The 55,909-nt window shown below is 71.6% G+C and carries 53 protein-coding genes and 2 pseudogenes (1 of these 55 cut by a window edge); 16 read left to right on the plus strand and 39 right to left on the minus strand.

From position 1 onward, the window contains the following. Positions 1–464: 464 nt before the first annotated feature. The 4 genes from KBY47_RS23905 to KBY47_RS23920 form a co-directional block, all read right to left on the minus strand. Positions 465–2,000, minus strand: a complete 1,536-nt coding sequence (locus KBY47_RS23905; protein ID WP_210924019.1) for a PstS family phosphate ABC transporter substrate-binding protein — start codon at positions 1,998–2,000, stop codon at positions 465–467. Between the two features lie 96 nt (positions 2,001–2,096). Continuing rightward, positions 2,097–4,001 carry a serine/threonine-protein kinase gene (locus KBY47_RS23910; protein WP_210924188.1) on the minus strand — a complete coding sequence of 635 codons (1,905 nt, stop codon included), beginning with the start codon at positions 3,999–4,001 and terminating at the stop codon, positions 2,097–2,099. A gap of 77 nt (positions 4,002–4,078) precedes the next feature. Next, positions 4,079–4,537 (minus strand): MarR family winged helix-turn-helix transcriptional regulator, encoded by a 459-nt coding sequence (locus KBY47_RS23915; RefSeq protein ID WP_210924021.1) that lies wholly within the window; start codon positions 4,535–4,537, stop codon positions 4,079–4,081. Further along, entirely contained in the window at positions 4,534–5,139 is a 606-nt protein-coding gene (locus KBY47_RS23920; protein WP_210924025.1) for a type 1 glutamine amidotransferase family protein, read from the minus strand. Before KBY47_RS23920 ends, KBY47_RS23915 begins: the two co-directional genes overlap by 4 nt. A 167-nt stretch (positions 5,140–5,306) precedes the next feature. Here KBY47_RS23920 and KBY47_RS23925 point away from each other — a divergent pair, with 167 nt between their 5' ends. From KBY47_RS23925 to KBY47_RS23935, 3 genes are all read left to right on the plus strand, one after another. Next, positions 5,307–6,662, plus strand: a complete 1,356-nt coding sequence (locus KBY47_RS23925; protein ID WP_210924026.1) for an aspartate aminotransferase family protein — start codon at positions 5,307–5,309, stop codon at positions 6,660–6,662. 136 nt (positions 6,663–6,798) lie between these two features. Further along, positions 6,799–7,506 carry a GntR family transcriptional regulator gene (locus KBY47_RS23930; RefSeq protein WP_210924027.1) on the plus strand — a complete coding sequence of 236 codons (708 nt, stop codon included), beginning with the start codon at positions 6,799–6,801 and terminating at the stop codon, positions 7,504–7,506. Positions 7,507–7,648: 142 nt separating this feature from the next. Further along, positions 7,649–8,299, plus strand: a complete 651-nt coding sequence (locus KBY47_RS23935) for a hypothetical protein (RefSeq protein WP_210924029.1) — start codon at positions 7,649–7,651, stop codon at positions 8,297–8,299. A gap of 18 nt (positions 8,300–8,317) precedes the next feature. Here the strand turns inward: KBY47_RS23935 and KBY47_RS23940 are convergent, their stop codons facing one another. Next, complete coding sequence (locus KBY47_RS23940) at positions 8,318–8,551, minus strand: hypothetical protein (RefSeq protein ID WP_210924031.1); 234 nt, start codon at positions 8,549–8,551, stop codon at positions 8,318–8,320. Between the two features lie 78 nt (positions 8,552–8,629). Next, on the minus strand, positions 8,630–9,913 hold the full coding sequence (locus KBY47_RS23945) for an adenylosuccinate synthase (protein WP_210924033.1): 1,284 nt from the start codon (positions 9,911–9,913) through the stop codon (positions 8,630–8,632). Between the two features lie 209 nt (positions 9,914–10,122). Here KBY47_RS23945 and KBY47_RS23950 point away from each other — a divergent pair, with 209 nt between their 5' ends. Further along, positions 10,123–11,082: a diacylglycerol kinase gene (locus KBY47_RS23950; protein WP_210924035.1), complete on the plus strand. Its 960-nt coding sequence runs from the start codon at positions 10,123–10,125 to the stop codon at positions 11,080–11,082. Between the two features lie 13 nt (positions 11,083–11,095). On the opposite strand, the gene KBY47_RS23955 is transcribed toward KBY47_RS23950, so the two are convergent. Both KBY47_RS23955 and KBY47_RS23960 read right to left on the minus strand, forming a co-directional pair. Beyond that, positions 11,096–11,713, minus strand: coding sequence for a Uma2 family endonuclease (locus tag KBY47_RS23955; RefSeq protein ID WP_210924037.1), 618 nt, complete (start codon positions 11,711–11,713; stop codon positions 11,096–11,098). A gap of 71 nt (positions 11,714–11,784) precedes the next feature. After that, a complete protein-coding gene (locus tag KBY47_RS23960) occupies positions 11,785–12,282 on the minus strand; it encodes a GbsR/MarR family transcriptional regulator (RefSeq protein WP_210924038.1) in 498 nt (165 codons plus the stop codon). 103 nt (positions 12,283–12,385) lie between these two features. Between KBY47_RS23960 and KBY47_RS23965 the strand changes: the two genes are divergently transcribed. The 3 genes from KBY47_RS23965 to KBY47_RS23975 are packed head-to-tail and all read left to right on the plus strand — an operon-like array spanning position 12,386 to position 15,249. Beyond that, positions 12,386–13,330, plus strand: a complete 945-nt coding sequence (locus tag KBY47_RS23965) for an ABC transporter ATP-binding protein (protein WP_210924040.1) — start codon at positions 12,386–12,388, stop codon at positions 13,328–13,330. Then, entirely contained in the window at positions 13,327–14,988 is a 1,662-nt protein-coding gene (locus tag KBY47_RS23970; protein WP_210924048.1) for an ABC transporter permease, read from the plus strand. The genes KBY47_RS23965 and KBY47_RS23970 overlap by 4 nt, the downstream gene beginning before the upstream one ends. Before the next feature lie 36 nt (positions 14,989–15,024). Continuing rightward, positions 15,025–15,249: a hypothetical protein gene (locus KBY47_RS23975; protein ID WP_210924049.1), complete on the plus strand. Its 225-nt coding sequence runs from the start codon at positions 15,025–15,027 to the stop codon at positions 15,247–15,249. Here KBY47_RS23975 and KBY47_RS23980 read toward each other — a convergent pair. The 15 genes from KBY47_RS23980 to KBY47_RS24050 form a co-directional block, all read right to left on the minus strand. Beyond that, a complete protein-coding gene (locus tag KBY47_RS23980; protein WP_210924050.1) occupies positions 15,233–16,435 on the minus strand; it encodes a cytochrome P450 in 1,203 nt (400 codons plus the stop codon). The genes KBY47_RS23975 and KBY47_RS23980 overlap by 17 nt on opposite strands. Before the next feature lie 137 nt (positions 16,436–16,572). Then, on the minus strand, positions 16,573–17,241 hold the full coding sequence (locus KBY47_RS23985; protein ID WP_210924051.1) for a response regulator transcription factor: 669 nt from the start codon (positions 17,239–17,241) through the stop codon (positions 16,573–16,575). Further along, positions 17,238–18,587: a sensor histidine kinase gene (locus tag KBY47_RS23990; protein ID WP_374103106.1), complete on the minus strand. Its 1,350-nt coding sequence runs from the start codon at positions 18,585–18,587 to the stop codon at positions 17,238–17,240. Before KBY47_RS23990 ends, KBY47_RS23985 begins: the two co-directional genes overlap by 4 nt. Before the next feature lie 75 nt (positions 18,588–18,662). Next, a complete protein-coding gene (locus tag KBY47_RS23995; protein ID WP_210924052.1) occupies positions 18,663–19,562 on the minus strand; it encodes an alpha/beta hydrolase in 900 nt (299 codons plus the stop codon). A 52-nt stretch (positions 19,563–19,614) separates the two neighbouring features. Continuing rightward, a complete protein-coding gene (kynU, locus tag KBY47_RS24000; RefSeq protein ID WP_210924053.1) occupies positions 19,615–20,805 on the minus strand; it encodes a kynureninase in 1,191 nt (396 codons plus the stop codon). Then, positions 20,798–21,637 carry a tryptophan 2,3-dioxygenase family protein gene (locus KBY47_RS24005; RefSeq protein ID WP_210924054.1) on the minus strand — a complete coding sequence of 280 codons (840 nt, stop codon included), beginning with the start codon at positions 21,635–21,637 and terminating at the stop codon, positions 20,798–20,800. The genes kynU and KBY47_RS24005 overlap by 8 nt, the downstream gene beginning before the upstream one ends. 144 nt (positions 21,638–21,781) lie before the next feature. Continuing rightward, positions 21,782–22,195, minus strand: a complete 414-nt coding sequence (locus KBY47_RS24010) for a DUF3151 domain-containing protein (protein WP_210924056.1) — start codon at positions 22,193–22,195, stop codon at positions 21,782–21,784. Between the two features lie 206 nt (positions 22,196–22,401). After that, positions 22,402–23,892: an MFS transporter gene (locus KBY47_RS24015; protein ID WP_210924058.1), complete on the minus strand. Its 1,491-nt coding sequence runs from the start codon at positions 23,890–23,892 to the stop codon at positions 22,402–22,404. 62 nt (positions 23,893–23,954) lie between these two features. Continuing rightward, on the minus strand, positions 23,955–24,986 hold the full coding sequence (gene fbaA / locus KBY47_RS24020; protein ID WP_210924059.1) for a class II fructose-bisphosphate aldolase: 1,032 nt from the start codon (positions 24,984–24,986) through the stop codon (positions 23,955–23,957). A gap of 125 nt (positions 24,987–25,111) precedes the next feature. Next, complete coding sequence (gene pyrE, locus KBY47_RS24025) at positions 25,112–25,660, minus strand: orotate phosphoribosyltransferase (RefSeq protein ID WP_210924060.1); 549 nt, start codon at positions 25,658–25,660, stop codon at positions 25,112–25,114. Positions 25,661–25,670: 10 nt separating this feature from the next. Continuing rightward, on the minus strand, positions 25,671–26,468 hold the full coding sequence (locus KBY47_RS24030) for an aldose 1-epimerase (RefSeq protein WP_210924061.1): 798 nt from the start codon (positions 26,466–26,468) through the stop codon (positions 25,671–25,673). Between the two features lie 382 nt (positions 26,469–26,850). Continuing rightward, complete coding sequence (locus tag KBY47_RS24035; RefSeq protein WP_210924063.1) at positions 26,851–27,669, minus strand: SRPBCC domain-containing protein; 819 nt, start codon at positions 27,667–27,669, stop codon at positions 26,851–26,853. A 73-nt stretch (positions 27,670–27,742) separates the two neighbouring features. Next, the gene (locus tag KBY47_RS24040; RefSeq protein WP_210924065.1) at positions 27,743–29,383 is read right to left on the minus strand and encodes a polyamine aminopropyltransferase; all 1,641 of its coding nucleotides are present in this window, start codon (positions 29,381–29,383) and stop codon (positions 27,743–27,745) included. A 97-nt stretch (positions 29,384–29,480) separates the two neighbouring features. After that, entirely contained in the window at positions 29,481–30,092 is a 612-nt protein-coding gene (locus KBY47_RS24045) for a DUF2617 family protein (RefSeq protein WP_247695138.1), read from the minus strand. A gap of 387 nt (positions 30,093–30,479) precedes the next feature. Then, the gene (locus KBY47_RS24050; protein ID WP_210924067.1) at positions 30,480–30,755 is read right to left on the minus strand and encodes a hypothetical protein; all 276 of its coding nucleotides are present in this window, start codon (positions 30,753–30,755) and stop codon (positions 30,480–30,482) included. A gap of 125 nt (positions 30,756–30,880) precedes the next feature. On the opposite strand from KBY47_RS24050, the gene KBY47_RS24055 reads away from it, so the two are divergent. Then, positions 30,881–32,074 (plus strand): pyridoxal phosphate-dependent aminotransferase, encoded by a 1,194-nt coding sequence (locus tag KBY47_RS24055; RefSeq protein WP_210924069.1) that lies wholly within the window; start codon positions 30,881–30,883, stop codon positions 32,072–32,074. 135 nt (positions 32,075–32,209) lie between these two features. Here KBY47_RS24055 and KBY47_RS24060 read toward each other — a convergent pair whose 3' ends face one another. Both KBY47_RS24060 and KBY47_RS24065 read right to left on the minus strand, forming a co-directional pair. Further along, complete coding sequence (locus KBY47_RS24060) at positions 32,210–32,539, minus strand: hypothetical protein (protein ID WP_210924071.1); 330 nt, start codon at positions 32,537–32,539, stop codon at positions 32,210–32,212. Beyond that, entirely contained in the window at positions 32,536–33,021 is a 486-nt protein-coding gene (locus KBY47_RS24065; protein ID WP_061927666.1) for a hypothetical protein, read from the minus strand. The genes KBY47_RS24060 and KBY47_RS24065 overlap by 4 nt, the downstream gene beginning before the upstream one ends. A 123-nt stretch (positions 33,022–33,144) precedes the next feature. Here KBY47_RS24065 and KBY47_RS36690 point away from each other — a divergent pair. After that, a pseudogene (locus KBY47_RS36690) lies at positions 33,145–33,321 on the plus strand (aminotransferase); the annotation flags it as partial. A gap of 46 nt (positions 33,322–33,367) precedes the next feature. On the opposite strand, the gene KBY47_RS24070 reads toward KBY47_RS36690, so the two are convergent. Both KBY47_RS24070 and KBY47_RS24075 read right to left on the minus strand, forming a co-directional pair. Beyond that, positions 33,368–35,446: a hypothetical protein gene (locus tag KBY47_RS24070; protein ID WP_210924073.1), complete on the minus strand. Its 2,079-nt coding sequence runs from the start codon at positions 35,444–35,446 to the stop codon at positions 33,368–33,370. Positions 35,447–35,774: 328 nt separating this feature from the next. Next, a complete protein-coding gene (locus KBY47_RS24075) occupies positions 35,775–36,329 on the minus strand; it encodes a Uma2 family endonuclease (protein WP_124440429.1) in 555 nt (184 codons plus the stop codon). A gap of 173 nt (positions 36,330–36,502) precedes the next feature. Between KBY47_RS24075 and KBY47_RS24080 the strand changes: the two are divergent. Then, positions 36,503–36,940: pseudogene (locus KBY47_RS24080) on the plus strand (aminotransferase class I/II-fold pyridoxal phosphate-dependent enzyme); the annotation flags it as partial. 67 nt (positions 36,941–37,007) lie between these two features. Here the strand turns inward: KBY47_RS24080 and KBY47_RS24085 are convergent. The 4 genes from KBY47_RS24085 to clpB all read right to left on the minus strand — a co-directional run bounded on the left by KBY47_RS24085 (position 37,008) and on the right by clpB (position 40,778). Then, the gene (locus tag KBY47_RS24085; RefSeq protein ID WP_210924075.1) at positions 37,008–37,535 is read right to left on the minus strand and encodes a YbjN domain-containing protein; all 528 of its coding nucleotides are present in this window, start codon (positions 37,533–37,535) and stop codon (positions 37,008–37,010) included. Positions 37,536–37,614: 79 nt separating this feature from the next. After that, positions 37,615–37,935 (minus strand): type II toxin-antitoxin system PemK/MazF family toxin, encoded by a 321-nt coding sequence (locus KBY47_RS24090; protein WP_210924077.1) that lies wholly within the window; start codon positions 37,933–37,935, stop codon positions 37,615–37,617. Next, on the minus strand, positions 37,932–38,123 hold the full coding sequence (locus KBY47_RS24095) for a hypothetical protein (protein WP_210924079.1): 192 nt from the start codon (positions 38,121–38,123) through the stop codon (positions 37,932–37,934). The genes KBY47_RS24090 and KBY47_RS24095 overlap by 4 nt, the downstream gene beginning before the upstream one ends. Positions 38,124–38,180: 57 nt before the next feature. Continuing rightward, on the minus strand, positions 38,181–40,778 hold the full coding sequence (gene clpB, locus KBY47_RS24100) for an ATP-dependent chaperone ClpB (RefSeq protein WP_210924081.1): 2,598 nt from the start codon (positions 40,776–40,778) through the stop codon (positions 38,181–38,183). A gap of 161 nt (positions 40,779–40,939) precedes the next feature. Here clpB and KBY47_RS24105 point away from each other — a divergent pair, with 161 nt between their 5' ends. Further along, entirely contained in the window at positions 40,940–41,356 is a 417-nt protein-coding gene (locus tag KBY47_RS24105; RefSeq protein WP_210924084.1) for a pyridoxamine 5'-phosphate oxidase family protein, read from the plus strand. Positions 41,357–41,507: 151 nt separating this feature from the next. Here the strand turns inward: KBY47_RS24105 and KBY47_RS24110 are convergent, their stop codons facing one another. Beyond that, complete coding sequence (locus tag KBY47_RS24110; protein ID WP_210924086.1) at positions 41,508–41,843, minus strand: hypothetical protein; 336 nt, start codon at positions 41,841–41,843, stop codon at positions 41,508–41,510. Between the two features lie 316 nt (positions 41,844–42,159). Between KBY47_RS24110 and KBY47_RS24115 the strand changes: the two genes are divergently transcribed. Genes KBY47_RS24115 through KBY47_RS24125 form a run of 3 tightly spaced genes read left to right on the plus strand, consistent with a single transcriptional unit; the run spans position 42,160 to position 44,410 of the window. Then, positions 42,160–43,179 carry a helix-turn-helix transcriptional regulator gene (locus KBY47_RS24115; RefSeq protein WP_210924088.1) on the plus strand — a complete coding sequence of 340 codons (1,020 nt, stop codon included), beginning with the start codon at positions 42,160–42,162 and terminating at the stop codon, positions 43,177–43,179. Continuing rightward, on the plus strand, positions 43,176–43,409 hold the full coding sequence (locus KBY47_RS24120) for a hypothetical protein (RefSeq protein ID WP_210924090.1): 234 nt from the start codon (positions 43,176–43,178) through the stop codon (positions 43,407–43,409). Before KBY47_RS24115 ends, KBY47_RS24120 begins: the two co-directional genes overlap by 4 nt. Continuing rightward, positions 43,406–44,410 carry a helix-turn-helix transcriptional regulator gene (locus KBY47_RS24125; RefSeq protein WP_210924092.1) on the plus strand — a complete coding sequence of 335 codons (1,005 nt, stop codon included), beginning with the start codon at positions 43,406–43,408 and terminating at the stop codon, positions 44,408–44,410. Before KBY47_RS24120 ends, KBY47_RS24125 begins: the two co-directional genes overlap by 4 nt. Here the strand turns inward: KBY47_RS24125 and KBY47_RS24130 are convergent. Together KBY47_RS24130 and KBY47_RS24135 are read right to left on the minus strand one after the other, a co-directional pair. Continuing rightward, on the minus strand, positions 44,355–45,401 hold the full coding sequence (locus tag KBY47_RS24130) for a LuxR C-terminal-related transcriptional regulator (protein WP_210924094.1): 1,047 nt from the start codon (positions 45,399–45,401) through the stop codon (positions 44,355–44,357). The two genes, KBY47_RS24125 and KBY47_RS24130, sit on opposite strands and share 56 nt — an antisense overlap. Positions 45,402–45,815: 414 nt before the next feature. Beyond that, positions 45,816–46,925, minus strand: a complete 1,110-nt coding sequence (locus KBY47_RS24135) for a sugar ABC transporter substrate-binding protein (RefSeq protein WP_210924096.1) — start codon at positions 46,923–46,925, stop codon at positions 45,816–45,818. Between the two features lie 305 nt (positions 46,926–47,230). Between KBY47_RS24135 and KBY47_RS24140 the strand changes: the two genes are divergently transcribed. Further along, complete coding sequence (locus KBY47_RS24140) at positions 47,231–48,895, plus strand: fibronectin type III domain-containing protein (protein ID WP_210924098.1); 1,665 nt, start codon at positions 47,231–47,233, stop codon at positions 48,893–48,895. Between the two features lie 71 nt (positions 48,896–48,966). Here KBY47_RS24140 and KBY47_RS24145 read toward each other — a convergent pair whose 3' ends face one another. The 5 genes from KBY47_RS24145 to KBY47_RS24165 form a co-directional block, all read right to left on the minus strand. Then, positions 48,967–49,419: a heat shock protein transcriptional repressor HspR gene (locus tag KBY47_RS24145; RefSeq protein WP_210924100.1), complete on the minus strand. Its 453-nt coding sequence runs from the start codon at positions 49,417–49,419 to the stop codon at positions 48,967–48,969. Between the two features lie 5 nt (positions 49,420–49,424). Further along, positions 49,425–50,603: a molecular chaperone DnaJ gene (gene dnaJ, locus KBY47_RS24150; protein WP_210924102.1), complete on the minus strand. Its 1,179-nt coding sequence runs from the start codon at positions 50,601–50,603 to the stop codon at positions 49,425–49,427. A 48-nt stretch (positions 50,604–50,651) separates the two neighbouring features. Beyond that, positions 50,652–51,299, minus strand: a complete 648-nt coding sequence (grpE, locus tag KBY47_RS24155; protein WP_210924104.1) for a nucleotide exchange factor GrpE — start codon at positions 51,297–51,299, stop codon at positions 50,652–50,654. Next, a complete protein-coding gene (gene dnaK / locus KBY47_RS24160) occupies positions 51,296–53,143 on the minus strand; it encodes a molecular chaperone DnaK (RefSeq protein WP_210924106.1) in 1,848 nt (615 codons plus the stop codon). The genes grpE and dnaK overlap by 4 nt, the downstream gene beginning before the upstream one ends. A 93-nt stretch (positions 53,144–53,236) precedes the next feature. Further along, positions 53,237–54,280 (minus strand): MraY family glycosyltransferase, encoded by a 1,044-nt coding sequence (locus KBY47_RS24165; RefSeq protein ID WP_210924107.1) that lies wholly within the window; start codon positions 54,278–54,280, stop codon positions 53,237–53,239. Positions 54,281–54,511: 231 nt separating this feature from the next. On the opposite strand from KBY47_RS24165, the gene KBY47_RS24170 reads away from it, so the two are divergent. Next, positions 54,512–55,909, plus strand: partial view of a (Fe-S)-binding protein gene (locus KBY47_RS24170; protein WP_210924112.1) — the 5' portion only. The gene runs 870 nt beyond the window's last position; the window shows 1,398 of its 2,268 coding nt (coding positions 1–1,398); it begins with the start codon at positions 54,512–54,514; its stop codon lies off the right edge, out of view.

Here is a 55,909-nt window from a genome sequence, read left to right on the forward strand (position 1 = left end):
TGCGTCGGGTGGGGGTGGAGGGCGGTTCTCGTTGCCGCCGGGGGCGAACGGGGCTCGGCCGAACATGCCCCGGCAGCGGCCGCCGGAGCCTCGGTGAAGCGGCGCGCGGGGGTGGCTGGGCGGGGGGGGGCGTTGCGCAGCCCGGCGCGAGCGGGGTGCCGCTGCGCCCACCCGTGCCGCCCCAGCGGCACGACTGCCCGCAGCTACGGCAGGGGCGGAGGCCGCCTGCGGCTACGGCGGATGCGGAGGCCACCCGCAGCTAGGGCAGGGGCGGAGGCCGCCCACAGCTACGGCGCGGGCGGAGGCCACCCGCAGCTAGGGCAGGGGCGGAGGCCGCCCACAGCTACGGCGCGGGCGGAGGCCGCCCGCGGCTAGGGCGGGGGCGGAGACTGTCCGCGGCTACGGCGGATGTGGGGGCCGCTCGCGGCTACGGTGGGGGTGCGGGTGTCCGCAGTCGGGTGCGGTTACGGCGGGCACAGGTCCCTGTGGCGGGGGCAGGGCAGGTGGCCGCTGTCGTGGATTGTCTCCTGGCTTGTGGCCTCCTTCAGGTAGTCGAGGAAGCTCGTGGTGAGCGGGGTGGGGGACGGGGACGTGTAGGCGTACTCCACGTCCCGGTACGGGTAGTCCGCCGTGCCCTGGGCGATCAGGTCGATATCGGCCTCGCGGCCGTCGAGGGCGACGAGGGTGATGTCGTCGTGGTCCTGGGCGAAGCGCAGCTCGCTGTAGCCGATGGCGCCGGGCCGGGAGGCCACCTTGTCGAGGACGGCTTCCGTGGAGCCGAGTTCGCAACGGGTGACCGGCGTGTTCGTCGGGTCGCAGTCCCGGGAGGTGCTGGGAACCGCCTCCCAGCCGTCCAGGACCCGGTCCTGGAAGACCTGCCGGGTGCCGGAGTCGTCACCGCGGCTGACCATGACGACGGGCAGGGCGGCGATGTCCGGCGGGGCGTCGGGGAGGATGTCGCCCCAGCGGGTCGCGTCGCCGCCGTAGATCTCCTGGAGTTCCGGCACGGACAGGCCGCCCGCCCGGTCGATCTCCGCGCCGACGCCGTCGTGCACGACCACGGTGAAGACGGAGAGCGCGACCGGGTCGCCCTTCAGGCCCCTGCCCTCGCCCAGCGGGCCGTCCGAGAACGCGATCACGGTCCCGGCGTCGTCCGCGGAGTCCTTCACCAGTGAGCCCAGGTCGGCGACGCCCGCCTCGCTGCCGCCCGCGTCGACGGTGATCTCGGCGCCCTGGCACTTGTCCTCGTACGTGTCCGCGATGTCCTCGATCACCGGCGCGAAGGCGGTGGACCCGGTCAGCGTCAGGGTGCCGCGCTCGCAGCCGATGGGGTTGCCGTCGCGGAGCAGGATGATGCCCGCGAGGACCAGCACGGAGACGGTGAGCAGGGCGGTCAGGATCCGGGCCGGGAAGCTGAACACCGGGGGTTTGTCGTCGGGGGTGCCGCCGCGGTTGCGGTGCACCTTGCCGTCCCGGATGCCGCCGACCAGCCGCACCTCGCAGCCCACGTCACCGCCGGTCAGCAGCACCAGCAGCTTGAAGTAGTCGCCGCGGTTGAGGGGCACGCGCGGGATACGGAGGCGGTTGCCCTCGTAGCCGAAGCCCCGCTCCTCCGTGAAGTACGAGGTGAGGTCGCCGTCCCCGGTGGGTTCGGTGACCGAGACGCCCTCGATGACGCGGTCGGTGAAGACCGCGGTCAGGCCGTGGCGGTCGGCGACGGTGTAGTCGTCGCGGGTGATGCTCTGGGAGCCGTCGTTCTCGATGCGCAGCAGGACGAGGGTCGCGTCGTCCATGTTGAGGGAGTGGTGGAAGAACCCGGTGCGGACGTTGGGGCGGCCCGAGCTGACCTCGTTGCCTATCGGGTTGTCCGTCTGGACGCGGTAGCCGACGCGCTTGCGGCTCGGCACCCGGCGCTCGTACCAGACCAGGCCACCGGAGGCGAGGACGCCGAGGAGCGCCGTCCCCACCGCGATGACGTTCTCCGCGCTCAGCCACTCCATGGCCCTGCACCGTATGTCTGTACGAGCCCTCGGTCAGCGGTCGGTCGCAGATGTTCAATGTCCGTTCAACTAGTGGCACGGACAGCGGTACGGACCTCACTGCTTCCGGTACGTCAGCTCCTCTCCCGTAGTCGGGTTCACCCGCTGGAGGCCGCCGTCCGGCAGCAGGGTGACCTCGGTGGCGGCGCCCGGGGAGCACCCGGTGCGCGCCTCGCCGACGGTCACCGTGGACGGGCCGATCAGCAGCGGCCCGCCCCCGTCGGGGGCCGCGGTGAGGTCCGCCTCGAACACGCAGTGGTAGGTGCCGCCGCCGTCCGTGGGACCGTCCGCGACCAGGCTGAGCACCGTCTCCCCGACCTCGCCCTGCCGCAGCGTCAGCCGCCGGGAGTGCTGCCCGGCCGCGTTGTCGATGGTCGTCGTCCAGGTGCCGAGGTAGCCGCCGGGGACCGCGCCCTCGTCGGCGGCCGGGGTGGTGGAGGCCTGGTCGGTGGGGGACGCGGAGGTCGGGTCCGGCGTCGGGGTGGGGTCCGGCGCCGTGGTGACGGACGGGGTGGGGTCGGTCGCGGTGTCGTTCGCGTCCCCCTTGCTCATCAGCGCGTACACCGTTCCCCCGGCCGCCAGCGCCACCACCAGCGCGATCACGACGAGCAGTGCGGTGGTACGGCCGCTGCGGCGCGGCGGCTCCTCCGGCGGGCCGTAGGGCGGGGTGGCCGTCGGGCCGAGCGGCGGTGGACCGTACGGCGGGGTGGCGCCGTAGGACGGGCTCGCGGCGTACGGGTGCGGGTGCTGCTGTTGCGGGGCCGGGTAGCCGTAGGCCGGGTGCGGGCGGCCGTACGCCGCGGGCGGGGGCGGAGGCGGGGGTGCGGCCGTGCCACCGGGGCCGACGACGACCGTGGGCAGCCGGTCCGTCGGCGTACCGTCTCCCGGCCCGCCCCGCGACTCGTCCGCCGTGGGAGCGTGCTCGGGGGAGCCCGCGGGAGCGCCATGCCCCACGGGAGCACCATGGCCCCCCGGAGCCCTATGCCCCGCACCCGGCCCTCCCGCCACCTCCGGTGCCTCCGTCTCCAGCAACCGCACCGCGTGCCGCCCCAGTTGGGCGACGAGTGCGCCCGGCAGCCAGGGCTCGCGGGAGCGGCCGTCGGCGAGGGTGTCATGGGCGCCGGTGCGCTCCAGGACCTGGTCGAGGGTGGGGCGGGCGGCGGGGTCCTTGCGCAGGCAGTCGTGGACCAAGTCGGCGAGGCCCTCCGGGACCGTGCCCAGGTCGGGGTCGCCCGAGGCGATGCGGAACATCAGGGCGTGCACCCCGCTGTCGGCGCCGCCGAAGGGGAGCAGTCCGGTGGCGGCGTAGGCGAGGACGGAGCCGAGGCAGAAGACGTCGCAGGCGGGCGTGATCCGGTCGCCGCGCACCTGCTCGGGTGCCATGAAGCCGGGCGAGCCGACCAGCGCGCCGATGGGGGCACCTCCCACGCCTTTCGGGCTGTGGGGGAGGGTGAGGCCGCCGTCGGTGACGGTCTGGAGGGCCCGCGCGATGCCGAAGTCGATGACGCGGGGCCCGTCGATGGTGATCAGCACGTTGGACGGCTTGAGGTCCCGGTGGACGATCCCGGCGGCGTGGATGTCCTGAAGCGCCTGGGCGAGCCCGGCCGCCAGGATGCGCACCGACCGCTCCGGCAGCGGCCCGTGGTCCCGGCTGACGACCTGCTGGAGGCTGGGCCCGGCGACATAGCCGGTGGCGACCCAGGGCACGGCGGCCTCGGTGTCGGCGTCGAGCACCGGCGCCGTCCAGTCGCCGCCGACCTGCCGCGCGGCCCGCACCTCCTGCCGGAAGCGCTCCCTGAACTCCTCCTGCGCCGCCAGTTCCGGCCGGACCAGCTTCACGGCGACCGTGCGTCCCCGGTCGGAGCGGGCGAGGTACACCTGTCCCATGCCGCCCGCGCCGAGCCGCGCCAGCAGCCGGTACTGACCAATGCGCTCCGGATCCCCGGGCCCCAGCTTCTCCACGCCCGCACCGCCCTCCCCTGCGTGCACCCCGCGCCTGACAATAGTGCCGCCGTACGGGGAGTCGGGGGCCAGCCCGTCTACGGTTCCGTAACGGGCGGGCCGAGGTCGTCCAGCGCCTCCGACAGCCGTTCCAGCACCCGTACCGTCTCCGCGAACCCCTCCGCCCCCAGCGCCCCGGCGAGCCGGTCGGCGAACTCCGCGTGCCCGGGGTCGATCCGGCGTACCGCGGCCCGTCCCCGTTCCGTCGGCGCGAGGAGTTTGGCACGCCGGTGCGCCGGGTTGGGCCGGTACTCGGCCAGCTCCCGCTCCACCAGCAGATCGGCGACGCGCTGCACGCTCTGCCGGGTGATGCCCATGGCCCGCGCGATCCCGGACACCGGCAGCGGCTCGCGCAGCACCGCGCCCAGCACCTGCCACCAGGCCGCGGTGAGCCCGGCGGGCCGCGCCAGCTCCTCCGCGACGGCGAGGAACTGGCCGTTCAGCCGGAACACGCCGAGCGCGCTGCGGCTGAACAGGTCCTGAGGCTCCCGGCTCACAGGGCGCCCGCCTTCGCCAGCACCTCATACGCGGCCGGGTCGGAGTCGTGGAACAGCCCGTACCAGGCGTCCAGCACTTCTCCCTCGTACACCCCGAGCAGCCGCAGGACCTCCCGGGCGAACGCGACCGGCTCGGTCGGTCCGGCGGTGATCAGCCCGCCGTCGGTGACGGCGTCGGTGTCGACGTACCGTGCGCCGCCGCCGTAGCCGGTGGCCGCGAGGTAGAAGGAGACGGCGCTGGTGTGGGCGCGGTCGTCGAGGAGGCCCTCGCGGGCGAGGCCGGCGGTGGCGCCGCAGATCGCGGCGACCGGCACGCCCGCGTCGAGGAACTCGCGCGCCTTGCGGGCGAAGGGCGCGAGGTCGTCGCCGGTGTCCCAGAGGTCGGCGCCCGGCAGGATCAGCAGCGCGCTGTCCTCGGGCCGCAAGGCGTCCAGCGCGAGGTCGGGCTGGACACGCAGTCCGCCGATGCTGCGCACGGGCGCGGTGCCGGGGCCGACGGTGCGGATGTCGTGGCCGGCGCGGGCGAGGTGGGCGGTGGTGTGCCCGGTCTCCCAGTCGGCGAGGGTGTCGTAGACGGCGAGGTGGACGGTGGTGCGTCGCATGGCTGGCTCCGGGGTCCCTCGATGGCTTATGACAGCAGCCTGTCATTATGACAGACTGCTGTCAATAGCCCTCGAAGGCCCCGATCGACAACCTGTCGCGGAAAGCCCGCACCCGCAGACAGGACGCCGATACCGCTTCCGCATCGCGGACATCTACCCTCGCCCGCATGACCCCTCAGCCAAATCCCGAGGCCGGCGCCGCAGTGAAGGCCGCGGACCGCGCGCATGTGTTCCACTCCTGGTCCGCGCAGGAACTCATCGACCCGCTCGCCGTCGCCGGTGCGGAGGGCTCCTACTTCTGGGACTACGACGGCACCCGCTACCTCGACTTCACCAGCGGTCTCGTCTACACCAACATCGGCTACCAGCACCCGAAGGTCGTCGCCGCCATCCAGGAGCAGGCCGCGCGGCTGACCACCTTCGCGCCCGCCTTCGCGATCGAGGCCCGCTCGGAGGCGGCCCGGCTGATCGCCGAGCGCACCCCCGGCGACCTCGACAAGATCTTCTTCACCAACGGCGGCGCCGACGCGGTGGAGCACGCCGTGCGCATGGCCCGGCTGCACACCGGCCGCCCCAAGGTGCTGTCGGCCTACCGCTCGTACCACGGCGGCACCCAGCAGGCCATCAACCTCACCGGCGACCCGCGCCGCTGGGCCAGCGACAGCGGCGCCGCGGGCGTCGTGCACTTCTGGGCGCCCTTCCTCTACCGCTCCCGCTTCTACGCCGAGACCGAGGAGCAGGAGTGCGCGCGGGCGCTGGAGCACCTGGAGACGACCATCGCCTTCGAGGGGCCCTCGACCGTCGCCGCGATCGTCCTGGAGACCGTCCCGGGCACGGCGGGGATCATGGTGCCGCCGCCGGGCTACCTCGCCGGGGTGCGGGAGATCTGCGACAAGTACGGGATCGTCTTCGTCCTCGACGAGGTGATGGCCGGGTTCGGGCGGACCGGTGAGTGGTTCGCGGCCGACCTGTACGACGTGACACCCGACCTGATGACCTTCGCCAAGGGCGTCAACTCCGGCTACGTACCGCTCGGCGGCGTCGCCATCTCCGGCGCCATCGCGGAGACCTTCGCCAGGCGGCCGTACCCGGGCGGACTGACGTACTCCGGGCACCCGCTGGCCTGCGCCGCCGCCGTCGCCACGATCAACGTGATGACGGAGGAAGGCGTCGTCGAGAACGCCGCCCGGCTCGGCGCCGACGTCCTCGGACCGGCGCTGCGGGAACTCGCCGCACGGCACCCGAGCGTCGGCGAGGTGCGCGGCGTCGGCATGTTCTGGGCGCTGGAGCTGGTCCGGAACCGGGAGACCCGGGAGCCGCTGGTGCCGTACAACGCGACCGGGGAGGCCAACGCCCCGATGGCCGCGTTCACCGCGGCCGCGAAGGCGGGCGGGATCTGGCCGTTCGTGAACATGAACCGCACCCATGTCGTGCCGCCGTGCAACATCACCGAGGCCGAGCTGAAGGAGGGTCTGGCCGCGCTCGACTCCGCGCTGTCGGCCGCCGACGAGTACACGGAGTGAGCCGGCAAACACAAGGAGCAATACGCCGGTAACGGGCAAACCCGTCGTCCTGCGGAACGCGTAATGTGGCGTGCTCGAAGACCTGAACGACCGCACGAGTACGCCACCGCGCGCGACGAGGGGAGACACCCCGCCCATGCCCGGCCCCACCGGCAACGGCGCCGTGACCCGCAGCACCCTGCGCCAGCAGATCGCGGACGCGCTCCGGGACGAGGTGCTGGCCGGGCGGCTCCAGCCGGAGCGGGAGTTCACCGTGAAGGAGATCGCCGAACAGTACGGCGTCTCCGCCACCCCGGTCCGTGAGGCGCTGGTCGACCTGTCCGCGCAGGGGCTGCTGGAGGCCGACCAGCACCGCGGCTTCCACGTCCGCGAGTACTCCGTCACCGACTTCCGCGGCCTCATCCAGGCCCGCGGCCTGGTCATCGACGGCATGTTCCACGCCCTCGGCCGCGGCCAGGCCGACGTCCCCGACCCCGGTGACCCCCGTACGGCCGCGGCGCTCGCGGGCGTACGGCGGCGCGGCGAGGAAGCACAACGCGCCGCGTGCGCCGGTGACGTCACCGTGCTGATCGGCTACGACCTGCGCTTCTGGCGCGAGTTGAGCGCCCTGTTCGGCAACCCCTACCTCGTGGACTTCCTGCACCGGACGCGCGTGCAGTCCTGGGTGTGCGTCGTCCAGCACCTGCGGCGGCTCACCGATCTGCGCGGCCGTCTGTGGGGCCGTCACACCGAACTCGTCGACGCGCTGGTGGCCCGTGACGGGGAGCACGCCCGTGCCCTGATCGCCGAGTGCAACGCGCAGGCGCTGGACCTGGTCGAGCAGGGAGCGCCGGGGAGGCCCTGAGGCGCGGTTTCCGGTCGTGGGGCGCGCCGGGCGGGTATGGGACCTGCACGAGGGGACCCGACCCCGTGCCGTACCGATTACCCTTCCCTGACCACCGCGCTACGCGCTCGCGCGCACCCGCCCGTCTGCGAGGAGTCCCCTTTTGGCCTGTGACCTGTGGCTGGTACCGCTAGTCGACGTCTTGTGCCACACGCCCGACAACCCGTTCGCCGAGGAACTCGCGCAGTACAACAAGGTGCTGGCCGAAGCCGCGCTGCCGCCGGTGCCGGTGTACCAGTACATGCCGGGGCTGTCCGGCGACGTCGCCCCGGTGGCCGGGTTCGACTACGACGCGCTGCACTTCCTGCGCCGCGCGTACCTGTTGCAGGTGTGCGGACTGCCGGTGAACCCGGTCGACGAACTCGGCGGCGACTACGAGCAGTTGCTGGAGATGTTCGAGACGACGGCCCAGCAGTCGCACCTGGTCTGGCACTACGACCACGCGGGCGCCTACGTCCCCGTCGACTTCCCGCACCCCCTGGCCAACGACGAACTCCTCGCGGGCGGCGGCCCGCTCGGCTCCTCCCAGACCCTGCTGCGGGAGCTGGAGTTCGTGGCCCCGTCGATCGGCATCGACCCGGCCAACCCCCCGGCGGCACCGGAACCCCCGCGGGCGCCCACCGCGTTGGAGGAACCCGCGGTGCCCGCCCCGTACGATCCCAGCCCCTTCGCCCGGGAACGGCACGTGTGGCTGGGACTGCACGCCGCGGCGACCCGCAGCCTGGCGCAGGGCTCGATGATCGTGTTCAGCTGAGACGTACGCCCTGGGCCCTCACCGCACGAGGACGATTCCCGGCGGCCACAGCACCCCGCTCGCCAGCAGCAGTGAAGGGCCCAGATGCACCGGACACACGCCCAGCGGCGGCCTGCGGTGCCGGGCGACCTCGAAGCGGACGGGGTCCGCGCAGTCACCGGGGTCGCCCTCGTCGCCGTACGGCCCCTGGCAGAGCGGGTGCCGGTCCTGTCCGGCATGCCGGGCGCGGCGGTCATGGCGGTCGTCGCTCATGGTCCGATTCGACCGCACCCGGCCCGCCGCCGCCCGTCGGGATCACCCGAACGGCGGCGGACCCCCGGCCTGACCGGCCTACAGGAACGAGTTGATCTCGATCGTCTCGTCCCGGCCCGGACCCACGCCGATCGCCGAGATCGGGGCGCCGGACATCTCCTCCAGCGCCTTGACGTAGTTCTGCGCGTTCTTCGGCAGGTCGGAGAAGGACTTCGCGCCGGTGATGTCCTCCGACCAGCCCGGCAGGGTCTCGTAGACCGGCTTGGCGTGGTGGAAGTCCGACTGCGAGTACGGCAGTTCCTCGACCCGCCTGCCGTCGATCTCGTACGCCACGCAGACCGGGATCTGCTCCCAGCCGGTGAGGACGTCGAGCTTGGTGAGGAAGAAGTCCGTCAGGCCGTTCACCCGGGTCGCGTAGCGGGCGATCACCGCGTCGAACCAGCCACAGCGGCGGTCCCGGCCCGTGGTCACGCCCCGCTCGCCGCCGATCCGGCGCAGCGCCTCGCCGTCCTCGTCGAACAGCTCGGTCGGGAACGGACCGGCGCCGACGCGGGTCGTGTACGCCTTCAGGATGCCGATGACACGGCTGATCTTCGTCGGGCCCACCCCGGTGCCCGTGCAGGCGCCGCCCGCGGTCGGGTTGGAGGAGGTGACGAAGGGGTACGTGCCGTGGTCGATGTCGAGCAGGGTGCCCTGGCCGCCCTCGAAGAGCACGACCTTGTCCTGCTCCAGCGCCTGGTTGAGGACGAGCACCGTGTCGGCGACGTACGGGCGGAGCTTCTCGGCGTAGCCCAGCAGCTCCTCCACCACCTGGTCCACGGCGATCGCGCGGCGGTTGTAGAGCTTGGTGAGCAGCTGGTTCTTGACGTCGAGGGCCGCCTCCACCTTCTGGGTGAGGATCGACTCGTCGTACAGGTCCTGCACCCGGATGCCCACGCGGTTGATCTTGTCCGCGTACGTCGGACCGATGCCGCGCCCGGTCGTGCCGATCTTCCGCTTCCCGAGGAAGCGTTCCGTCACCTTGTCGACGGTGACGTTGTACGGCGTGATGATGTGCGCGTTTCCGCTGAGCAGGAGCTTGGACGTGTCGACGCCGCGGTCGTTCAGCCCGCTCAGCTCGGAGAGCAGGACCGACGGGTCGACGACGACACCGTTACCGATGACCGGCGTACAGCCGGGGGACAGGATTCCGGAAGGGAGGAGGTGGAGTGCGTACTTCTGGTCACCCACGACCACCGTGTGGCCGGCGTTGTTGCCGCCCTGGTAGCGCACCACATAGTCCACCGAGCCACCGAGCAGGTCGGTGGCCTTTCCCTTGCCTTCGTCACCCCACTGAGCACCGAGCAGCACAAGTGCGGGCACGCGCGTACACCCCTTCCGGGCGGGGCATGTCCAAGGTCGGGGCGTACGCGGCACGGACCGTGCCATGTACCCCGGCGACCCTCGTCGGCCACCGACGGCCGTCATCGGCCGAAAACCCGTCTGACCCGGATGCCCCGGAAATAGACGAAGCCCCTGGCGCAATCGCGATAGGGGCTCTTGCACAAAGATGCTACCCGAGGAAGCGAGGCATGACCGAGGTGGCGACCTCCGACCAGTTGCTGGTGCTCATCGACCCGGTCGCCCGACGGACGGACGGCGAGTCTGTACGGATCGCGAAGGACGTGCTCAGCGCGGGTGCCACCGCCAAGGTGAGCCTGCCCGACGGGCCGGAGGAATTCGCCCGTGCGCTGCGCCGGCGCGGGTCCCGGCGGCCCGTCCTCGTCGGGGACGACCGCGCGCTGCTGCGGGCGGTGTCCCTGCTGCACCGGCACCGGGAGCTGGCCGGATGCGCGCTGTCGGTGGTGCCGGTCGGGCAGTCCCTCGGGCTGTCCCGGTCACTGGGCGTGCCGACCGGCGCGGTCGCGGCGGCGCGGGCGGTGCTGGACGGGGCCGAACGGCGGCTCGACCTCCTCGTCGACGACAGCGACGGAGTGGTGCTGGGCGCGGTGGGCATCCCACCGCTCGCCGTCCCGCACGGCGAGCCCTTCGGGCCGGAGGGCATGGGCGTGGACAGCGGTCCGGACGGCGCGGTGGACGCGGGCCGGGCCTGGCGCAGGCCGGGCACCTCCCGTACGCCGGGTGTGGCGGGGGCGTCCGGTGCGGCGGCGGCCGTGGGGCGTCCCTGGCTGCGCACCTGCCAGTCCTTCGTCCGCACCCTCGTGCCCGCGCGTCCGGCCCGCGGCACCGCCCCGGCACCGGGCCCGGCGCGGCTGCGGGTCGAGGTCGACGGGGTCACCCTGGTCGACCTGGACCAGCCGGTGCACGGCTTCTCCCTGGCCCCGGGCGCCCCCGGCGTCGCCACCGTGGAGGTCCGCCCCGCCTCGGTCGGCGCGGAGGCCTCGCCGCTGCGCGCGGAGGGCCGGACAGTGACGGTGTCGGGCGCCCACTTCCGCTACCGCGCGGACTCGGTGGTGTCGGGGCCGGTGGGGACGCGGACGTGGACGGTGCGGGAGGGGGCTTGGGGGTTGATGCTGCCGGCACCGGGGTGAGCCGGAGCCGGGGTCAGTGCGCTTCCTCGGCTTCCTCTGCGGGGGCCCGGAACTGGGCGGTGTCGAGGGTGCAGCCGAACGGGTCCGGGAGGTGCAGCTTCTCGCCGAAGGGCTTGGTGAAGCGGCCTTCGTAGCCGTGTTCGGTGGGCGACCAGCAGACGGTGGCCTGCTCCGTCTCCATGTCCAGAATCAGGTACACGGGGACCCCGGCAGCGCCGTAGACACCGGCCTTGTCGGTCAGGTCGTCCTCCCCGGTCGAAGGGGAGGTCAGTTCGGCGACAAAGGACAGAGCCTCACCGTCGAGGTGATTGCTGTTCGTACGCTGCGCTCGACGGTGCGCGGCGTGAATGTCAGGCCCAAATGCGCGCCCGGCACCCGGGAAGACGTAGAGGAAGGGGCCGTAACTGATCCGATGACCTTCGGGAAGGTGCGGCCTCAGCTGCTCGCACACCAGCTCCATGACGTCGAGGTAGTACCCCTTCGACCACGGCGACACGACGATGCTCCCCCTGTTGATCTCGGCCTTGAAGCCGTCGGGCACGTTCAGCTCGTCGAGGAGGTCCAGAAGCTCCTCGAACTCGCTGCGGGGCTCGGTGCCGCTCATCACGGGTCGCTCTGCCATCAGTGTCATGATGCGCCCTCCCACCTCCGCAGACCAGACGCGACTCGGCGTCGTCATGCGATGACGGAGAGGGGGTGGATTCAGCCGTTCCCGAACAGTTCCGCCCGGTGGGCCCGCCAGCGTTCCATCATCTCCTCGACCTCCACCTCGACGAACTCGAAGAAGGCGAGCGTCTCGGTGAGGCGGCGGCCCGCCGGGGTGGTGGCGCCGAGGCTGGTGACGCCGTCGCGGAGGGCGTCCTCCCAGCGTTTGATGATCGCGTTGCGGTTGGTGAGGGACTCGTACCACTGGTCGCTGTGCACCCGGTACCGCTCCCGGCGCGAGCCCGGTTCGCGCTCCCGGGAGACCAGGTGGAGCTGGGCCAGGTAGCGCACGGCGCCGGAGACCGCGGCGGGGCTGACCTGGAGCTGTTCGCCCAGTTCGGCGGAGGTCAGGGCGCCGGTGTCGGAGGCGAGCAGGGCGGTGAAGACGCGCGCGGGCATGCGCGGCACCCCCGCCTCCACGAGCTGGGCGGCGAAGTGCTCCACGAACCTCGACACGGCCTCCGCGTCCCGGCCCGTCGCCTTCGCATCCGCCATGCCCGCATCATCTCCCCTGGTCGTGCGCCTACGGCCAGTCTAACGACCATTTATACGCTTCCTTAACTTCACAAATTTGTGAAGACGGCGATAGGTTCAAGACATGACCAAGGCCATCACCGTCTCCGGACTCCACAAGTCCTTCGGACGGACTCACGCGCTGGACGGACTCGACCTCGACGTCGAGACCGGCGAGGTCCACGGCTTCCTCGGCCCCAACGGCGCCGGGAAGTCCACCGCCATCCGGGTCCTGCTGGGCCTGCTGCGCGCCGACTCCGGCGCCGCACAGGTCCTCGGCCGAGATCCCTGGGCGGACGCGGTCGAACTCCACCGCCACCTCGCCTACGTCCCCGGCGACGTCGAACTGTGGCCCGGCCTCACCGGCGGCGAGGCCATCGACCTGCTCGCCCGGCTCCGCGGCGGCATCAACAAGCAGCGCCGCGCCGACCTCGTGGAACGCTTCGACCTCGACCCCACCAAGAAGGGCCGCGCCTACTCCAAGGGCAACCGGCAGAAGGTCGCCATCGTCGCCGCGCTCGCCTCCGACGCCGAACTCCTGCTGCTCGACGAGCCCACCGCGGGCCTCGACCCGCTGATGGAGGTCGTCTTCCAGGACGTGATCGCCGAGGCCAAGGCCGCGGGCAAGACCGTCCTGCTCTCCAGCCACATCCTCGCCCAGGTCGAGAAGCTCGCCGACCGGGTCAGCATCATCCGGCTCGGCAAGACCGTGCAGTCCGGCACGCTCACCGAGATGCGGCACCTGACCCGCACCACCATCGAGGCCGAGACCGTACGCCCCGCCGACGGCCTCGACACCCTGCCCGGCGTCCACAACCTCCAGACGACCGACGGCCGGGTGCGCTTCGACGTCGACGGCGCCGAGGTCGACGGCGCGGTCCGCAAGCTCACCGAGTACGGCATCCGCAGCCTGATCAGCCACCCGCCCACGCTGGAAGAGCTGATGCTGCGCCACTACGGCGACGAACTCGCCGCCAACGGTCACGGCAACGGCGGCACCGCCAAGGAAACGGCCGGGGACGCGGCATGAGCACCTCCACCGCCACCCCCGCGCCCCAGGCACCCGCCCGGCCGGTCACCGGCGGCAACACCCTCGCCGGGACCAGGACCCTGCTCCGCTTCGCGCTGCGCCGCGACCGCGTCCGGCTCCCCGTGTGGGTCCTCGCCCTGTTCCTCGGCACCGTCATGACGGCGCAGAACTACAAGACGCTCTACCCCGACGCCGAGGACCGTGCCAACGTCGCCGAGACCATGGACAGCCCGGCCGGACTCGCCATGTCCGGCCCGCGCCACTACCTCGACGACTACAACTTCGGCGCCATGCTCGCCCACGAGATGATCGGCTTCATGGCCGTCCTCGTCGGCCTGATGAGCGTCCTGATCATCACCCGGCACACCCGCGCCGAGGAGGAGACCGGCCGCGCCGAGCTGATCCGCTCCACCGTCGTCGGCCGCCACGCCCACCTCGCCTCCGCCCTCACCGTCGCCGTCCTCGCCAACCTCGCGCTGGCCCTGCTGCTGGCCGTCGGGCTGAGCGGCCTCGGCATGGACGGCATCGACGCCTCCGGCTCCGTGCTCTACGGCGCCACGCACGCGGCCGTCGGCATCGTCTTCGCCGCCGTCGCCGCCGTCACCGTCCAGATCACCGCCCACGCCCGCGGCGCCTCCGGCATGGCCCTCGCGGTCATCGGCCTCGCCTACGTCCTGCGCGCGGCGGGCGACAGCGGCGACAACGCCGCCCTGTCCTGGCTCTCCCCGATCGGCTGGGCCCAGCGAACCTACCCCTACGTCGACGACAACTGGCTGCCCCTGCTGCTCTGCCTCACGCTCGCCGTGGCCTGCGCGGCGGCCGGGTTCGTGCTCTCCACCCGGCGCGACGTCGGCGCCGGACTGCGCCCGGAGAAGCTCGGCAGCCCCGTCGCCTCCGCCACGCTCACCACCCCGCTCGGCTTCGCGCTGCGCCTGCACCGCGGCATGCTCATCGGCTTCGGCTCCGGCCTGTTCCTGATGGGCGTCATGTACGGCTCCATCCTCGGCGACGCCGAGAGCATGCTGGAGGACATCGACCAGATCCAGGAGGCCCTGGAGCAGGTCGGCGGCGCCACCATCACCGAGTCGTTCGCGTCGATCGTCATGGTGGTCCTCGCGGTCGTCGCCGCGGTGTACGTGATGATGGCGGCGCTGCGCCCCCGCGCCGAGGAGACCGCGGGCCGCGCCGAGCCCCTGCTCGCCACCGGCCTGTCGCGCAGCCGCTGGGTCGGCAGCCACCTGGCCGTGGCGATGGGCGGCGGCACCCTCGTACTGCTGCTCGCCGGGCTCGGCTTCGGCATCTCCGGCGCCGCGTCCACCGGCGACGGGGGGCTGCTGTGGGAGCTGCTGGGCGCGGCCCTCGCCTACGCACCCGCCCTGTGGGTCTCCGTCGGCGTCGCGGTCGTCCTGTTCGGCTGGTTCCCGCGCGCCACGTCGGCGGCGTGGATCGTGCCGGTGTACGCCTTCGTCGTCGGCTACCTCGGGGAGATCCTCCAGTTCCCCGACTGGATGAACAACCTCTCCCCGCTCGGCCATGTCCCGCAGCTGCCCGCCGCGGACATGTCCTGGACCCCGCTGCTCCTGCTGACGCTGATCGCGGCCGGACTGGTGTGGCTGGGCCTGCTCGGGTTCCAGCGCCGGGACCTGGAAACGAAGTAGCGAAACCTCCGGCGGCCCGTACGCGTCTGTCCTGACATGGGAGAACGTACACAGGCCGCCGGAGGATGTCTGCTCGCCGCGGTCGGCGCGGGCGCGGGGCTCGCGCTGTGGTCCATGGACTTCCGGGCCCGCTTCTTCCGCTTCGAGCAGTCCCCCGACTGGAGCGTCCTCTACGCCGAGCTGCCCCTGGCCGTCCTCGGCGGCACCGCGCTCGCCCTGGGCGCCTGGGCGCTGGCCCGCCGCCTCAGACCGAGACGCTGAGCCCCTCCAGCCCCCGGATCACGAAGTTCGGCTTCCGCTCCGGCTCCTCCGCGAGCGCGAGCGTCGGGGCCTTCTCCAGCAGGGCCGTCATGGAGGCCGCCAGCTCGATCCGGGCGAGGGGCGCGCCGATGCAGTAGTGGATACCGGCGCTGAAGGAGATGTGCGGGTTCTCCTTCCGACCGAGGTCGAGCACCTCCGGCGCCTCGAACACCTCCGGATCATGATTGGCGGAACCGAAGAGCATCGCGATCTCCGCGCCACGCGGGATCGTCGTCCCGTCGATCTCGATCTCGTCCAGCACCCACCGCTCGAACAGCTGGAGCGGGGTGTCGTAGCGCATCAGCTCCTCGATGGCACCCGGCACGAGGGAGTGGTCGGCGCGCAGGGCGGCGAGCTGCTCAGGGTTCCGGAACAGCGCGTACCACCCGTTCACGGTGGCGTTGACGGTCGCCTCGTGCCCCGCGTTCAGCAGCAGCACGGCCGTCGAGATCATCTCCTGCTCGGTGAGCCGGTCACCCTCGTCATGGGCGGCGATGAGCCCCGAGATCAGATCCTCCCCCGGTTCCTTGCGCCGCGCGGCGATCAGCTCCCGCAGGTACTCCGTGAACTCCACGGACGCCCGCACGGCCTTGGCCGCCGTCTCCGGGGACGGGTTCAGCTCGTACATCCCGCAGATGTCCGCCGACCAGGGCCGCAACGGCGCCCGCTCACCCTCCGGGATGCCCAGCATCTCCGCGATCACGGCGACGGGCAGCGGCTCGGCGACGTCGGCGAGCAGATCCCCGCCCCCCGCCTCGACGAGCCGTTCCACCAGCTCGCCGGCCAGCCGGGTCACGTACGGCTTCAGCCGCTCCACCGTGCGCGGTGTGAACGCCTTCGACACCAGCCGCCTGATCCGGGTGTGGTCCGGCGGCTCCAGGTCCAGCATCCCGTGGTCGTTGAGCGTGTGGAACGGCTCCTGCTCGGGCGGCGGCGCGGTCCGCCCGAAGTCCTCGTGCGTGAACCGGTGCTGGTACGTCCGCCCCAGCCGCCGCTCCCGCAGCAAAGCCGACACATCCGCGTGCCGCGGCACCAGCCACTGATCAGTGGCCTCGAAGTACTGCACCCGCCCCCGCGCCCGCAGCTCGGCGTACGCGGGATACGGGTTGGCGAGGAACGCGGAGTCCCAGGGGTCAAAGGCTGCCATGACCGGACGCTAACCGTCCGACCCCCTCCCTGACCAGGGGTGCCGTCACTCACCCCGGCGCGGGGCGCCTCCCTGGGGTACCGGACGAGGGCGTTGGAGGCGGGGGGCAAGTACGTGTGGTGCGAGCTGGGCGGCGGTCAGCGTGGGGTCACCAGGCGGGCCTCGTAGGCGAAGACCGCGGCCTGGGTGCGGTCCCGCAGGCCCAGCTTGACGAGGATGCGGCTGACGTGGGTCTTGATGGTCGACTCGGCGACCACCAGCCGCTCCGCGATCTCCGCGTTGGACAGGCCCTGGGCGATCAGGACCAGGACCTCCGTCTCGCGCTCGGTGAGGTCGCCGTAGGCCGCCTGGGCGGTGGCCGGGAAGCGCGGGGCGTCGGACAGCTTGGCGAACTCGGTGATGAGGCGGCGGGTCACGGAGGGGGCCAGCAGCGCCTCGCCCGATGCCACGACCCGTACGCCGTCAGCCAGTTGGCGGGCCGAGGCGTCCTTCAGGAGGAAGCCGGAGGCCCCGGCGCGCAGCGCCTGGTACACGTACTCGTCGAGGTCGAACGTGGTCAGGACGAGGACCTTCGCGGCACCGTCCAGGGCGACGATCTCCCGGGTCGCCTCGATGCCGTTCAGCTCGGGCATGCGGATGTCCATCAGGACGATGTCCGGGCTCAGCTCCCGTACCCGCTCGACCGCCTCGCGGCCGTTCACCGCCTCGCCGACGACCTCGATGTCCGGCATCGCGTTCAGCAGGACGGAGAAGCCCTCGCGCACCATCATCTGGTCGTCCGCGATCAGCACGCGGATGGTCGTCATGCCTCGTCCTCGCTCGGCGTCACCATGGCGACGGGCAGGAACACCGTCACCTCGTAGCCGCCCTCGGCGGTCGGGCCCGCCGTCATCTCCCCGCTGAGCATCGACACCCGCTCCCGCATCCCGGTGATCCCGTGACCCGCCCCCGGTGACGGCTTGACCAGCAGCGGCGCGGGCGGCGGGTCGTTGACTATGCGCAGGCCGAGGCCGCCGAGGACGTACCCGATCTCCACCCGGGCGTTCGCTCCCGGCGCGTGCCGCAGCGTGTTGCTCAGCGCCTCCTGCACGATCCGGTACGCCGACAGCTCCACGCCCTGCGGCAGCTCCCGCACCGCCCCGGTCACCGTCTTCGCCACCGGCAGCCCCGCGTCGCGCACGTTGGCGAGCAGCGCGTCCAGGTCGGCGAGGGTGGGCTGCGGGGCGTCCGGCGCCTCGTAGTCCTCGGCGCGGACCACGCCCAGGACGCGGCGCAGCTCGGTGAGGGCGGCCACCGCGTTCTCCCGGATGGTGGCGAAGGCCCGCTCCAGCTCCGGCGGCGGGTTCTCCACCCGGTAGGGCGCGGCCTCGGCCTGGATCGCGACGACCGACATGTGGTGAGCGACCACGTCGTGCAGCTCACGGGCGATGGTCGTGCGCTCCTCCAGCAGGGTGCGCCGGGACCGCTCGTGCGCGGTCACCGTCTGCTGCGCGGTCACCTCCTGCTCGGCGGTGCGGCGGGTGTGCCAGACGGTGACGGCGAGCAGGAACAGCGCGGAGACCACGAGCATGGGCGCGGTGTTGGTGGTGTAGTGCCCCCAGCCGAAGCCGGTCTCGGCGAAGAAGCCGTACGTCGCCGTGAGCACCCACATCCACGCGGCCGTACGCGGCCGGGTACGGATCGCCACGATGGTCAGCACGGCCAGGTGGGAGACGAAACTTCCCGGCAGCCAGGGCCAGTTGCCCCACGACGTCCCCACGGTGGCGACGGCCGCCGTCGAGACGAAGGAGAGCCAGAACGCGCCGACGGGCCGGATCAGCGTCAGCAGCACCGGCAGCAGCGCCAGCACCCCGCACACCACGGCGGTCAGGCTCCCGCCACCGCTCCCCCAGGAGACCAGCATCGCCAGCGCACCTGCCGCCGCCACCACCGCGTGCGGTGCCAGCCCGGCCCGCTCCCGCAGCCTGCCGGGCAGCCGCCTGACCAGCGGCCCGTCGATGTCGGCCCGGGGCAGCGGGCGGTAGGCGAAGGCGTCGTGGAAGAGGTCCTGGCGCAGCCCGCGCAAGGCGTCCATGGCCAGCCGGAACTCGGGGCTGCGGGCGGGGCTGCCGCCGCCCGGCGGGGTCATCCCTGTCTGGGTCGTCTCGGTCACATACAAGACGGTAGGCCCGGCCGGGGGTAGCGGTCGTCACCAGTGAGGGGGGTCCTTGGGGGTCCCCCTGAAGTACTACCAGGCCAGTTGCGCGATCTCCTCCGCCACCACCGCGCAGGCGTCCGCCGCCGGGTCGATCAGCGGGAAGTGCCCGACGTCCTCCAGCAGCGTCAGCCCCACCACCTCCCCTGCCTTCGCCGCCGCGTCGGCGTACGCCTCGGCGACCGCGGGCGGTACGTCGACGTCGGTGCGGCCCTGCACCAGGGTGGTGGCGATGCCGGTCGGCAGCAGGAGGGCGGGGTCGGCGTAGGCCCGGCGCTCCCCGAAGTCGGGTTCCGGGCCGAGCAGTTCACGGACCGAGCCGCCGCACACGTCCAGTTTGTCGGCGACCGCGAGGTCCGCGATCGGGGCGAGGGCGACGACGCCGCGCAGTTCGGCGGGGCCGCCGGTGCGCCAGGGGGCGTCGGCGGGCAGGACGTGCCGGGACGCGGCCCACAGGGCGAGGTGCCCGCCCGCGGAGTGCCCGGTGAGCACCGTACGGCGCGGGTCGGCCCGCGGCACGGCCTCCCGGGCCAGCCCCGGCAGCGCGTCCAGCGCGGCTGCGATGTCGTCGAAGGTGTCCGGCCAGCGCCCGGCGGTCCCCTCCGCGCCGCCCCGCCGGTACTCCACGACGGCCACGGCGAAGCCCCGCCGCGCCAGGAAGTCCGCGAACGGCGTGATGTGCCGCCGGTCGTACGCCGCCCGCCAGGCGCCGCCGTGCAGGACGGCGACCAGCGGCACTGCGGAACCCTCGGCCGCCGGGGCGCCGTCGGGCCCGCCGCGCGGGAGGTAGAAGTCGACCACCTGGTCGGGGTGGCCGCCGTACGCGGCGGTGCGGTCGGGATCGACGGGCGGGTGCGCGAACGCCGACGCCTCCTCCGCGGCAGCGGCGTCCTGCGGCACTGCGGCATCTCTGGCTGCGTCGGCGTCCGGCATGCTCCAACCTCTCAGCGGGAAAAGCGAATCTCAGTGGTTGGCCGGGACGGTATCAGTCCGATGAGATGACCTCCCCCAGCACCCGGGCCGCCCGCTCCACGTCCCCGAAACCCACGTACAGCGGCGTGAACCCGAACCGCAGCACATCCGGGTGCCGGAAGTCCCCGACGACCCCCCGCTCGATGAGCCGCGCCATCACCCGACCGGCGTCGGCGCACCGCAGCGCGACCTGGCTGCCGCGCTCGGCGTGCGCGTCCGGCGTCAGAGACTCCACCCGCCCGGCCGGTACGTACGCCGCCACGCACTCCAGGAAGAAGTCGGTCAGGGCGAGCGACTTGGCCCGTACGGCGTCGACGGAGACCCCGTCCCACACCTCCAGGGCCGCCTCGAGGGCCAGCATGGAGAGGATGTCCGGCGTGCCGACCCGGCCGCGCACCGCGCCGGGCGCGGGCTCGTAGTCGCGGCGCATGCCGAAGGGTTCGGCGTGCGAGTTCCAGCCGGGCAGCGGCGAGTCGAACCGCTCCTGGAGGTCCCGGCGCACATACAGGTACGCCGGTGAACCGGGCCCGCCGTTCAGGTACTTGTAGGTGCAGCCGACCGCCAGGTCCACACCGTGCTCGTCGAGCCCGACGGGCAGCGCGCCCGCGCTGTGGCACAGGTCCCACACCGAGACGGCGCCCGCCGCGCGCACCGCCGCGGTGAGCGAGGGCAGGTCGTGCAGGCGGCCGGTGCGGTAGTCGACGTGGTTCAACAGCACCGCGGCGGTACGGTCGCCCAGCGCGCCCGGCACCTGGGAGGGCGCCACCGGCCGCAGCGTACGGCCGGTCATCCGGGCGGCGGACTCGGCGATGTAGCCGTCGGTGGGGAAGGTGGTGGCGTCGACGAGGATCTCGTCCCGCCCCTCCCCGGCCAGCCGTACCGCACCCACGAGCGCCTTGAAGACGTTGACGCTCGTGGAGTCCCCGACGACGATCTGCCCGGCCGCCGCGCCCACCAGCGGGGCGATCCGGTCGCCGATCCGCTCGGGCGCGGTCCACCAGCCGCTCTCGCTCCAGGACCGGATGCGCAGCTCGCCCCACTGCCGCCGGACGACGTCGTCGACGCGGCCGGGGACGGCGGCGGGCAGGGCGCCCAGGGAGTTCCCGTCCAGGTACACGGCGTCGTCGAGGACGAAGCGGGCACGCAGCCCGGCGAGTTCGTCCGCGGCGTCCAGCTTCGCCGCGCGCACACGCTGCTCAGACATACGACCGCGCCGTCCACAGCTCGGGGAAGACGCTCTTCTGCGCCCGCTTCTCCAGCCAGGCGACCCCGGCGGACCCCCCGGTGCCGGCCTTGGCGCCCATGGCGCGGCGGGTGGCCACCAGGTGGTCGTTGCGCCAGCGCCACACCAGCTCGGCGACATCGGACAGCGCCTCGCCGAGCCGGGCCAGCTCGTCGTCCGGGTCGCCCGAGTAGACGGCCGTCCAGGCGGCCTCGACCTCCGCCGACGGCTCGTAGCGCAGCGCCACGTCACGCCGCAGCACCGCCTCCGGGATCGCGTGCCCGCGCCGCGCGAGCAGCCGCAGGACCTCGTCGTAGAGGCTGGGTTCGTGCAGGGCCTTCTCCAGCTCGGCGTGCACGCGCGGGGCGCCTCGGTGGGGCACGAGCATCGACGCGGACTTGTCGCCGAGCAGGAACTCCATCCGCCGGTACATCGCGGACTGGAAGCCGGAGCCCTCGCCGAGGGCCGAGCGGTAGGAGTTGAACTGCTGCGGGGTGAGCTGGCCGAGCGGCTTCCAGGAGGCGTTCAGCGCCTCCAGCTCCCGCACGGAGCGCTTCAGCGCGTCGACGGCGACCGGCACGCGGTCCTCGCGCAACGCGTCCGCCGCGGTCTCCCACTCATGGACGATGACGGTGAACCACAGCTCCATGACCTGGGTCGTGACCAGGAAGACCATCTCTCCGGGATCGTCGGAGAGGGTGTGCTGGAGGTGGGTGAGCACGTCCGCCTTGACGTAGTCCTCGTACGGCGTCGTGCCCTGGAAATCGAGATGCGGGGTCTCGGGCTCGTGAGCCTGCTGAGCCTCATGGGACATCGCTGTCTCCTGCTGTGTACTCCGGGTAGCGGTCCGCCCCTGCCGATCCCGGCACGGGGGCCCCGGTCCCCACCAGCATCCTCCGCAATGCCCGGGGTGCCCGCAAGGCCCGCCTGATCACAGACGGGCCGGGACCGGCAGCGGTCAGCCCAGCGTCTGGGCGGCCGTCGGGGAGGAGTCCTTCAGGAACTGCGTGCAGCGCTCGTGCTCGTCCTGCTCGCCGATCGCGCCCGCGGCACGGGCCAGCGCGTGCAGCGCCCGCAGGAAGCCACGGTTCGGCTCGTGCTCCCACGGCACCGGGCCGTGCCCCTTCCACCCGCTGCGGCGCAGCGCGTCCAGACCGCGGTGGTAGCCCGTACGGGCATAGGCGTACGACTCCACGACGCTGCCCCGCTCGAACGCCTCGTCCGCCAGCTGCGCCCAGGCCAGCGAGGAGGTCGGGTACTTCGCGGCGACCTCCGCGGGCGCGGAACCGTTCGCGAGCAGCTCACGGGGCTCGGGGTCGTCGGGGAGGTGGGTCGGGGGCGGGCCCCCGAGAAGGTTCTCGTGAATCGTCATGCGTCCAGTCTGAGGCATCCGACGACGTCCCAGGGGGCCGGTCCCGGCGCACGGGGACACCGCCCTTCACCCCCGGTGCCAGCACACGGCGACGCCGCCCCTCACCCCCGGTGCCAGCACACGGCGACGCCACCCCTCACCCCCGGTGCCAGCACACAGGGACGCCACCCCTCACCCCCGACCCCAGCGCACGGCGACGCCACCCCTCACCCCCCGACCCCCTCGCCCAGCCTGCCGCCCCGCCGGCCCTCCAGCGGTGGTACCGCCACCGAGCCGTGGGTGTGGCATTCGGGGCGGGCGCAGTCCGGGGCCGGGCGGCGGACCGTCGCGAAGGCCAGCGCGGCGCCCACCACCAGGACGCCCGCGCACATCAGCATCGCCCGCCCGAAGGCGGCGTCGAACGCGTCGGGCGACCGGTAGGCGTCCGGCCCCATCCCGGCCAGCAGCGGCAGCGCGGCAACCGCCACCAGCCCCGCCGCGCGGGCCGCCGCGTTGTTGATGCCGCTCGCGAGACCCGCGCGGCCGACGTCCACCGAGGCCAGCACGGTCGCGGTGAGCGGGGCGACCAGGGTGACCATGCCGACGCCGAGCACCAGCACGGCGGGCAGCACATCGGCGACGTACGACGCGTCCTCGCCCACCCGCAGCATCAGCAGCAGCCCCGCCGCGCACAGCAGCGGCCCCACCGTCAGCGGCACCCGCGGCCCGATCCGGTCGCTCAGCTCGCCCGACCGGGCGGAGAACAGCAGCATCAGCACCGTCGTCGGCAGCAGCGCGGTGCCCGCCCCGAGCGCCGAGTAGCCCGACACCACCTGCAACTGCACCACGCCGAGGAAGAAGAACCCGCCGAACGCCCCGTACACGCACAGCGTGACCACGTTGACGGCCGTGAACTGCCGGGACGCGAAGATCGCGGGCGGCATCATCGGCTCGGCCCGCCGCCGTTCCACCCGCACGAACGCGGCCCCCGCGGCGACGCCCGCCACCGCCGTGGCCACCACCACCGCCCCCGGCACGCCCTCCCCGGCCCCGATCAGCGCGTACGTCACCAGCCCGAGGCCCGCCGCGCCCAGCACCGCCCCGAGCACGTCGAACCGCCCGTGCGCCGCCTTGCCGTCGCCGGACTCCGGGACGTGCCGCAGCGCCACCGGCACGCACAGCAGGGCCAGCGGCACGTTCAGCAGGAACACCCACCGCCAGCCCGGCCCGTCCACCAGCCAGCCGCCCAGGAACGGCCCGACCGCCGCCCCGATCCCCCCGAACCCGGACCACAGCCCGACCGCCCGCCCCCGGTCGTCGGGGTGGAAGGTGGCCTGGATCAGCGCCAGCGACCCGGGCGTCAGCAGCGCCCCGCCGACCCCCTGCAACGCCCGCGCGGCGATCAGCGCGCCCGCGTTCGGGGCGATCCCGCACAGCAGCGACGCCACCGCGAACCACACCACCCCCACCACGAACACCCTCCGCCGCCCGAACCGGTCCCCCAGCGCCCCGCCCAGCAGGATCAGCCCGGCCAGCGTCAGCATGTACGCGTTGACGGTCCACTGGAGCGCCCCGAGGTCGGCGTCCAGGTCCTCGCCGATGCGCGGCAGGGCGACATTGACGACCGTGGAGTCCAGCAGGGCCATGCTGGAACCGAGCACGGTGGTGAAGAGCACCCACTTGCCCTGCGGCGATGCCAGCCGCACTTCAGACGACATCCCCCACATATACAACGAGCCCGGCGCCGAGGCGCCGGGCTCGTCGGGACTCCTACGAAGGTCTACTTCAGCTTCGTACCGGCCGACCGCAGGTTCCGGCACGCCTCGACGACGCGCGTCGCCATGCCCGCCTCGGCCAGCTTGCCCCAGGTCCGCGGGTCGTAGGTCTTCTTGGAGCCGACCTCGCCGTCGATCTTCAGGACACCGTCGTAGTTGGCGAACATGTGGCCGGCGACGGGACGCGTGAAGGCGTACTGCGTGTCCGTGTCGATGTTCATCTTCACGACGCCGTTCTCCAGCGCGGTGCGGATCTCGTCCTCCGTGGAGCCGGAGCCGCCGTGGAAGACGAAGTCGAAGACCTTGTCCCCGGCCGGACGCCCGTACTTGGCGGCGACGCCCTCGTTCAGCTCCTTCAGCAGCTCGGGGCGGAGCACCACGTTTCCGGGCTTGTAGACGCCGTGCACGTTGCCGAAGGACGCGGCCAGCAGGTAGCGGCCCTTCTCGCCGAGCCCCAGCGCCTCCGCCGTACGGATCGCGTCGTCGACGGTCGTGTACAGCTCGTCGTTGATCTCGTGGGTGACGCCGTCCTCCTCGCCACCGGTGGGGGTGATCTCCACCTCGAGGATGATCTTCGCGGCGGCAGCGCGGGCGAGCAGCTCCTGCGCGATGGAGAGGTTGTCGGCGAGGGTCTCGGCCGAGCCGTCCCACATGTGCGACTGGAACAGCGGGTTCTCACCGCGGGCGACGCGCTCCTCGGAGACGGCGAGCAGCGGACGCACGTACCCGTCGAGCTTGTCCTTGGGGCAGTGGTCGGTGTGCAGGGCGACGGTGACGTCGTACTTCTTGGCGACGATGTGCGCGAACTCGGCGAGGGCCACGGCGCCCGTCACCATGTCCTTGTTGTGCTGACCGCCCAGGAACTCGGCGCCGCCGGTCGAGATCTGGATGATGCCGTCGCTCTCGGCCTCGGCGAAGCCGCGCAGAGCCGCGTGCAGGGTCTGGGACGAGGTGACGTTGATGGCCGGGTAGGCGAACTTGCCTGCCTTCGCCCGGTCGAGCATCTCGTTGTAGACCTCGGGGGTTGCGATGGGCATCTGACCGCTCCTTGTATCTGCGGGTTGGCGTACTGCGTGGTTACGGCCCTGACCTAGACCTTGGGTGCGACGTCATTGTCGCCCCCATCCTTCCAGACGAAGCCCGCCGGGCCGACCGCCGAGCCTCAGTCAAGACCCAGCTCGTCCCTGGAGAAGGCGTACAGGTACGGCACCCCCGCGCCGTCCTGGATCTTCTCGGCGGCGCCGGTGGCCCGGTCGACGATGGTCGCGACGGCGACGACCTCCGCCCCGGCCTCCCGCACCGCCTCCACGGCGGCGAGCGGCGAACCGCCCGTGGTCGAGGTGTCCTCGACGACGAGCACCCGGCGCCCCGCGATGTCCGGGCCCTCGACGCGCCGCTGGAGGCCGTGCGCCTTGGCGGCCTTGCGGACCACGAACGCGTCGAGCCGCTTCCCGCGGGCGGCGGCGGCGTGCAGCATGGCCGCGGCGACGGGGTCGGCGCCCATGGTCAGCCCGCCCACCGCGTCGAACTCCAGCCCGTCGGTGAGGTCGAGCAGCACCTGCCCCACCAGCGGGGCGGCCTCGCCGTCGAGGGTGATCCGGCGCAGATCGACGTAGTAGTCGGCCTCGATGCCCGACGACAGGGTCACCTTGCCGTGCACCACGGCCTTGTCCTTGATCTGCTGAAGCAGCGCAGCACGCACGTCCGTCATGCCTGCCAGCTTAAGCGGCCTGAAGCCGCCGCCAGCTCCAGGTCGTCGTCGCCTCCAGCGGCTCCAGCGGTGTAACGAGCCGCGGGAGGGTGTTGAGCCCGTTGGGCGGTCCGGTCTGCGGCTCCACGCAGACGGCGGCGTCCTGCTCGTCGTAGATCACGACCCATTCCTCGGGGCTGGTCACCTTCAGCTCCAGCCGCTCCGGCCAGGTCAGGGTGACGTCGACGCCGCCGGGCATGCCGAAGCAGTCGTCCCAGGGGCCGGGCTTGGGGTCGATCCGCCGTCCGGTGGGCAGATGGTCCTCCCCCCGCTCCTCCTGCCACTCGGCGGCGAAGCCGATCTCCACCGGGGCGCCGTCGATCTCCCGGTTGAACCACGGGTGCCAGCCGATCTGCGCCGGGAAGGAGGTCTCGTACGTCTCCACGGCCATGGTCAGCGTCAGCGCGTCCGGCGCCAGCGCGACCACCTGTGTCACCCGTGCCGGGTAGGGCCAGGGTTCCACGAGGTCGTACGTCAGCACCGCCTCGTCGGCCGTGTGCCGGGCGAGGGTCCAGGCGCCGTCGCGGGCGGTGCCGTGGATGGCGTGCGGCGGCGCGTTCAGCGGCATCTGCCGCTCGGTCGCGCCGTCCAGGAACCGCCCGGCGCGGATGCGCCCGCACCAGGGGACCATCGGGAAGCACCCGAACCGCTCCCCCTGCCGCAGCAGCTCCACACCGCCGACCCGGAGCCCTCCGACCCGGCCGCCGTTCGCCACCTGCACGGTGGCCTCCGCGTCACCCGCGGTCAACGTGATGTCGTCGTTACTCACGGGACGACCCTACTGGCGCCGGTCCGCACCCATGTCGCCACCGTGCCACCGCCGTTCACACGGCACCCGAAACCGCCGCTCGCGCGGCACCCCGCCACGGACCCATACGCCGCACCCGGTACCGGCGCTCACGCGGCACCCTGCCACCGGCACCTACGCGACACCCCCACCCGCACATACACCGCGCCCACCACCGGCACATACACCGCGCACGACGCCCGCACGCGCACGACACCCGCGACCGCCCCTTGCGCGGCGCCCCGCCATCGACACATGCGCGACACCCGCGACCCGGCGCTCGCACGGTGCCCGGAACCGGCGCCTACGCGACACCCGCCACCGCCACGCGCGACACCCGCCACCCCCACGTGCACGACACCCGTCACCGCCGTCTGCGCAGCACCCGTCCGACCACGATCGAGGCGACGACGACCGCCGCCGCGGGGGCGGCCCAGCGCAGGGCGCCGCCCGGGGAGACGGGCTGGGGGGCGGGGACGGGCGCGTACCGGCCGCGGGGCGGGGCGTGGTCGACCTCCTCCGCGCTGCGTCCGATCATCGTCCGCCGGGCGTGCGCGGCCTCGGCGGGCGGTTCGGCGTCGGTGAAGTCCTCGGCGGTGCCCGGCTCGTCGGGCGCTAGCGACGACGGCGGCACCTCGGTCTCGAACACGGAGGCGGACGCCTCCGGCGCCGGCGGCACCGGCGCGTCGTCCGCGTCCGGAGCCGCCTCGAAGTCCCCGGACGCCGACGGCTCGAAGTCCTCGGTGGCCACCGTCTCGGCGGGCTGCTCGGCCCCGAGCCGCTCCCCGAACCGGTTGAGCAACCGGGTGACGGCGGAGCCGACGGCGTCGGCCGGCAACTCGGTGACCCGCCCGTCCGCGTCGGCGGTCCCCTCGACGGCCAGCACGGCACCCTCCTCGGCGGACCGCACCCGGAGCGTGAGCGCCAGCTTGACCGAGCCGCTGCCGCGGGTCTCGGTGGCGTCGCCCTCGACGGCGTACCGCCCGTCGTCCTGGGCGGTGAGCCGCAGGGCGCCGCGGTAGGTGATGCTGGTCGAGCCGATCCGTACCTTCAGCCGCCCGGCGACGGGCTCGGCACCCGCCTCCTGCTGGAGCCCGGGAACCGCCCGGGCCACCCGCGCGGGGTCGGCCAGCGCCTCCCGCAACCGCTCGGCCGGAACCGGAATGAAGACCTCGTGCTCCATGTCGACGGAGCCTACCCACCGAGGGCCGTGAATAAGCCGGAAAGCGCCTCCCGGAAACCCCCGGCCCCACCCGTCACCCCGCGTACCGCGGATGCACCAGCGTCGAGGCGGGCAGCCCGCGCACCCGGGTGCGCGCCGCCGCCCGCGCGTCCCCCGACAGCGCCCGCTGCGTCAGCGTCCGCGGCCGGGGCGCGGTGGGCACCCGCAGCGGCGGGCGGGCGTCGGACGCGGCGAGCAGGAAGCCCCAGTCGTGCCCGGCGGACGAGTGTCCGGCGGTGCGGTCGGGTCCGGTGCCGAAGCCGGTGGCGCCGCCGCCGACGCGGTAGGGGGCGGGGCGCAGTCCGGCGGCGCGCAGGGTCGCCTCCACGGTCCAGAACACCCGCGGCCGGGTGGTGACGGGCCCGGCGTGCACGGCGAGCCGCCCGCCGCCGGTGAGCACCTGCCGGGCCAGGCCGTAGAACTCCTGCGAGTACAGCTTCGCGCTGGCCGTGATCCCGGGGTCCGGCAGATCCGCGATCACGACGTCGTACGAGGCGGTGGGCGCCCGACGCATCCAGTGGAAGGCGTCGCCGGTGGACACCCGCACGCGCGCGTCGGCGTAGGCGTGGCCGTTGAGCGCGGCGAGCGCCGGGTCCTCGCGGGCCAGCCGTACGACGGCCGGGTCGAGTTCGACGATGTGCACCTCGCGCACCCCGGGATGGCGCAGCACCTCCCGGGCGGCGAGGCCGTCACCGCCGCCGAGGACGAGCACGCGCGCGTGCGGGCCGTTCATCGCGGGGTGGACGAGCGCCTCGTGGTAGCGCCGCTCGTGGCGTCCGCTGATCCGCAGCCGCCCGTCGAGGAAGAGGTCGAGGGGGCGGCCGTGGGTGCCGCCGGTGAGGACGATCTCCTGGACGTCGCTCTGGAGGGCCACGCGCACGTGCTTGCCGTAGACCGCCTGCCGGGCGGCGCGTTCGAAGTCGTCGACGAGTACGGCGGTGGCGGCGAGCAGCGCCAGCACCGCCAGGTTGGCGACGAGCAGCAGCCAGCGCCCGCGGCGGCTGAGGTCGCCGCGGAACAGCCCGAGGACGAGGGCACCCCCGGCGACGACGTTGACGGCGCCGGTGAGCAGGGCGCCCGTCAACTGGCCCAGGAACGGCAGGAGGAGGAAGGGGAAGGCGAGACCGCCGACGAGCGCGCCCACGTAGTCCGCGGCGAACAGGTCGGCCACCGCACGGCCCGCGTCCTGCCGCCGGATGCGCTGGATCAGCTCCATCAGCAGCGGGATCTCGGCGCCGATCAGCAGACCTATCGCGAGCGAGAAGCCGACCAGCAGACAGCGCGGGCCGTACCCCCACAGGCCGCCCCAGTCGCCCGTCCAGGCGAAGACCGCGTAGAGCACCATGGCGCTGCTGCCGCCGACCAGCGCGAGCACCACCTCGACGGCCCCGAACCCGGCGGCCGCGCGCCCCCGCAGCCGCTTCGCCGCCAGGGAGCCGATGCCCATCGCGAAGACCATCACGGAGAGGATGACGGAGGCCTGGGTGACCGAGTCCCCGATCAAGTACGAGGCCAGGGCGACGAGTTCGAGTTCGTAGACCAGCCCGCAGGCCGCGCAGACGAAGACACCCGCGAGGACCAGGAACCGTCCGGTGTCCGGCCTGACGGGGAGCTTCGCGGGGCCGCGCCAGGACGGCGGGGCGCCGGGGCGTGACGGCGCGTGCGGGTCGATCACAACAGGGACGTTACGTCACGGATGTGCACGGACTGGTCACCCACACGTGTGGAGACGCCTGTTCTACGGGTGTCTCGCGTTTCAGCTCGGAATCCGATCAGACGGCGGTCGGGTCGAGTCTCCCCGGCTCGGCTCCGGCCCGCCCCGGTCTCTCCGCGGCCCGCCCCGGTTCGGCCCCCGTGCCCGGTCTCGCCCCGCCCGTGCGCCTGCGCACCCCCACCCGGGTGCGCGTCGCCACCAACTGCCCATCCTGGGGGTAGGCGTGCCAGGTGCGCCAGTGCACCTGCCCCTCGTGGCGCTGGGCGAGCATCGCGGTGAAGGCGTGCGGGCTGCCGGGGAACACCCCGGCGAGGCCGTGCGGATGGTCGGAGACGAGGGCCAGCAACTCCTGGGCGCGGCCCGCGAAGCAGCCCGGGGAGAGGACTTCGACGCGCGCGGCGAACTCGTACTCCCAGTCCCCGACCCGCTTGGCGACGCCCAGCGGAAGCGGCGTACTGCTGCCGGGGATGCATGCGACCGTCTCCGAGCAGTGCATCCGCGCCTCCTCCAGGAGCACCTGGTGGGACGCGCCGAGCAGTCTCAACTGGAGTCTCGCACCGGCGAGTTCGAGGTCAAGGGTGGCCAGGGCGGGCAGTGGCTCACGGCCCAGTGCCCAGGCCAGGTCGGCCGCGCGCGTATCGGTGTAGGAGGTCTTGAGGGTCGTGAGCATGGATCGGCTCCGCTGGCACGCAAAGAAAAAGGCGGTGTGGGGTTCCGGAGTACCCGGTCGGCGCCGGTGTACCCCGGTCTGCTCCGGGAAGAGCACCCGGTCAGCCCGGACAGCCCGGACAGGAGTCAGGAAGGAAGGTTCCGCAGGACGTCCATGGGCTGCTCTGGTGATTTAGAGGGAATCATGAACTGTGGCGCCGCCACAGCGTTTTTACCCAACTTCGTAGGGTTTCCATCCCTCAGAGGGCTCCACAGCTCAACTGTTCAACGACGGCGCACGCCTGTCCGGTCCGGCGTGCGCCGGAGTACCGCAGGCGCACGGAAGCGCCCGCGGAATCGGGTGAACCCGCGGGCGCCCGTACGGTTTCGGCCACCGGCACCGGTGACGTCAGCTGCCTCCCCCACAGCCGCCCCCTCCACCGCACGACGACCCGCCCCCGCACGAGTGGCCGCCCCCCGAGTCGCCGCCCCCGGAGTGCCCGCTGCCCGAGTCGGCCCACCAGCTGGCCCGGTTGCCGGAGCCGCTGGAGCCGCTCCGCCCACCGGAGCGCGCCCGCACCGGCCGCCGCAGCGACGCCACCGCGAACAGACCGGCGACGAGGAGCATCAGCGCCACCACCGTCATCACCCCGACCACGACACCACCCATCCCGACACTCAGCATGCCGCCCCTCCTTCGAACTCCCCCGAAGCGGCCCCCCGTGGGCGCCTCGCGCGTTGTGACCGGGGGATGCCCCGCCCCCTCCCGGCCCAAAGCACAGTTGAGGAACTCCAGAGCTTGCGCGCAGGATGACCGCCATGACGTCCACCACGCGCCCCTTCCTCAACCGCCGGCTCGCCGAGTTCGGTACGACGATCTTCGCCGAGATGTCCGCGCTGGCGCTGCGCACCGGCTCGATCAACCTCGGCCAGGGCTTCCCCGACACGGACGGCCCCGAGGAGATCCGGGAGGCGGCGGTGCGGGCGCTGCGCGACGGCCGCGGCAACCAGTACCCGCCGGGCCCCGGCGTCCCCGAACTGCGCACCGCCGTCGCCGCCCACCAGCGGCGGTACTACGGCCTGTCGTACGACCCCGACACGGAGGTGCTGGTCACCGCGGGCGCCACCGAGGCGATCGCGGCGACCCTGCTGGCCCTGCTGGAGCCCGGCGACGAGGTGATCGCCCTGGAGCCGTACTACGACTCCTACGCGGCCTGCATCGCGATGGCGGGCGGCACCCGGGTGCCGGTGACGCTGCGCCCGCACGAGGGCGCGTTCCGGCTCGACCTGGACGAACTGCGGGCCGCGGTCACCGACCGCACCCGGCTGCTGCTGCTCAACACCCCGCACAACCCGACCGGCACCGTCCTGACCCGCGCGGAACTCACCGCGATCGCCGAGCTGGCGGTGGAGCGGGACCTGCTCGTCGTCACGGACGAGGTCTACGAGCACCTGGTCTTCGACCCGGCCGGGCACATCCCGCTGGCGACCTTCCCGGGGATGCGCGAGCGCACGGTCACCATCTCGTCGAGCGGCAAGACGTTCTCGTACACCGGCTGGAAGGTCGGCTGGGTTACCGGAACCGCGGAGCTCGTGACCGCCGTCCGTTCCGCCAAGCAGTTCCTGACGTATGTGTCGTCTGGGCCGTTCCAGTACGCCGTCGCCGAGGCGCTGGCGCTGCCCAACACGTACTTCGAGGGGTTCCGCGCGGACATGCAGGCCAAGCGAGACCTGCTCAGCGCCGGCCTCACCGACGCCGGCTTCACGGTCTTCCAGCCGACCGGCACCTACTTCGTCACAGCCGACATCCGGCCCCTCGGCGAGAGCGACGGCCTCGCCTTCTGTCGCGCCCTGCCTGAGCGTGCGGGTGTCGTCGCCATCCCCAACGCCGTCTTCTACGACCACAGAGAGGCCGGCGCACCATACGTCCGGTTCGCGTTCTGCAAACGCGTGGAGGTACTGGCGGACGCGGCGGAACGGCTCCGCAAGGCGTTCGCGCACTGACCGCCGCCCACGGGGCCGGTCGTCCTTGGCACGGCCGCCCTCAGACTCCAGTCGGCCCGCCACCAGCACCGCAAGACCCCGTCGCAGCCCGCGCCCCGGTTCGCTCTGCCTTCTGCACGAGCGAAGCGCCGCAGGCTATTCGGTGTCCTTCGGGTGTCGCGGGGAGGCGTACACAAGGATCACAGTCGAGGTGTCCGGGCTGACCAGGTAGCGGACCCGGCCGCCGCTGGTGATCTCGTACTCCCACTGCTCCAGCTCAGAGCCCTTCCATTCCCTGGTGGCGTGTCTGCCTCGGAGCTGGTGCTGGCGGTTCCAGTTAGCCCGCGACAGCGGGTCTGCGCGAAGGGCTTCCAGGCAGCGATGCGCGTTTGGCTCCCAACCGGTCGCGGCCTCCGTCGTGCCGTAAACGACGTTCCAGCCGCTCAGCGGAGGAACACTGACCCGATCGCCTTTCTTCGGACTCACTCGTGCACCTCGACGGGGCCGAGGTCGACGTCACCGAGCGGACGGAGCGCTTCTCTGAGCTGGTCAGGATCGGCGTTGATGCGGGCAGTGGCCCGCCACGAGACGATCGCTCGGTGCACAGCCTCCCTGGCGCCCAGTTCAGCGGCGTCGGACAGCGCTTCCAGAAGCTCGACAGTGAATTCCCGGACTTCCTCAGCGTCCAGGTGGCGCACCCACGGGAACACCTCGGGCAGCGCGAGCAAAAGCGACTTGGCACCGTCGTCCTGCTTCAACAGTGCAAGGAACAGCCGGGACGCCGTGGTCAGGTTTTCCTCGGCGCGCTCTGCGTATATGGCCGTGGTCAGCACCATGTCGGGCGCGTCTCGGTGCGTGACACGCAGACATCCCAGGGCAGCGGCCCTGGCGGCGACAGCCTTCGGATTGCGAGACAGATCGGTGAACGAGACAGACTCCGATTCGAATGCCAAGGGTGCGATGCTCATACTCAGACCGTACTCTGATTGTGCTCTGATTTCTATCGCGCGACGTGGATAGCAGCTGAAAGCCCCGCTCCTGCGACAGGACGCGGAGCCAGGAAACAAATGGATGCATGAACACGAAGCGCCTGGGTTACCGGCGTCCCCGATCTCGTCGCCGCCGTCCGCTCGGCCAAGCAGTACCTCACCTACGTCGCCTCCGGGCCCTTCCAATACGCCGTGGCCGAGGCCCTGCGCCTGCCCGACTCGTACTTCGCGGACTTCCGCGCGGACATGCTGGCCAAACGGGACCTGCTCGCGGGCGGGCAGTGCCAGCGCACCCGGCACCTGCGGGCCAGGCGGTGTTGCCCGGTCAGCGGCGCCGCTTGCGGCCGCTCTTGCCTGAGGAGCGCCGAGCCTTCCGGGCGCGGGCGCCGTGGGTACCCAGTGCCCGGGCCGCCAGCTGCCTGAGCTCGTCGAGTCCGGCCCGGTCCGGGTGCGCGGAGTCCAACGCGGCGGCAACCGCGTCCCTGGCCTGGGAGCCCTGGGCCCGCAGCGTCTCCTCGGCGCCGTCCCCGCCGCCCGCCAACTCCACGAGCTGGAGCAGGCTCTCGGCGAGCACCAGCAGAGACTCTGCATCGGTCATGTCCTCTGGGGACAGCAACTCACGGTGCGCCAGCGCGTTCAGCGCCAGCGGCGCCAGCTGTGTGTCTCGCCGCAGCGCGCGCAGCAGCCGCTCGCCCTCACCGTCCGGCAACGCCGCCGGCAGCACGTCGAGCATCGCCTGCGCACGCGTGCGGAAGGTCATGGTCCTTGCGGCGTCGGTCAGTTGCCGCAGGGCATCTTCCCGCTCGCCGCGGGCCGTGATCCAGTCGGCCAGCTCCGTGCGGGCGGCGTCCGGGTCGTAGTCCTCGGCCAGCACCCCCAGCAGGCCGGCCGCCGGCGCCTGGGCCAGTTCACCGACCAACGGTGCGTCCCTGCCGGCCGCCAGCAACCGCTGTCGTACGGCCCGGGTACCGAGCTCGGTGAGACGGATGAGCTCGACCGGCCCGGCGGTCAGCTCCTCTCGCCGGGCATCGGCACGCTCCCGCGCCGCCGGGTCCGTTGCCTCCCCCACGACGCCCAGCAGCTCCGCGAGCTCCGGCGGCATGTCCGCGAGCAGCTCGGGACCGGCATCGGAGAGGTCGATGTCCAGGAACACCGGATCGGCCATCCCACGGTCACGCTCGATCGCGCCCAGGTCGTCCAGCAGGTCGAGCACCGCGCGCAGATCCCGGTCGGCGTGCTCGAACCACGTCCGGTGCTGAAGGTCCAACCCGGCGTCGAGCTGGAAGGAGGTCCGATAGGCCAGGTGTACCGTGTCGCGCAGCCGCGGCCAGGGCATCGGGTACGGCAGGCTGTAGAGCGTGTTCAGCACGTCGTCCAGGATGTGCTCGTAGACGTCGAAGAGCATCGACTCGACGTGCCAGCCGCTGCGTGCCCCGATCAGGGCCTGCCGCAGCTCGAAGCACGCGTCGAAGGCGCGCAGCCACAGCTGGAGCGGGTCGGCCAGCACCGGCCGGGCCTTGGCCACCGCGTACAACCGCCCCTTGACCACCCGGACCAGCCGTGCCTTCTTCGCCCACTCCATCAGCAGTCCCAGCCGCGGCAGGTCGGCCGAAGAGCGCACCCCCTCAATCCGGTCGCCGGTGCCGAGTCCGTCCACCAGCTCGCGGGCCTCCGCCATCCGCAGCCGTCCCGTCGCCGTCACCGGGCGGCCGCCCTGCCCCGCCCATTCGGCGAGTCCGCGCAACTGCGCCACGGTCGTCGACGCCTCGGCCCGGCGGCGCAGTTCGTCGTCCGGGGGAAGCATCACGGGCAGTTGCGGCTCGGCCCGGGCCACGCCGGACAGCGCGCGGCCGGTCAGCCGCCGTTCCATGATCACGGCGAGAGCCTGCTGATCGTAGGCGACCTCCCCGCGCTGCGCCCTGTCCGCGAAGCGCTGAAACGCCGCCCCGTCCTGGATGTCCACGCCCTGCTCCGCGGCCGTCATCGCCCAGAACTTCGCCAATCCCCAGCGAGTGCGGTCCGTCATCGCCGCCAGATGCTGTGCCGCGGCCCTGTCGACCGCGGCGAGGGAATCCTGGAGTGAGGGGCCGCGCGGGTCCGCCAACTGCGCGGCGTGCAGATAGCGCAGTAGCGTGCGCAGTGTGCCCGGGGCGTCGGCGCGTTCCTCCCCGGGAAGCTCGGTGACCTGCTGGGGAAGCCAGGAGAGCAGTAGCTCCTCCACATGGCGCGACTCCCACAGCCCCAGTCGGCCGTCGGCAGTCGCCAGGTGCCGGTAGTCCAGCACCGTCTCGGCCATGTACCCGTCCACCGGCAGCCCCTGCTCCCCGGCCCACCGAACCAGGCGGTCGACCAGCAGCCCACGCGCTGCCTCGAACTCCTCCTCGGCCTCGGGTTCGAACCGCATCCGCATGAAATCTCGCCCACCTGTCTGCAGCAGTCGTTGCCGTGCCACGCTATCGCCGAACCGGGGCCGGCAACTCGGCCGAGGACGAGCGGGCCCGCTATCTCAGGGCAGTACGCGGTGGTTGCCGCCCGCAGTAAACGCGGCTTCGAACTTCCTTGCGGCGAACCGGACTTCGTCGCACGAGCTCACGGCACGGAACGGCACGCCCTCTGGCTGATCCCGATCGACGAAAGGCCAGGCCATCCCAGCCGGCTGCCCCGACCAGGAACGACCACGTCCGGCGACGGCGGTGCCGACGGCACGGGCCTGGCCAGCGGGGAGTCCCTCGTCAGCGGGCGTCCGCCTCGGGATCAGGGCGCGGGAGTTCGTCGAGGTCGAGGGTGAAGGTGCGGCCGTCGGCCAGGGGGATGGGGAGCTTGCCCGTGCCGTACTTGTGGGTGTGTGCGGCGATGTAACCGGTGGCGGTCGGCTGGGTGTGAAGGACGACTTCCTGGGCGTAGGGGTCCACGACCAGGTAGATCGGGATTCCATAGCGGCCGTACTTCGCGGTGCAGTCGTCGTAGTCCTTGCGTGCGGAAGAGGTCGAGACGACCTCGGAGATCAGCAGGACGTCCTCGAAGCTGTAGCGCTTGCCGTCCTTGCGTGCGTCCTCGCGCAGGATCGCGAGGTCGGGGGCGGAGTTCTCGTCGGCGGGAAAGTCGATGTAGACGTCGGAGGTGACCTTCGCGTGACGGCCGAGGGCAAGAGCGGAGTCGATCTGCATCGACCTGATGGTGCTGGAGTGCTCTTCGCTCTGCGGGGTCATGATCACCTTTCCGTCGGCCCCGAACAGGACCGTGTACCCCTTGGGGAACTCGGTGTGCACGATCGCGTCGACGCTCATGGACGGCTCCTTCCCGTGTGTGGTCAGGATACGACGGACAGTGCCGCGTCACCGAGCCCGTCGGTACGGCCGGCAGACCGGTCCGGACCGGTTGTGCGGCCCGCTCACCACCGGTGCCGGAGATCCGAGTCGGGGCCTGTCGCACGACATAGGAATAGGTAGGCCAACAAGGTGTCGGCTGGGTGACGGCGGCTCCCGCGCTGGTCACGGCGGTGCGCTCGGCGAAGCAGTATCTGACGTACGTCTCCGCGGGCCCCTTCCAGTACGCCGTCGCAAAGGCGCTGGCCCTGCCCGACAGCTACTTCACCGGCTTCCGCGAGGACATGCGGGCCAAGCGGGACCTGCTGGCGGACGGCCTGGCGGAGGCCGGTTTCGACGTGTTCCGCCCGTCCGGCACCTACTTCGTCACCACCGACATCCGCCCCCTCGGCGAGTCCGACGGCTTCGCCTTCTGCCGCGCCCTGCCCGAGCGCGCGGGCATCGTCGCCATCCCCAACGCGGTCTTCTACGACCACCGGGAGGAGGGGGCGCCGTTCGTGCGGTTCGCGTTCTGCAAACGACCGGAGGTGCTGCGGGAGGCGGCGGGGCGGCTCAAGGCACTGCGAAAGTAAGGAGAGGGGGGTGCCGACCGCACCGGCCCGCACCCCCCTCCCCCTCGCTGCCGGGGCCCGGGGCCCGCTACTCGTCGCCCTCGGGCTTCTCCGAGTCGTTGACCTCCTGCTCAAGGCCGAGCTGCTCCACCAGCCAACGGTCGAACTCGATGGCGGCGCGCACCCAGCTGACCGTCGACGAGACGAAGAACTCGAGGTTCACGCCGGTGCCGACCAGCATCTGCGCCTCGCCGATCAGACGGACGGTGCCGTCGTCGTGGGTGTGGCTGTACACCTTCGGCCACAGCGTGCGACGGTTCCAGTCGTCGATCGACTCCAGCAGCTGCGGCTTCTCGTCGATCTTGTGGGGGCGGTCGTAGAACGTCCGCACCGAGTAGACCTGCTGGTCTCCCTCACCGCGGAACATGAAGTACGTACGGAACTGCTCCCACGGCGCTGCGAGGTCACCCTCTTCGTCGACGACGTACTTCAGCTCCATCTGGTCGAGGAGCTGCTTCACAAGGTCCTGATCCGGGACGACGGGGCCCGCCGGTCCTTGGGGCTGCGGCTGGGGCTGGCCCCCGAAGTTCGGAATCGAGGACGGGTCGATGGTCACCGTGAATTTCCCTTCGTACGGATTCCGCCATCCTCTCCCAGGGGGGGAGGGGGGTGGCAAGCCCGACGGGGCCGGTCGCTCAGAACAGGCCGAGCTTGAGCATCAGGGCGCGGTCGAGGGCGACCAGCTCGTCCGCGTCGAGGGCGCCCCTGAAGTCCCCGAGACGCTCGGGTGCCACCGAGTAGATCTGGTCGGTGAGGACGCGCGTCGCCTTCCCCTCCAGCTCGATTTCCGGGCGGTACACGGCGGGGCCCGCGCTGGCCGACGTGAGCGCGACGGTGACCGTGCTGGTCGAGAAGCGGTCGGACTGGATGACGACCGCGAACCGCCGGCCCTGCTGTTCGTGGCCCCGCGCACCGGGCGCGGCCCTGATCTCGTACAGCGCCCCCCGGAAGATCACTCGGCGACGCCCATGAAACGCTGGATGGCGAGCATCTCCGCCCGGTCGTCCGGGTCTGCGGCCAGGCGCTCGGCGTCCGCCTTCGCCCGCTCGATCAGCTTCTCCTTGTACGCGCGCAGCAGCGCGTACCGCACGGCCTCCGTACGGGAGCCGTACTCGTCGGCCAGCGCTCTTATGGCTGTCTCCATGGCGTCATCTGTACGGACGTTCAGAGTTCCCATGGAGACAGCGTATCGCAAATTGTGTTACAGCGTCTTCCCGGTCGCCGGGCCCACGATCAGGCCGTCGCCGAAGGTGTCCACCCGGACCGTGTCCCCGTCCTTGATCTCGCCGGACAGGATCTCCTTCGCGAGCCGGTCGCCGATGGCCGTCTGGACCAGGCGGCGCAGCGGCCGGGCCCCGTACGCCGGGTCCATGCCCTCGTCGGCGAGCCAGGCCAACGCCTCGGGCGTGATGTCCAGGGTGAGCCGCCGCTCGGCGAGCCGTGCGGCGAGGCGGTCGATCTGGAGCCGGGCGATCCGGCGCAGCTCGTCCTTGGTGAGGGCCGAGAAGACCACCAGGTCGTCGAGCCGGTTGAGGAACTCCGGCTTGAAGGAGGTCCGCACCACCTCCAGGACCTGCTCCTTCTTCTCCGCCTCGGTCGTCATCGGGTCGACCAGGAACTGGCTGCCCAGGTTGGACGTCAGCACCAGGATCGTGTTGCGGAAGTCGACCGTACGGCCCTGCCCGTCGGTGAGGCGGCCGTCGTCCAGCACCTGGAGCAGGATGTCGAAGACCTCGGGGTGCGCCTTCTCCACCTCGTCCAGGAGTACGACGCTGTACGGCCGCCGCCGCACGGACTCCGTCAGCTGACCGCCCTCCTCGTAGCCGACGTACCCGGGCGGGGCGCCGACCAGCCGGGCCACGCTGTGCTTCTCGCCGTACTCGCTCATGTCGATGCGGACCATCGCCCGCTCGTCGTCGAAGAGGAAGTCGGCGAGCGCCTTGGCCAGCTCGGTCTTGCCGACACCAGTCGGACCGAGGAAGAGGAACGACCCGGTCGGCCGGTCGGGGTCGGCGATCCCGGCCCGCGAGCGCCGTACCGCGTCGGACACCGCCCGCACCGCCTCGCCCTGCCCGATCAGCCGCTTGCCCAGCTCGTCCTCCATGCGCAGCAGCTTCTGCGTCTCGCCCTCCATCAGCCGCCCGGCCGGGATGCCGGTCCAGGAGGCGACGACGTCCGCGATGTCGTCGGCGCCGACCTCCTCCTTGACCATGGTGTCCCTGGCGACCTCCTCCTCGGCCTCCGAGGCGGCCTCCAGATCGCGCTCCAGGGCCGGGATCTCGCCGTAGAGCAGCTTGGAGGCGGTGTCGAAGTCGCCGTCGCGCTGGGCGCGTTCGGCCTGGCCGCGCAGGTCGTCGAGCCTCTCCTTCAGCTCACCGACCCGGTTGAGGGACTGCTTCTCCTTCTCCCAGCGGGCGTTGAGGCCCCGCAGCTCCTCCTCCTTGTCGGCGAGGTCGCGGCGCAGCTTCTCCAGCCGCTCGCGCGAGGGCGCGTCGGTCTCCTTGCTGAGCGCCAGCTCCTCCATCCGCAACCGGTCTACGGCGCGCTGGAGTTCGTCGATCTCGACGGGGGAGGAGTCGATCTCCATGCGCAGCCGGGACGCCGCCTCGTCCACGAGGTCGATGGCCTTGTCGGGAAGGAACCGGGAGGTGATGTACCGGTCGGACAGCGTGGCGGCGGCGACCAGCGCGCTGTCCGCGATCTGCACCTTGTGGTGGGCCTCGTACCGCCCCTTGAGCCCGCGCAGGATCGCGATCGAGTCCTCGACGCTCGGCTCGGCCACCAGCACCTGCTGGAAGCGCCGCTCAAGCGCCGGGTCCTTCTCGATCCGCTCCCGGTACTCGTCCAGGGTGGTCGCACCGACCATGCGCAGCTCACCACGGGCGAGCATGGGCTTGAGCATGTTGCCCGCGTCCATGGCGGAGTCCCCACCGGCCCCGGCCCCCACGACGGTGTGCAACTCGTCGATGAAGGTGATGATCTGCCCGTCGGAGTCCTTGATCTCGGCGAGGACGGTCTTCAGCCGCTCCTCGAACTCACCCCGGTACTTGGCCCCCGCGACCATCGCGCCCAGGTCCAGCGCCACCAGCCGCTTGTCCTTCAGGGACTCGGGCACGTCGCCCTTCACGATCCGCTGGGCGAGCCCCTCGACGACGGCGGTCTTGCCGACGCCGGGCTCACCGATCAGCACGGGGTTGTTCTTGGTGCGGCGGCTGAGCACCTGCACGACCCGGCGGATCTCCTGGTCCCGCCCGATGACGGGGTCCAGCTTCCCCTCCCTGGCGGCCTCGGTGAAGTCGGTCCCGAACTTCTCCAGCGCCTTGTACTGCCCCTCGGGGTCGGCGGTGGTGACCCGGCGCGCGCCGCGGGCCTTCTGGAAGGCGGCCAGCAGCTTCTTGTCGGTGGCCCCCTGCCGCGTCAGCACCTCACCGGCGGCGCCGCCCTTCGCGGCGATCCCGATCAGCAGGTGCTCGGTCGACAGGTACTCGTCGCCGAGGTCCCGGGCCCGCGCCTGCGCGTCCGCGATGACGGCGAGCAGCTCGCGGTTGGGCTGCGGCGGGGCGACCGTCGACCCGGTGACACTGGGCAACGCGGCGAGGGCCTTCTCCGCGCCGGAGCGTACGGCGGCCTGGTCGGCGTCGACCGCGGCCAGCAGGTCGGTGATGTTCTCGTTGTCCTGCCCCTGGAGCAGAGCGAGGAGCAGGTGGGCAGGGGTCAGGTCGGGGTGCCCCTCGGTCACGGCCCGGTTGCCGGCCGCGTTGATCGCTTCCCGGCTCCGGTTGGTCAGCTCGGCGTCCACGTTCGCGTTCTCCTCCTTGCGTCAGCGCTCTGTGCCAGGTGGGCCAGGCGGGCCGGATCTCCCAGTGCTGACTCCATCAACTTACACAAAGTTGAGTCTATTCCACTCAAGACTGTCTCCGGGAGGGCATCGACGCACCAAAGGAGCTAAGTTCGGCGTCCATGGCCACCTCGTACTCCCTGGACCCCGGCGCCCCCGACGCCGCCTACCTCAGCTTCTGGCGGGAACGGCACCTGTGCACGCTGACGACGCCCCGCCCGGACGGCACACCGCACGTAGTACCCGTGGGCGTCACCTACGACCCCGACGCCGGACTCGCCCGTGTCATCGCCGACAAGTCCAGCGCCAAGGTGGCCAACGTCCTGGCCGCGGGCACGGAGGGCGCCGCCGTCGCGGTCTGCCAGGTCGCCGGGCGCCGCTGGGCGACCCTGGAGGGCCGCGCGACCGTCCGCACCGACCCGGACCGGGTCGCGGAAGCGGAGCGCCGCTACGCCGAACGCTACGGCCGGAACCCGGCCCCGAAGCCGACCCGGGTCGTGATCGAGATCGCGCTCACGAGGGCGATGGGCCGCGGTTGATACAACCTTGCGACCGATTCCGGCCACGTCCACGATCACCGGATACCGGTGCATACCGCCGCACAACACAGCGGCGTCACCGTGTTCAGGTCACGGTGACGCCGCTGCGGGGGGAAGCACCTGAGCGATCTGTTACGACGGGGGAATCGCGTCAGGCACTGCGGGGGGTGGCTGAGATGGTCCGCGGGGTTGGGGCCTCGGGTTCCGCCAGCCGGTGGTCTCGCTGATCCAGGTTCACAAAGATCATTCCGTACCGAATCGCACACCGCACGGGCTGCGGCGCCCCTCGCGGCTTGCGCAGACACCGGTACGCCCGTACGTCGCCGTCCTCGTCCCGGGTGACGACGACCGGCTCACCGAAGACGGTCACCATCAGCGAGTCACCGTTGTGGGGGAGAGCGGTGACCAGGTCGATGAAGTGCCATCCGGAGCGGTAGGCGGTGGCCATTTCCCGGCGGAAGGAGCGGTCGTCAGGAGGAGTCGTCATCGTCAGCCCCAACTGCTGTCGTCGGCGGCGAGTGGTGCGGGTGCAGGCCCCCAGTAACTGTCGGCGGTGCCGGTGCTGAGTGTCTGCGCCAGCCCCCAACTGCTGTCCGCACGAGCGTCGCCCTTCGTACCGGCGAGGCCACTCAGTGCTCCGAAGGCCACAACGGCGGAGAAGGTGGCGACAAGCACCGAGCGAAGCGTTCTCTTGCGCATAGTCGGCTTCGTCCTCACTTGAAGGTCCCCTCTTCCCCCGTCGACTAAGACGATGGCTCATTCAGACACGTCATGGCCACACAATCGGTGCATCATGTTCCTGCATGTTCAGGACCCTGGGGGGTGGAGATTTGGTAACCAAGGGGACGAAGCGGACGCATCCCCATGCGGTGACCGAACTGTGCGAGGAGGGTGGCCGCCTTTACGCCAACGCTCTGCGCACGGGCCGCATCGCGCGTACGGATGCGGAGGCCGCGCCCTGCCTCATGGAGTTCGCCCTTCTCCACCCGGACCCCGATGACGCCGACTGGCTGCGTCCCGTGCCGCCGGCTGTGGCCTTGGCACAGCGACTCCATCCCATCGAACGAGAGATCGCCGAGCGCAGGCGAGTCTCCATCGATCTGGCTGACGTCTTCGAGCCGTTCCTCGCACTCAGCGCCCAAGGGACTGCCTCCACGCACTCCATCACGGTGCTGGAAGGCTTCGACCGGATCAACGCAGCTCTCGATCTGGCGACCGCACAGTGTCAGTCGGAGATGCTGACTGTCCAGCCCAGCGGCCGCCGCCTTGAGCACACCCTCGTGCAAGCACTGGAGCGCGACAAGCCCCTCACCGACCGCGGCGTCCGGATACGAACTCTCTATCAGCACACCGCTCGCCACAGTCCGGAAACGCTGGCCTACGTCTCCCAGTTCTCCGATGGCAAGGTGGAGTACCGCACGATCGACGAGCTTGTGGAACGGCTCATCATCTGTGACGAGGCGGTGGCCTTCATCCCCACGCGCGACGATCGACAGGTCGCTCTGGAACTGCGGCACCCAGGCCTCGTCCGCTACTTGATCAAGGTGTTCGAGTTCATGTGGAGCCGGGCGGTACCCCTCAGTACAGGCGCTCCCTACGAAACGGCCCCAGACGGGATAACGGACATCCAGCACTCCATCGCCAAGCTCTTGGTCGAAGGTCACGTCGACGAGGCCATAGCCCGCCGCCTCGGCATGAACGTCCGCACCTGCCGTGCCCACATCGCCAAACTGGCCTCCGCCCTCGGCAGCGGCAGCCGCGCCCAGCTCGGCTACCTCATCGCACAGTCGGGGATTCTCGAGCGGGAGGGAGCCATCGAGTGACCAGGCCGCCGCACCCCGAGCACGACGTCGAGGACCTGTGCGACGCGGGTACGCAGTTGTACGACCGCACGCTGGCCGAAGGCCGCATCGCCGCCGCCGACGCCGAATCCGCCCCTTGCCTGCTGGACATCGGCCTGCTCTCCCCCGCCCTCGGCAGCGAAAGCCGCGCCCAGCTCGGCTACCTCATCGCACGGTCGGGGATCCTCAAGCAGGAGGGGACCGAGGAGTGAACGCGCCGCCGCACCCCGAACACGGCCCGGAGGACCTGTGCGCGACCGGCAGGGCCCTGTACGAGCGGGCGCTCCATGAGGGGCGGGTGAGCGCCGTGGACGCGGCGGAGGCGCCCTGTCTCGTCGACTTCGGGCTGCTCCAACCGTCCGTGACGGACCTCAGCCGCCTGGAGCCCGTCGCCCCGGCCGTGGCCCTCCACCGCCTCCTGCGCGCCTCCGCGGACCACATCGCCGAGGAACGCCGCCGCGAGGCCCGGCTGGTGGAGGCGTACGAGTCACTGATGCGGATCGGGGGGCCGAGCCCGGCGGAGTCGGAGAGCCCGGCGATCACCATGCTCAGCGGGATGGAGCGGATCAACCAGGCCATCACACAGGCCATGTCGGACGCCGCACACGAGGTGCTCACCATCCAGCCGCACTCCAGCCACGCGGGCAAACCCCCGGAGGTCCACACCGAGGCCATGCTCCGTGACCAGGCGCTGCTCGACCGTGGCGGTCGTATCCGCACCCTCTACCAGCACACCACCCGCCACCTGCCCACGGTCATGGCCCGTTACGAACGACTCGTGGGCGATGTCGAGGCCCGCACCCTCGACGAGGTCACCGAACGCCTCATCGTCATCGACCGCACGGTGGCCTACATCCCCGCCAACCGCGAACGCACCCTTGCCGCGGAGATCCGCCACCACCCCGTGGTGACCTACTTGGCCACCACCTTCGACCGCCTCTGGCGCCTGGCCACCCCCATGTACCCCGAGACCGTCGCCCCGCCCACCCTCAACGGCGTCACACACCGCCAACGCGCCATAGCCACCCTCCTCATAGAAGGCCACACCGACGCCGTCATAGCCGAACGCCTCGGCATGAACATCCGCACCGCACGCGAACACATCGCCAAACTCTCCGCCACCCTCGGCAGCGAAAGCCGCGCCCAGCTCGGCTACCTCATCGGACGGTCCGGGATTCTTGATCCGGCTGACCGGACTGGCCAGGGAAGCTGAGGGGGCCCGCGGGGCCGTTCAGGCCGACCTGGGCGATGCGGACGCCGAGTTGGGTGCGGCTGGCCGCGCCGAGGGTCTCGGAGAGGCGGGCGATGTGGGCCCGGCAGGTGCGGACGCTGATGCCGAGGCGTTCGGCGATGACGGCGTCCTGGTGGCCCTCCGCGAGGAGCGCCGCGATGGACTGTTCGCGGTGCGAGATGCCCTCGATACGGGTGTCGGGCAGCGGTGCCGTCAGCGGGACCGCCAGCCGCCACAGCCGTTCGAAGACGGTCACCAGGTAGGCGACCAGGCCGGGGTGGCGCAGTTCGAGGGCCATCGTGCGGTCGGCGTTGGCGGGGACGAAGGCGACCGTGCGGTCGAAGAGGATCAGCCGGTCGATGACCTCGTCCAGGGTGCGGGCCTCCACCGCGTCACCCATCAGCTCCAGGTAGTTCAGGAGGCCCTGCCCGTGCCGGGCGACGTGGTTGTACAGGTCGCGCATGCGCACGCCCCGGCCGCGCAGGGCGAGCGCGCGGTGCAGCCCCTCGGAGAGTTCGTGTTCGCGGCGGATGCCGCCGGGCTGGACGGTCAGCACCTCCGTCGTGCACGCCTCCGTCGCCTCGTCCAGCGCGGCCTGGATGCGGGAGGGGCCGTCGAGGACGCGCAGGGCCGACGTGCCCTCGCCGTGGTGCGCGCCGGGCGCCCCGCCGCCGAGGCCCGCGTACCGGTCGAAGGCGGCGACCGCCGAGCCCACCCGCCGGTGGCTGGCGCTGATCTCGTCGTAGACGCCCCGCAGCAGCCGGGTCATGACCTCCTGCGGCGAGGTCGGCACCAGCCAGTCCATGTCGTCGGGGTCGGGGTGGAGCAGGCCCAGTTCGAGCAGGCACGGGACGTGGTCGGCGTCGTGGCGCGGCACCCTGCCCCGCCGTACGGCACGGGAGTACACCCGATCCGCGGCCTCGCACAGTCGGTCAGCACCATGTGGATGCTCGTCCGTCCTGTGCCCGGTCATCGCCCATCCCACCCCCGGTTGCAGCGCTCTTCGCAGCGCAACTATGCGCGGATGGGGACTGCTCCGCAACACGGCTCCCGCCACTGTGACCGCGGGAAACCACCGGTATGCCCGGCTATTTCCAGGCCCCCGTCCGTCGCAATGCAACAAGATGACGGTGGTGCGCGTGCCCCGGCGGGTGCATCGTGGTAGCCGCTTCCCCACGGGTGACGGACCGGCGACCTCCCCCCTGGCTGCCGACCGGCACCCGGTGCGGCCCCGGCGCCCGGCATTCCCCCGCCGGGCACCGGGCGCCGCGACACGGGAATGGCGCGAAAGCGACCCTGGCGGGGGGGGCACCGAGGGGCACCAGTGAACGGACGAAGGGGCCCGGCGGCTGTCCGCCTGGCCCCTCGATCAGCCGGATGGGTCAGGTCAGCCCTTCAACCCCAGCTCCGAACAGGCCGCCGCGTACTTCCCCGCGCAGATCTCCGACACCTTGTAGATGCCGTCCGCGACAACGGTGTCCTGGATGTTCTCCTGGGTCAGCGCGGTCACGGTGACCAGCTGGGCCGGGATGTCCTTGTGGGTGGGGCTGTCCACCCGGTCCCGGGTGAGGGCGTCGAACTGGATGTCCTTGCCCTGGACCTTGGCGACGGCCATCTCCGCGGCGGCCTCGGCCTCCTCCGGGTAGGACTTGTACACGCTCATGTACTGCTCACCGGAGACGATGCGCTGCACGGCGTCCAGTTCGGCGTCCTGGCCGGTGACCGGCGGCAGCTCGGTGACGCCCGCGGCCTCCAGGGCCTTGATGACGGCGCCCGCCATGCCGTCGTTGGCGGAGTACACGGCGGCGATGTTGTCCACGCCGATCTCGTTGATCGCCTCGGTCATGTTGGCCTCGGCGTTCTCCGGCTTCCAGTCCTTGGTGTCGTAGGACTTGGCGATCGTCACCTTGCCGGTCAGCTCGGAGAGCGCGCCCTGCTTGAACTGGCCCGCGTTGGGGTCGGTGGGCGAGCCGTTCATCATGACGATCTTGTCGGCGGTGTCGATCTTCGAGCCCAGCGACTCCACGAGGGAGCGGCCCTGGACCTCGCCGACGAGGGCGTTGTCGAAGGAGATGTAGGCGTCGATCGGGCCCTCGGCGAGCCGGTCGTAGGCGATGACCGGGATCCCGGCGTCCGCGGCCTGCTGCACGGTGTCCGCGATGCCCTTCGAGTCCACGGCGTCCAGCAGGATGACGTCCACCTGCTCGTCGATCATCCGCTGCATCTGCGCGATCTGCTTGTCCGCGTTCGCGTCGGCGTTGGCGTAGTCGACCTTGCCCCGCTTGCTGGTGAGCGCGGCGATGCGGTCCTTGATGATGGGGTAGTCGAACTTCTCGTACCGGGAGTTCGCCGTCTCCGGGAGCAGCAGCCCCACCGTGATGTCGTCGCCCTTGGTCGGGGTGGCGTCGCCGCCTTCCTCGGCCGCGCCCAGCACCCCGCAGCCGGCCAGCGAGAGGGTCAACGAGGACAGAGCGACGGATATGGCGATACGACGCATGCAGGGGCTCACTTCTGGTGTCTTCCGGACGTGGGCGCAGCCTTGCTACCCAGGTGACTGAAAAGCCAACGCGTCGGCGCCCCCAGCGTCAAGGCAAATCACTTAACGAGATGACAACATCACGTTCCGCTTCTGGCGTGGAGACAGAGCGAAACCACCTCCCGGAAGCGGCCACGGACCCTTCACTCCTCCCGCCCCTGGGGGAGTTCGAGTCCGACCGAAGAACCGCACAACCAATTCCATTTCTCAACGGTCGGGATCTCTGCGGTGGCGTCCGCCCCGCTTCTCCCCGATCAGAGGATCGAATGAACCCAGCCAGACGCACGACCGCCGGTCTGTCCACCGCGGTCGTGCTCGCCACCGCGGGCGGTCTGCTCACCGCCGTGACGACGCCCGCCTCCGCCGCGACGACGTGCACCTCGCCCGTCTTCAAGCGGCAGTTCTACGCGAACACGACGTTCTCCGGCACTCCGAAGAGAACGGACTGCGACGGCACCATCGACCAGAACTGGGGCACGGGCGCGCCCGCCACCGGCCTGCCGAAGAACTACTTCGGCGTCCGCTGGACCGTCACCCGCGACTTCGGCTCCGGCGGCCCCTTCGCCCTCGGCGCCGCCGCCCAGGACGGCATCCGCGTCTACGTCGACGGCGTCCGCAAGGTGAACCTGTGGAAGAACGTCTCCACGACGGCCCGGACGAAGGTCAACGTCAACATCCCCGCAGGCAAGCACACCCTGCGCGTCGACTTCGTCAACTGGACCGGCACGGCCAACGTCAAGTTCGCCTACGCCCCCCGCACCTCGGCCACGGTCGACACGGTCAAGCCCCTCGCCCCGACCGGCGCGGCGGTCACCTACACCCCGTCCACCAACAAGGCCAAGCTCACCTGGTCCAAGAACAAGGAGATGGACCTGGCGGGGTACCGGGTGTACCGGCGAGTGAAGGGCAGCAGTACCTGGACGAGACTGACCACGACGACGGCCACCTCGTACACCGACACCACCCTCCCGATGACCGGCCAGGTCTTCTACTACGAGGTCCGCGCCTACGACAAAGCGGGCAACACCTCGTCCGGTTCAGCCGACCAGGGCGTGACCACCGTCGACCGGACCGCGCCCGAACCGGTCACCGGACTGACCGCGCTGGGCACCACCGCGGGCAACTCGGTCAGCTGGCGGGCGCCCGCGGCCGAGGACGTCGACCACTACGAGGTGTGGAGCGCCCCCGAGGGGCAGAGCGACCCGGACGGACCCGAGGTCCGGTTCGGTACGTCCTTCACGGACTCCGTCGCGGAAGCGGGCACCCCCCACTGGTACGCGGTGCAGGCGTTGGACAGCGCCGGGAACATCTCCCCGCTGTCCGCGAAGGTGACGGTCACCCGTCCCGCCGCTACCGCCGTCGCGCCCCCCACGGACCTGCGGAGCACGGTCCGCGACGAGATGACCCTGCTCGACTGGAGCCAGGACGAAGGCTCCGGCGCCACCGGGTTCCGGGTGTACCGCCGTACCGATCCCAACGGCGCCTGGACGCTGCTGGGCAGCACTCCGACGCCGGCGTTCGGAGACCGGTCGGCCCCCACCGGCCGGGCGTACTACTACGTGGCGGCCGTCGACGACGCGGAGGCCGACTCGGTCCCCTCCGGACAGGTCGCCGTGGACCGGCTGACCCCGGCCACCGCGACCGGTCCGGCCCAGCCGCAGCTGACACTGGTCTCCTCCGGGTCCACCCGGTCCCCGATTGTCATCGGGGTCAAACCGGGTGCCGGGGACGAGGGCCGCCTGCTGAAGGGCTTCTCATGGAGCATCTCCGGCGCCTGCGGAGACGCGGGCCTGGGCCGGATGACGACGACGGACACCATCGAGTGGACGCCGCCCTACAACGGTCCCTGTGAGGTCAGCGTGATCGCCGTCGACGTCTACGGGCGCAGCGGCGAGCGGGGCTCGTGGCTGGAGTTCACCGTCGGGCGCTGAGTGCCCGCGACCGACGAAGCGGGGCCGGGGTTCACACCCCGGCCCCTGCCTCACACGCGTGCCCGCGCACGTCAGTCCGACTGCTGCTGCCTCTTCGGCCGCCACACCACCAACGCGCTGGTCTGCTGGACCTCCTGGTACGGCACCAGGTCGCGGCGGTAGGACGCGTGGACCGCGGCCTCGCGCTGGCGCATCGTGGCCGCCGCGCCGTCCAGGGCCGCCTCCAGTTCCGCCACGCGGGACTGCAACGCGGCGACCTGGTTCTCCAGTTCGATGATGCGCTTGATACCGGCGAGGTTGATGCCCTCGTCCTGGGACAGCTGCTGCACCTGACGGAGCAGCTCGATGTCCCGGGCCGAGTAGCGCCGGCCCCGCCCGGCGGTGCGGTCGGGGGAGACCAGCCCCAGGCGGTCGTACTGGCGCAGCGTCTGCGGGTGCAGTCCGGAGAGCTGGGCCGCCACCGAGATGACGTAGACCGGGGTCTCCTCGGTCAGTTCATACGGGTTGCGTCGACGGCCGTCCATCTTCGTCAAGCTCCCTTCGCCGCCTGGAACAGCTCCGCCCGCGGATCCTCACCCGCGGTCGCCTCGCGATACGCCTCCAGCGCGTCACGAGCCTTCCCCGTCACGTCCTTCGGCACACTCACCTCGACGGTGACCAGCAGGTCCCCGCGGGTGCCGTCCTTGCGGACCGCGCCCTTGCCGCGCGCCCGCATAGTGCGGCCGTTGGGCGTGCCGGGCGGCAGCTTCAGGGTGACGGCGGGACCGCCCAGGGTGGGCACCCGCACCTCCCCGCCGAGCGCCGCCTCCGCGAAGGTGACGGGGACGGTGACGGTGAGGTTGTCGCCCTTGCGGCCGAAGACGGGGTGTTCCTTGACGTGGACGACCACGTAGAGGTCGCCCGCCGGTCCGCCCCGCTCACCGGGCGCGCCCTTGCCGCGCAGCCGGATCCGCTGCCCGTCGCTGACCCCGGCGGGGATGCGTACCTGCATCGTCCGCGAGGACTTGGCACGGCCGGAGCCCTTGCAGACGTCGCAGGGGTCCTCCGCGATCAGCCCGCGCCCCTTGCAGTCCGGGCACGGGTCGGTCAGCGAGAAGCCGCCGCCCGAGCCCCGGGCGACCTGCCCGGTGCCGACGCAGGTCGGGCACACGCGCGGTGTGCCGTTCTTGTCGCCGGTGCCCGAGCAGGCCTTGCAGGGGGACTGGGAGGACATGCGCAGCGGGACCGTCGCGCCCTCGATCGCCTCGTTGAAGCTCAGCGTGACCTCGGACTCGATGTCCTGGCCCCGGCGCGGCTGGGTACGCGTGCCCGCGCCCGCGCCGCCCCGGTTGAACAGGCCTCCGAAGACGTCACCGATGCCCCCGCCGAAGCCGCCCCCGCTCTGCTGGGTGCCACCGCCCCCGAAGAGGTCGCCGAGGTCGAAGTTGAACGATCCGCCACCCGCGCCGGGGCCCGGGCGGAAGCCGCCGTTGCCGAACAGGGCGCGGGCCTCGTCGTACTCCTTGCGCTTCTTGGGGTCGCCGAGGACGTCGTTCGCCTCGGAGATCTCCTTGAACCGCTCCTCGGCCCTGGTGTTGCCCTTGTTGGCGTCCGGGTGGAACTCGCGGGCGAGCTTCCGGTACGCCTTCTTGATCTCGGCCTCGGTGGCGTCCTTGGGGACGCCGAGGACCTTGTAGTAGTCCTTCTCGATGAAGTCCTTGGTGCTCATCCCCGACGTCCCTCCTTCCGCGTCCGGTCAGCCTTCATCCGGTCGAGCTCAGCCCTCGTCCGGGCCACCGTTCTCCTTGTCGTCGCCTTCAGAGGACTCCTCGGCCTTGACGGTCTGCGCTCCGGGCTGCGGTTCGGCGACGGCCACCCGCGCGGGGCGGATGGTGCGCTCGCCGATGCGATACCCGGGCTGGAGAATCGCCACGCACGTCGTCTCGGTGACGTCGGGCGCGTAGCTGTGCATCAGGGCCTCGTGGACCGTCGGGTCGAAGGGCTCGCCCTCCTTGCCGAACTGCTGGAGGCCCATCTTCGCGGCCACGGTCTCCAGCGACTCGGCGACGGACTTGAAGCCGCCGACGAGTTCGCCGTGTTCCCGGGCGCGGCCGATGTCGTCGAGCACGGGCAGCAGCTCGGTCAGGAGGTTCGCGATGGCGATCTCCTTGACCGCGATGCGGTCCCGCTCGACCCGTCGGCGGTAGTTCTGGTACTCGGCCTGGAGCCGCTGGAGGTCCGCGGTGCGCTCGCCGAGCGCGGTGCGCACCTGATCCAGCTGGGCCAGCAGACCGGGGTCCTGGCTGGTGGCGTCCCCGGCCGGGGCCGCCCCCTCCTCGGGAGCGGCCTTCGGCTCGGCGTCGTCGGGGGCGGCGCCGGAGGGGACGTCGGGCTTTTCATCGAAGCCCGGGGTCTCCTCCGTCACGCGGCACCGTCCTTCCGCTCGTCGTCGACGATCTCGGCGTCCACCACGTCGTCATCGGCCTTGGCGCCACCGGGCGTGGCACCCTCGGGGCCACCGGCCGCCTGCGCGGCGTTCGCGTCGGCGTACATGGCCTGGCCGAGCTTCTGGGAGACGGCCGCGACCTTCTCGGTGGCGGTGCGGATCTCCGCGGAGTCCTCGCCCTTGAGCTTCTCCTTCAGCTCGGCGACGGCGTCCTCGACCTCGCTCTTGATCTCGCCGGGGACCTTGTCCTCGTTGTCCTTGAGGAACTTCTCGGTCTGGTAGACGAGCTGCTCGCCCTGGTTGCGGGCCTCGGCGGCCTCGCGGCGGGCGTGGTCCTCCTCGGCGTACTTCTCGGCCTCCTGGCGCATCCGGTCGACCTCGTCCTTCGGCAGCGAGGAGCCGCCGGTGACGGTCATCTTCTGCTCCTTGCCGGTGCCGAGGTCCTTCGCCGTGACGTGCATGATGCCGTTGGCGTCGATGTCGAAGGAGACCTCGATCTGCGGGACGCCGCGGGGCGCCGGGGGCAGACCGGTCAGCTCGAACATCCCGAGCTTCTTGTTGTACGCCGCGATCTCGCGCTCGCCCTGGTAGACCTGGATCTGCACGGAGGGCTGGTTGTCCTCGGCGGTGGTGAAGATCTCGGACCGCTTGGTCGGGATCGTCGTGTTCCGCTCGATGAGCTTGGTCATGATGCCGCCCTTGGTCTCGATGCCGAGGGACAGCGGGGTCACGTCGAGGAGCAGGACGTCCTTGACCTCACCCTTGAGGACACCGGCCTGGAGCGAGGCGCCGATGGCGACGACCTCGTCCGGGTTGACGCCCTTGTTGGCCTCCTTGCCGCCGGTCAGTTCCCTGACCAGTTCGGCGACGGCGGGCATACGGGTGGAGCCACCGACCAGGACGACGTGGTCGATCTCGTTGATGGAGACGCCGGCGTCCTTCATGACGTTGGAGAACGGCGTCTTGCAGCGCTCCAGCAGGTCCGCGGTCAGCTGCTGGAACTGGGCGCGGGTGAGCTTCTCGTCGAGGTGCAGGGGGCCCTCGGCGGAGGCGGTGATGTAGGGCAGGTTGATCGAGGTCTCGGTGGACGAGGACAGCTCGATCTTGGCCTTCTCGGCGGCCTCGCGGAGGCGCTGGAGGGCCATCTTGTCCTTGCTGAGGTCCACGCCGTGACCCGACTGGAACTGCTTGACCAGGAAGTCGACGATGCGCTGGTCCCAGTCGTCACCACCGAGGTGGTTGTCACCGTTGGTGGCCTTCACCTCGACGACGCCGTCGCCGATCTCCAGCAGCGAGACGTCGAAGGTGCCGCCACCGAGGTCGAAGACGAGGATGGTCTGGTCGTCCTTGTCGAGGCCGTAGGCCAGGGCGGCGGCGGTCGGCTCGTTCACGATCCGCAGCACGTTCAGACCGGCGATCTCGCCGGCCTCCTTGGTGGCCTGGCGCTCGGCGTCGTTGAAGTACGCCGGGACGGTGATGACCGCGTCGGTGACCTTCTCGCCCAGGTAGGCCTCGGCGTCCCGCTTCAGCTTCTGCAGCACGAAGGCGCTGATCTGCTGCGGGTTGAAGGGCTTGCCGTCCAGTTCGATCTTCCAGTCGGTGCCCATGTGGCGCTTGACCGACCGGATGGTCCTGTCGACGTTGGTGACGGCCTGGCGCTTGGCCACCTCGCCGACCAGCACCTCGCCGTTCTTGGCGAAGGCGACGACGGACGGCGTGGTCCTGGCACCCTCGGCGTTGGTGATGACGGTGGGCTCGCCGCCCTCCAGAACGCTGACGACGGAGTTAGTCGTGCCCAGGTCGATGCCGACCGCACGTGCCATGGTTGATTCCTCCAGCGACTTGAGTGGAACGGACTCAAGTGTGCACGAAGGCCCGGAATGGGTCAACAGACCTGAGCCAAGTGGGCTCAACTCTTATCCGTTCCTTACACGCAAGGGGCTCCGCACATCCCCTCTCACCTGCGCAGACGCCCGCGCCGCCGGTACCGCGCGAGCCCCCGCCCCCTTGACGCACACCAGCCCGAGTACGACCACCAGAGCGACCCCGGCCACCCACCACACGGCACTCGCGCCGACCCACCCCCCGTGCACGAGCACCCCCACCGACACGCTCGCGAACGCCCCGGCCCCCACCACCACGGTCGCACCCCGCGAGGTCAGCCCGAGCCGCCGCAGCCGGTGCCCCACGTGGTCGGGCCCGCGCCGCAGCACCGGCCGCCCGGCCAGCCGCCGCGCCAGCACCACCAGCACGGCGTCCACGCTCACCACCGCGGTCAGCGCGAACAGCACCCCCGCCGAGGACACCGCGTCGTACCCGGTGCGCACCAGCACCGCCGCCGACGCCAGCACGAACCCGGCGAACAGCGACCCGCACGCCCCGAACGCCACCCGCGCGGGATGCCAGTTCTGCATCAGGAACCCGGTCAGCGCCGCCGCCAGCACGCTCAGCAGCACCGCCACCCCGTCCAGCACCTCGACCGAGGCGCACACACCCACCCCGAAGGCGGTCACCACCCCGACGGTCCCGGCCAGCCCGTCCGCGTGGTCGAGCGCCCGGAAGGCCCCGGCCACCCCCACGATCCACCCGGCCGCCAGCACCCCGCCGGCCACCCCGGTCTCCTCGTACGGCACCACGCACAGCGCCGCCACCGCCGTACCGGCGAGGACCACCCGCCCGCGCAGCCGCCAGACGTCCGCGACCAGCCCCAGCGCCGCCACCCCCGCCGCGGCCCCGAGCAGCGTCCCCACGCCCTCTCCCAGCGGCGCCACGCCGGTCCACTCCCCGGCGCCCGCGACGAGCACCGTGGCCAGCACCACCGCCGTCCCGCCGACGACCGGCACCGGCCGCACCCGGCGCCGGTCGACCAGCCCGAGCCGCAGCCCGGGCACCCTGAGGAGCCCCGCGAGCAGGGCGGCGAGGAGCAGGGCGGCGAAGGCGGCGGCGATCCCGTAGAGCACGGCCCTAAGCTAAGCCGAATGTCACGATTTGTGATGAACGGCACGATAGGATCGGCGTGCCGCACCAGTCCAACCGACCTCCGGCCACCGGCGCCGAACACTCAGGCAAGCCTCAGCGACGCAGATCACCGACCCTCTGGCTACAGTGCGACGCAGTATGCGGGTAGTCTCGAACGGACTGCATAAGTTACCGCTTAGTAATCTCCCTCGCAGGCCCGAGGAGCCCCCGAAATGCAACTTGCCGCGATCATCGTGTCGATGGTCCTGACAGTGGTCGGCTCGGCCCTGTTCGCCCGCGTCATCGCCCAGTTCGTCACGTTCTTCAGGCTCGGCCAGCCCGTGCCCGCCGGGGCGCGGACCGACAACCCGTACCAGCGCAGTGTGACCCTGGTGAAGGAGTTCCTCGGCCATACGCGGATGAACCGGTGGGGCGTCATCGGTTTCGCGCACTGGTTCGTGGCCATCGGCTTCCTGACCCTGATCCCGATCCTGGCGCAGGCCATCGGCCAGCTCTTCGTCGCCGACTTCACCCTGCCGGTCCTCGGCGGGTGGCTGCTCTGGGAGATGTACGTCGAGTTCATCACCGTGATGACCACGGTGGGCATCGCCGTGCTCATCGCGATCCGGCTGCTGAACCTGCCCTCGCGCGCCGGCCGCAAGTCGCGGTTCGCGGGCTCGACGGCCTGGCAGGCGTACTTCGTCGAGTACGTCATCCTGACCATCGGCACCGTCATCTACGTGCTGCGCGGGCTGGAAGGCGCGATCCACCACGTCGACCACTACGAGGCCGCGTTCTTCGCCTCGTACCCGCTGGTGACGGTCTTCGACGACCTGAGCCTCTCCGCGCAGCAGAACCTGATCTACCTGTTCGCCGGGATCAAGGTCAGCGTCTCCTTCATCTGGATGATCGTCGTCTCGCTGAACGCCGACATGAGCGTGGCGTGGCACCGCTTCCTGGCCTTCCCGAACATCTGGTTCAAGCGCAACGCGATGGGCGAGAGCGCGCTGGGCGCGCTTCAGCCGATGACGTCCGGCGGCAAGGCGATCGACTTCACCGACCCGGGCGACGACGACGTCTTCGGTGTGTCGCAGGTCGAGCAGTTCTCGTGGAAGGGTCTGCTGGACTTCTCCACCTGCACCGAGTGCGGGCGCTGCCAGTCGCAGTGCCCGGCGTGGAACACCGGCAAGCCGCTCTCCCCGAAGCTGCTGATCATGTCCCTGCGCGACCACTCGCACGCCAAGGCGCCCTACCTGCTCGCCGGTGGCGGCAAGACGATGGAGGGCGAGGAGAAGGCGTCCGAGGAGCAGCTGGCGGGCGTGCCCGCCGCCGCGCTCGCGGAGGCCGAGCGACCGCTGGTCGGCACGCTCGAGGAGAACGGCGTCATCGACCCGGACGTGCTGTGGTCCTGCACCACCTGCGGCGCCTGTGTCGAGCAGTGCCCGGTGGACATCGAGCACATCGACCACATCCTCGACATGCGCCGCTACCAGGTGATGATCGAGTCCGCGTTCCCGTCCGAGGCGGGCACGATGCTCAAGAACCTGGAGAAGAAGGGCAACCCCTGGGGCCTGGCGAAGAAGCAGCGCCTGGAGTGGACCAAGGAGGTCGACTTCGACGTCCCCGTGGTC

The organism is Streptomyces sp. B93, from assembly GCF_018070565.1.
In the GTDB taxonomy this organism is placed as follows: domain Bacteria; phylum Actinomycetota; class Actinomycetes; order Streptomycetales; family Streptomycetaceae; genus Streptomyces.

What these genes read in the sequence shown, in the direction of transcription:
- KBY47_RS24055 (WP_210924069.1), top strand. Translation starts at nt 30,881, where the DNA reads ATGACCGCCATGACGTCCACCACGCGCCCCTTCCTCAACCGCCGGCTC.
- KBY47_RS23925 (WP_210924026.1), top strand. Translation starts at nt 5,307, where the DNA reads ATGACCCCTCAGCCAAATCCCGAGGCCGGCGCCGCAGTGAAGGCCGCG.
- KBY47_RS24130 (WP_210924094.1), bottom strand. Translation starts at nt 45,401, where the DNA reads ATGACCGGGCACAGGACGGACGAGCATCCACATGGTGCTGACCGACTG.
- KBY47_RS23975 (WP_210924049.1), top strand. Translation starts at nt 15,025, where the DNA reads ATGGGAGAACGTACACAGGCCGCCGGAGGATGTCTGCTCGCCGCGGTC.
- KBY47_RS24135 (WP_210924096.1), bottom strand. Translation starts at nt 46,925, where the DNA reads ATGCGTCGTATCGCCATATCCGTCGCTCTGTCCTCGTTGACCCTCTCG.
- KBY47_RS23960 (WP_210924038.1), bottom strand. Translation starts at nt 12,282, where the DNA reads ATGGCGGATGCGAAGGCGACGGGCCGGGACGCGGAGGCCGTGTCGAGG.
- KBY47_RS24110 (WP_210924086.1), bottom strand. Translation starts at nt 41,843, where the DNA reads ATGACGACTCCTCCTGACGACCGCTCCTTCCGCCGGGAAATGGCCACC.
- KBY47_RS23940 (WP_210924031.1), bottom strand. Translation starts at nt 8,551, where the DNA reads ATGAGCGACGACCGCCATGACCGCCGCGCCCGGCATGCCGGACAGGAC.
- pyrE (WP_210924060.1), bottom strand. Translation starts at nt 25,660, where the DNA reads ATGACGGACGTGCGTGCTGCGCTGCTTCAGCAGATCAAGGACAAGGCC.
- KBY47_RS23965 (WP_210924040.1), top strand. Translation starts at nt 12,386, where the DNA reads ATGACCAAGGCCATCACCGTCTCCGGACTCCACAAGTCCTTCGGACGG.
- KBY47_RS23930 (WP_210924027.1), top strand. Translation starts at nt 6,799, where the DNA reads ATGCCCGGCCCCACCGGCAACGGCGCCGTGACCCGCAGCACCCTGCGC.
- fbaA (WP_210924059.1), bottom strand. Translation starts at nt 24,986, where the DNA reads ATGCCCATCGCAACCCCCGAGGTCTACAACGAGATGCTCGACCGGGCG.
- KBY47_RS24045 (WP_247695138.1), bottom strand. Translation starts at nt 30,092, where the DNA reads ATGCTCACGACCCTCAAGACCTCCTACACCGATACGCGCGCGGCCGAC.
- KBY47_RS24075 (WP_124440429.1), bottom strand. Translation starts at nt 36,329, where the DNA reads ATGAGCGTCGACGCGATCGTGCACACCGAGTTCCCCAAGGGGTACACG.
- KBY47_RS24105 (WP_210924084.1), top strand. Translation starts at nt 40,940, where the DNA reads ATGGCCACCTCGTACTCCCTGGACCCCGGCGCCCCCGACGCCGCCTAC.
- KBY47_RS24050 (WP_210924067.1), bottom strand. Translation starts at nt 30,755, where the DNA reads ATGCTGAGTGTCGGGATGGGTGGTGTCGTGGTCGGGGTGATGACGGTG.
- KBY47_RS24145 (WP_210924100.1), bottom strand. Translation starts at nt 49,419, where the DNA reads ATGGACGGCCGTCGACGCAACCCGTATGAACTGACCGAGGAGACCCCG.
- dnaJ (WP_210924102.1), bottom strand. Translation starts at nt 50,603, where the DNA reads ATGAGCACCAAGGACTTCATCGAGAAGGACTACTACAAGGTCCTCGGC.
- KBY47_RS23920 (WP_210924025.1), bottom strand. Translation starts at nt 5,139, where the DNA reads ATGCGACGCACCACCGTCCACCTCGCCGTCTACGACACCCTCGCCGAC.
- KBY47_RS24015 (WP_210924058.1), bottom strand. Translation starts at nt 23,892, where the DNA reads ATGTCGTCTGAAGTGCGGCTGGCATCGCCGCAGGGCAAGTGGGTGCTC.
- KBY47_RS24065 (WP_061927666.1), bottom strand. Translation starts at nt 33,021, where the DNA reads ATGAGCATCGCACCCTTGGCATTCGAATCGGAGTCTGTCTCGTTCACC.
- KBY47_RS23970 (WP_210924048.1), top strand. Translation starts at nt 13,327, where the DNA reads ATGAGCACCTCCACCGCCACCCCCGCGCCCCAGGCACCCGCCCGGCCG.
- KBY47_RS23980 (WP_210924050.1), bottom strand. Translation starts at nt 16,435, where the DNA reads ATGGCAGCCTTTGACCCCTGGGACTCCGCGTTCCTCGCCAACCCGTAT.
- KBY47_RS24115 (WP_210924088.1), top strand. Translation starts at nt 42,160, where the DNA reads ATGTTCAGGACCCTGGGGGGTGGAGATTTGGTAACCAAGGGGACGAAG.
- KBY47_RS24070 (WP_210924073.1), bottom strand. Translation starts at nt 35,446, where the DNA reads ATGCGGTTCGAACCCGAGGCCGAGGAGGAGTTCGAGGCAGCGCGTGGG.
- dnaK (WP_210924106.1), bottom strand. Translation starts at nt 53,143, where the DNA reads ATGGCACGTGCGGTCGGCATCGACCTGGGCACGACTAACTCCGTCGTC.
- KBY47_RS23905 (WP_210924019.1), bottom strand. Translation starts at nt 2,000, where the DNA reads ATGGAGTGGCTGAGCGCGGAGAACGTCATCGCGGTGGGGACGGCGCTC.
- KBY47_RS23995 (WP_210924052.1), bottom strand. Translation starts at nt 19,562, where the DNA reads ATGCCGGACGCCGACGCAGCCAGAGATGCCGCAGTGCCGCAGGACGCC.
- KBY47_RS23985 (WP_210924051.1), bottom strand. Translation starts at nt 17,241, where the DNA reads ATGACGACCATCCGCGTGCTGATCGCGGACGACCAGATGATGGTGCGC.
- KBY47_RS23950 (WP_210924035.1), top strand. Translation starts at nt 10,123, where the DNA reads ATGACCGAGGTGGCGACCTCCGACCAGTTGCTGGTGCTCATCGACCCG.
- KBY47_RS24005 (WP_210924054.1), bottom strand. Translation starts at nt 21,637, where the DNA reads ATGTCCCATGAGGCTCAGCAGGCTCACGAGCCCGAGACCCCGCATCTC.
- kynU (WP_210924053.1), bottom strand. Translation starts at nt 20,805, where the DNA reads ATGTCTGAGCAGCGTGTGCGCGCGGCGAAGCTGGACGCCGCGGACGAA.
- KBY47_RS24010 (WP_210924056.1), bottom strand. Translation starts at nt 22,195, where the DNA reads ATGACGATTCACGAGAACCTTCTCGGGGGCCCGCCCCCGACCCACCTC.
- KBY47_RS23955 (WP_210924037.1), bottom strand. Translation starts at nt 11,713, where the DNA reads ATGACACTGATGGCAGAGCGACCCGTGATGAGCGGCACCGAGCCCCGC.
- KBY47_RS24140 (WP_210924098.1), top strand. Translation starts at nt 47,231, where the DNA reads ATGAACCCAGCCAGACGCACGACCGCCGGTCTGTCCACCGCGGTCGTG.
- KBY47_RS24035 (WP_210924063.1), bottom strand. Translation starts at nt 27,669, where the DNA reads ATGGAGCACGAGGTCTTCATTCCGGTTCCGGCCGAGCGGTTGCGGGAG.
- KBY47_RS24095 (WP_210924079.1), bottom strand. Translation starts at nt 38,123, where the DNA reads ATGGAGACAGCCATAAGAGCGCTGGCCGACGAGTACGGCTCCCGTACG.